The 57671-nt window shown below is 58.8% G+C and carries 42 protein-coding genes and 3 pseudogenes (1 of these 45 running past the window's edge); 14 read left to right on the top strand and 31 right to left on the bottom strand.

Translation table 11 applies throughout. From position 1 onward, the window contains the following. Positions 1–105, bottom strand: partial view of a 2-dehydro-3-deoxy-6-phosphogalactonate aldolase gene (locus M5B99_RS09555; protein ID WP_248803795.1) — the 5' portion only. The gene continues 516 nt to the left of window position 1, outside the view; 105 of the gene's 621 nt are visible here — the first part of the coding sequence; the start codon lies at positions 103–105; its stop codon lies off the left edge, out of view. Positions 106–136: 31 nt separating this feature from the next. Beyond that, a complete protein-coding gene (locus M5B99_RS09550; RefSeq protein ID WP_248803794.1) occupies positions 137–1114 on the bottom strand; it encodes a 2-dehydro-3-deoxygalactonokinase in 978 nt (325 codons plus the stop codon). A 509-nt stretch (positions 1115–1623) separates the two neighbouring features. Here M5B99_RS09550 and aroQ point away from each other — a divergent pair. Both aroQ and M5B99_RS09540 read left to right on the top strand, forming a co-directional pair. Beyond that, entirely contained in the window at positions 1624–2064 is a 441-nt protein-coding gene (gene aroQ, locus M5B99_RS09545) for a type II 3-dehydroquinate dehydratase (RefSeq protein WP_248803859.1), read from the top strand. 5 nt (positions 2065–2069) lie between these two features. Beyond that, positions 2070–2927, top strand: coding sequence for a shikimate dehydrogenase (locus M5B99_RS09540; protein ID WP_248803858.1), 858 nt, complete (start codon positions 2070–2072; stop codon positions 2925–2927). 84 nt (positions 2928–3011) lie between these two features. Here the strand turns inward: M5B99_RS09540 and M5B99_RS09535 are convergent, their stop codons facing one another. From M5B99_RS09535 to quiC, 3 genes are all read right to left on the bottom strand, one after another. Continuing rightward, the gene (locus tag M5B99_RS09535) at positions 3012–3683 is read right to left on the bottom strand and encodes a TetR/AcrR family transcriptional regulator (protein WP_248803793.1); all 672 of its coding nucleotides are present in this window, start codon (positions 3681–3683) and stop codon (positions 3012–3014) included. A gap of 174 nt (positions 3684–3857) precedes the next feature. Continuing rightward, positions 3858–4634, bottom strand: coding sequence for an IclR family transcriptional regulator (locus tag M5B99_RS09530; RefSeq protein ID WP_248803792.1), 777 nt, complete (start codon positions 4632–4634; stop codon positions 3858–3860). 156 nt (positions 4635–4790) lie between these two features. Then, on the bottom strand, positions 4791–6698 hold the full coding sequence (gene quiC, locus M5B99_RS09525; RefSeq protein WP_248803791.1) for a 3-dehydroshikimate dehydratase QuiC: 1908 nt from the start codon (positions 6696–6698) through the stop codon (positions 4791–4793). A 667-nt stretch (positions 6699–7365) separates the two neighbouring features. Between quiC and M5B99_RS09520 the strand changes: the two genes are divergently transcribed. Continuing rightward, complete coding sequence (locus M5B99_RS09520) at positions 7366–8694, top strand: MFS transporter (protein ID WP_248803790.1); 1329 nt, start codon at positions 7366–7368, stop codon at positions 8692–8694. Between the two features lie 137 nt (positions 8695–8831). Here the strand turns inward: M5B99_RS09520 and M5B99_RS09515 are convergent, their stop codons facing one another. Further along, positions 8832–9716 carry a DMT family transporter gene (locus tag M5B99_RS09515; protein WP_248803789.1) on the bottom strand — a complete coding sequence of 295 codons (885 nt, stop codon included), beginning with the start codon at positions 9714–9716 and terminating at the stop codon, positions 8832–8834. Between the two features lie 237 nt (positions 9717–9953). Between M5B99_RS09515 and M5B99_RS09510 the strand changes: the two genes are divergently transcribed. Beyond that, the gene (locus M5B99_RS09510; RefSeq protein WP_248803788.1) at positions 9954–11204 is read left to right on the top strand and encodes an OprD family porin; all 1251 of its coding nucleotides are present in this window, start codon (positions 9954–9956) and stop codon (positions 11202–11204) included. A 182-nt stretch (positions 11205–11386) separates the two neighbouring features. Here M5B99_RS09510 and M5B99_RS09505 read toward each other — a convergent pair whose 3' ends face one another. The 3 genes from M5B99_RS09505 to M5B99_RS09495 all read right to left on the bottom strand — a co-directional run bounded on the left by M5B99_RS09505 (position 11387) and on the right by M5B99_RS09495 (position 15272). After that, complete coding sequence (locus M5B99_RS09505; protein WP_248803787.1) at positions 11387–12385, bottom strand: LacI family DNA-binding transcriptional regulator; 999 nt, start codon at positions 12383–12385, stop codon at positions 11387–11389. A gap of 105 nt (positions 12386–12490) precedes the next feature. After that, positions 12491–13966 carry a glycoside hydrolase family 32 protein gene (locus M5B99_RS09500; RefSeq protein ID WP_248803786.1) on the bottom strand — a complete coding sequence of 492 codons (1476 nt, stop codon included), beginning with the start codon at positions 13964–13966 and terminating at the stop codon, positions 12491–12493. A gap of 13 nt (positions 13967–13979) precedes the next feature. Further along, on the bottom strand, positions 13980–15272 hold the full coding sequence (locus tag M5B99_RS09495) for an MFS transporter (RefSeq protein ID WP_248803785.1): 1293 nt from the start codon (positions 15270–15272) through the stop codon (positions 13980–13982). 247 nt (positions 15273–15519) lie between these two features. Between M5B99_RS09495 and M5B99_RS09490 the strand changes: the two genes are divergently transcribed. The 4 genes and pseudogenes from M5B99_RS09490 (at position 15520) to M5B99_RS09475 (ending at position 19954) form a co-directional block, all read left to right on the top strand. Continuing rightward, entirely contained in the window at positions 15520–17112 is a 1593-nt protein-coding gene (locus M5B99_RS09490; RefSeq protein ID WP_412548717.1) for a carbohydrate porin, read from the top strand. A gap of 413 nt (positions 17113–17525) precedes the next feature. After that, a complete protein-coding gene (locus M5B99_RS09485; RefSeq protein ID WP_248803784.1) occupies positions 17526–18125 on the top strand; it encodes a hypothetical protein in 600 nt (199 codons plus the stop codon). A 674-nt stretch (positions 18126–18799) separates the two neighbouring features. Then, positions 18800–18979: pseudogene (locus tag M5B99_RS09480) on the top strand (dienelactone hydrolase); the annotation flags it as partial. A gap of 627 nt (positions 18980–19606) precedes the next feature. After that, complete coding sequence (locus M5B99_RS09475; RefSeq protein WP_248803783.1) at positions 19607–19954, top strand: DUF6124 family protein; 348 nt, start codon at positions 19607–19609, stop codon at positions 19952–19954. A 127-nt stretch (positions 19955–20081) separates the two neighbouring features. Here M5B99_RS09475 and M5B99_RS09470 read toward each other — a convergent pair whose 3' ends face one another. From M5B99_RS09470 to tssA, 22 genes and pseudogenes are all read right to left on the bottom strand, one after another. Next, on the bottom strand, positions 20082–20465 hold the full coding sequence (locus M5B99_RS09470; RefSeq protein ID WP_263860464.1) for a type VI secretion system amidase immunity protein Tai4: 384 nt from the start codon (positions 20463–20465) through the stop codon (positions 20082–20084). A 71-nt stretch (positions 20466–20536) separates the two neighbouring features. Next, positions 20537–20671 (bottom strand): annotated as a pseudogene (locus M5B99_RS09465) (cytoplasmic protein); the annotation flags it as partial. A 79-nt stretch (positions 20672–20750) separates the two neighbouring features. Beyond that, positions 20751–21137 (bottom strand): lysozyme inhibitor LprI family protein, encoded by a 387-nt coding sequence (locus M5B99_RS09460; RefSeq protein ID WP_248803781.1) that lies wholly within the window; start codon positions 21135–21137, stop codon positions 20751–20753. Between the two features lie 643 nt (positions 21138–21780). Next, positions 21781–22542 carry a hypothetical protein gene (locus M5B99_RS09455; protein WP_248803780.1) on the bottom strand — a complete coding sequence of 254 codons (762 nt, stop codon included), beginning with the start codon at positions 22540–22542 and terminating at the stop codon, positions 21781–21783. Between the two features lies 1 nt (position 22543). Then, on the bottom strand, positions 22544–25222 hold the full coding sequence (locus tag M5B99_RS09450) for a hypothetical protein (RefSeq protein ID WP_248803779.1): 2679 nt from the start codon (positions 25220–25222) through the stop codon (positions 22544–22546). Between the two features lie 53 nt (positions 25223–25275). Beyond that, entirely contained in the window at positions 25276–27315 is a 2040-nt protein-coding gene (gene tssI, locus M5B99_RS09445; RefSeq protein ID WP_248803778.1) for a type VI secretion system tip protein VgrG, read from the bottom strand. A 21-nt stretch (positions 27316–27336) separates the two neighbouring features. Next, positions 27337–28338, bottom strand: a complete 1002-nt coding sequence (locus M5B99_RS09440) for a serine/threonine-protein kinase (RefSeq protein WP_248803777.1) — start codon at positions 28336–28338, stop codon at positions 27337–27339. Positions 28339–28343: 5 nt separating this feature from the next. Further along, positions 28344–29072, bottom strand: a complete 729-nt coding sequence (locus tag M5B99_RS09435; protein ID WP_248803856.1) for a PP2C family protein-serine/threonine phosphatase — start codon at positions 29070–29072, stop codon at positions 28344–28346. Continuing rightward, complete coding sequence (tssM, locus tag M5B99_RS09430; protein WP_248803776.1) at positions 29072–32572, bottom strand: type VI secretion system membrane subunit TssM; 3501 nt, start codon at positions 32570–32572, stop codon at positions 29072–29074. Before tssM ends, M5B99_RS09435 begins: the two co-directional genes overlap by 1 nt. Before the next feature lie 15 nt (positions 32573–32587). Beyond that, complete coding sequence (gene icmH, locus M5B99_RS09425) at positions 32588–33457, bottom strand: type IVB secretion system protein IcmH/DotU (RefSeq protein WP_248803775.1); 870 nt, start codon at positions 33455–33457, stop codon at positions 32588–32590. Between the two features lie 2 nt (positions 33458–33459). Continuing rightward, entirely contained in the window at positions 33460–34794 is a 1335-nt protein-coding gene (gene tssK, locus M5B99_RS09420; protein WP_248803774.1) for a type VI secretion system baseplate subunit TssK, read from the bottom strand. Further along, the gene (gene tssJ, locus M5B99_RS09415) at positions 34791–35282 is read right to left on the bottom strand and encodes a type VI secretion system lipoprotein TssJ (protein ID WP_248803773.1); all 492 of its coding nucleotides are present in this window, start codon (positions 35280–35282) and stop codon (positions 34791–34793) included. The genes tssK and tssJ overlap by 4 nt, the downstream gene beginning before the upstream one ends. Positions 35283–35287: 5 nt before the next feature. After that, positions 35288–36490: a type VI secretion system-associated FHA domain protein TagH gene (gene tagH / locus M5B99_RS09410; RefSeq protein WP_248803772.1), complete on the bottom strand. Its 1203-nt coding sequence runs from the start codon at positions 36488–36490 to the stop codon at positions 35288–35290. A 19-nt stretch (positions 36491–36509) separates the two neighbouring features. Beyond that, positions 36510–36650: a type VI secretion protein gene (locus tag M5B99_RS09405; protein WP_248803771.1), complete on the bottom strand. Its 141-nt coding sequence runs from the start codon at positions 36648–36650 to the stop codon at positions 36510–36512. A 34-nt stretch (positions 36651–36684) separates the two neighbouring features. After that, positions 36685–38217 (bottom strand): sigma-54 interaction domain-containing protein, encoded by a 1533-nt coding sequence (locus M5B99_RS09400; RefSeq protein ID WP_248803770.1) that lies wholly within the window; start codon positions 38215–38217, stop codon positions 36685–36687. Between the two features lie 10 nt (positions 38218–38227). Next, positions 38228–40819: a type VI secretion system ATPase TssH gene (gene tssH / locus M5B99_RS09395; protein ID WP_248803769.1), complete on the bottom strand. Its 2592-nt coding sequence runs from the start codon at positions 40817–40819 to the stop codon at positions 38228–38230. Between the two features lie 6 nt (positions 40820–40825). Beyond that, complete coding sequence (tssG, locus tag M5B99_RS09390; RefSeq protein WP_248803768.1) at positions 40826–41833, bottom strand: type VI secretion system baseplate subunit TssG; 1008 nt, start codon at positions 41831–41833, stop codon at positions 40826–40828. Then, positions 41797–43584: a type VI secretion system baseplate subunit TssF gene (gene tssF, locus M5B99_RS09385; protein ID WP_248803767.1), complete on the bottom strand. Its 1788-nt coding sequence runs from the start codon at positions 43582–43584 to the stop codon at positions 41797–41799. Before tssF ends, tssG begins: the two co-directional genes overlap by 37 nt. A gap of 226 nt (positions 43585–43810) precedes the next feature. Continuing rightward, positions 43811–44218: a type VI secretion system baseplate subunit TssE gene (tssE, locus tag M5B99_RS09380; protein WP_103495360.1), complete on the bottom strand. Its 408-nt coding sequence runs from the start codon at positions 44216–44218 to the stop codon at positions 43811–43813. Positions 44219–44232: 14 nt separating this feature from the next. Then, complete coding sequence (tssC, locus tag M5B99_RS09375) at positions 44233–45708, bottom strand: type VI secretion system contractile sheath large subunit (RefSeq protein WP_248803766.1); 1476 nt, start codon at positions 45706–45708, stop codon at positions 44233–44235. A 27-nt stretch (positions 45709–45735) separates the two neighbouring features. Continuing rightward, complete coding sequence (gene tssB, locus M5B99_RS09370) at positions 45736–46239, bottom strand: type VI secretion system contractile sheath small subunit (protein ID WP_103495358.1); 504 nt, start codon at positions 46237–46239, stop codon at positions 45736–45738. Positions 46240–46272: 33 nt separating this feature from the next. Further along, a complete protein-coding gene (tssA, locus tag M5B99_RS09365; RefSeq protein WP_248803855.1) occupies positions 46273–47829 on the bottom strand; it encodes a type VI secretion system protein TssA in 1557 nt (518 codons plus the stop codon). An 857-nt stretch (positions 47830–48686) separates the two neighbouring features. Here tssA and M5B99_RS09360 point away from each other — a divergent pair. From M5B99_RS09360 to M5B99_RS09335, 6 genes and pseudogenes are all read left to right on the top strand, one after another. Beyond that, the gene (locus M5B99_RS09360) at positions 48687–49205 is read left to right on the top strand and encodes an Hcp family type VI secretion system effector (protein WP_248803765.1); all 519 of its coding nucleotides are present in this window, start codon (positions 48687–48689) and stop codon (positions 49203–49205) included. Positions 49206–49286: 81 nt separating this feature from the next. Next, positions 49287–51329, top strand: coding sequence for a type VI secretion system tip protein TssI/VgrG (gene tssI / locus M5B99_RS09355; RefSeq protein ID WP_248803764.1), 2043 nt, complete (start codon positions 49287–49289; stop codon positions 51327–51329). Continuing rightward, positions 51319–52062, top strand: a complete 744-nt coding sequence (locus M5B99_RS09350) for a DUF4123 domain-containing protein (protein ID WP_248803763.1) — start codon at positions 51319–51321, stop codon at positions 52060–52062. The genes tssI (M5B99_RS09355) and M5B99_RS09350 overlap by 11 nt, the downstream gene beginning before the upstream one ends. After that, positions 52059–56825, top strand: coding sequence for an RHS repeat-associated core domain-containing protein (locus M5B99_RS09345; protein WP_248803762.1), 4767 nt, complete (start codon positions 52059–52061; stop codon positions 56823–56825). The genes M5B99_RS09350 and M5B99_RS09345 overlap by 4 nt, the downstream gene beginning before the upstream one ends. Then, positions 56825–57115, top strand: coding sequence for a hypothetical protein (locus M5B99_RS09340; protein ID WP_248803761.1), 291 nt, complete (start codon positions 56825–56827; stop codon positions 57113–57115). Before M5B99_RS09345 ends, M5B99_RS09340 begins: the two co-directional genes overlap by 1 nt. A gap of 264 nt (positions 57116–57379) precedes the next feature. Beyond that, a pseudogene (locus M5B99_RS09335) lies at positions 57380–57671 on the top strand (hypothetical protein); the annotation flags it as partial.

The raw sequence follows: 57671 nt of genomic DNA, 5'->3' as shown, positions 1-57671 counted from the left end.
AAAACCGGCTTGGTACAACACCTCGCCGATGGCCGCCGCCTCTTGCGGGCGCAGGCCGCGAAGAATCGCGATCAGACCGTTTTTCGCCAGTGCTTGTTTGAGCATGACAGACCTCTTGGTAGTTGAGCGCAGACGCTCAGCCGAGCAGCCCGGCCGCTTCGGCCAGGTGCCATAAACCGCGCTCGGTGGCCTGTTCGGCCAGGCTCGCCGGGGCAAAGCCGCAGGCATCGAGTGCCCGACTGTAGCGGGCACAGAGTTGGGAGTTGCCGATAAGAATGCTCGAGGGCAAGTGGTTGCCGTGGCGTCGACGGCGCAGCACGTTGGCCAGGGCCACGAGTTCGTGGCCGATCAACAAACCCGACAGATAGTCGACTTGCTCACTGGCACTCAGTTCGCCCGTCAGGCCAAGGCTGCGTGCACTGAACAAGGTCGACAACGGGCCGATCTCGCCGTCGATGGACAACGCCACCTGCACGCCGCGATCAAACGCCCGGCCATCAAAGGGTGCACCGCGTTGTTGGGTACGACCCAGAATGCTGTATTCGCTGAGGATGGCGAACAGTTCGCCGGTCATGAAGGTATCGAAATGCACGATCCGGCCGTCGGCCACTTCGACCCATTTCGAATGGCTGCCCGGCAGGCCGATCAGCAGGTTGTCGCCAGCGCCTCTCGGCAGGCTTTGCAGGACGCCGAGGACCTGGGTCTCTTCGCCACGCATCACATTCGGCAGCCGTGAACGCTGGATCACCCCGGGCACGATATGCACATCGACGCCACGCAGGCTACGCAAGGTTAGCAACGCGGTACCGAGGTTGGCGACATTCGCCGGGGTGTCGCGGTAAGCGGCTTCAGCCCAACCCTGGGCGCTGCCGACCATGCCACAGGCGATCACCGGGAGCTCGGGCTGAGCGTCCAGCCAGTCACCGCAGGCATCGTCGAAGGCCAATTCGAAACCGTCGGCGCACATCTGGCCGGCAATCATCCGCGGCCCACTGGGCAATTGCATGATCCCCGACGACAACGAACGCTGCTCGAGCACCTGGCCGCCAGCAGCGAGTTTGTAAGCCCGAAGGGAGGTTGTTCCCCAATCGAGCGCGATCAATTGCGCCTGCATCGCTTCACCTGAATTTATTTTTGGACAGTGAGTGCGTAGAGCTGATGGGGCGACTATAGACCCTCGGAGAAATAAATCTCAATATATATTTATACATCCCATATATAGGGATTAATTGGGTTGTTAAACGAACCCGCCTTGAATCGGTAATGGGGACGGCCTTAATAAATCTTGCTCCTGCGAACTGCACGGCCCGGCCCTGGTGTCTGGCCAAGCTGCTGGGAGCGTGTGGTGGTGCCCTGTCGGGGGGGCCATCCTTCGAAAATGGGCGATAACCGCACACGTTTTCTCCGGCTTGAACAGCTTTCCCAGACCACGCGCCTGAGCTGAACCTCCCTGTTCGTAACGCTTTGCGGCCAATGAGTGCGCCCCTCGTCGACCGTTCGGCTGTGGTTCATGCCCGACACCGGAAATCAGCCCCGTTGACGAAATTAACCATTTGGTACATTTTCGCCACGCATGCCTGGCTGCCTGTGCCGATGCCTGAAAAAACAAGGGAGGTCATTGCAATGACTCATACAATTCTGGTGCTGAACGGCCCGAACCTGAACCTGCTGGGATCTCGTGAACCGGCCACGTACGGCTACGAAACACTGACCGATGTCGCCGATCTGTGTGAACGCACTGCCGTATCACACGGAATGCAAATCGAATTCCGCCAAACCAATCATGAAGGTCAGCTTATCGACTGGATTCATCAGTCTCGAGGCCGCTGCGCGGGCATCCTGATCAACCCGGCGGCCTGGACCCACACCTCGGTAGCGATCCGCGACGCCTTGTCCGCCGTGGAGTTACCGGTGATCGAAGTGCATTTGTCCAACGTGCACAAACGTGAGGAGTTCCGTCATCACTCATTTGTGTCGGCCATTGCTGTCGGCGTGATTTGCGGGATGGGGAGCAACGGCTACCGTCTCGCCCTTGAACATTTTGCCCACTTATTGAAACCCTGATGACCATGAACCCGAACAAACAATCCGTACTGGCTGGCCTGATCGGCGCAGGTATCCAAGCCTCGCGCACCCCTGCCCTGCACGAACACGAAGGCGATGCCCAAGGCATTCGCTACTCCTATCGTCTGATCGATCTCGACACCCTGGAACTGGACATCAACGCACTACCCGAACTGCTCAAGAGCGCCGAACAGATGGGTTATACCGGCCTGAACATCACATACCCCTGCAAGCAGGCCATCCTGCCGTTGCTCGACGAACTTTCCGACGAGGCTCGTGGTATTGGCGCGGTCAACACGGTGGTGCTCAAGGATGGCAAGCGCATCGGCCACAACACCGACTGCCTTGGGTTTGCCGAAGGTTTTCGTCGGGGACTTGCCCAGGCGGCACGTCGTAGGGTGGTACAGATGGGGGCCGGCGGCGCAGGCGCGGCAGTGGCACATGCATTGCTGTGCGAGGGCGTCGAACAACTGACGGTGTTTGAAGTCGATCCGAGTCGCGCCCAGGGTCTGGTGAATAACCTGAATGCCCACTTCGGACCTGGCCGCGCGATTGTCGGGCTGGATCTACCCGCTGCCGTCGCGGCGGCTGATGGTTTGGTCAATACCACCCCGGTGGGCATGGCAAAACTGCCTGGTACGCCATTGCCGGTGTCACTTCTGCACGCCGATTTGTGGGTAGCCGAAATCGTCTACTTCCCCCTGGAAACCGAGCTGCTCAAGCAGGCTCGCGCCGTGGGTTGCCGCACGCTGGATGGCGGCAATATGGCAGTGTTCCAGGCCGTCAAGGCCTTCGAACTGTTCAGTGATTGCCCCGCCGACGCCGAGCGCATGCAGGCGCACTTCCACAGCATGAACAGCTGAGTCCAACCTACCGAGGCGGTGCTTTGGCCGATGAAGCGCGCGCTGGACGACCAGGGCACGCCCATCGGTTGGCCGCCGGTCTTTTCAGACGTGCAAGTAGTTCAGCACCGACTCGCAAATCATCGCCTTGTGCCGTTGCTTGACCTGTTCGTCAGTGAGGTCGATCTGGAAAATCTCACTGAAGGTATGCCGGTTGGAGACGCGATAAAAACAGAAGGAACTGATCAGCAGATGCAAATCGATTGCCTCTACCCCCTGACGGAAAACCCCTTGGGCTTCACCGCGCAGTAACGTCTCCTTGAGCGCCGTGAGGACGTTATGGCTCATCGCGCGAATCGCTGAGGACTGCTTGACGTTGACACCGTTGTGGATGTTTTCGATGCCGACGATGCGCACGAAATCGACATTGTGGTCATGGTGGTCGAACGTGAACTCCACCAGGCGCCGGATGGCTTGCTCTGGCTCCAACTCCGCCAGTTGCAACTGACCTTCTGTGCGCCTGATATCGCCATAGAGCTTTTCCAGGACCTCGACGTAGAGCTGTTCCTTGCTGCCGAAATAGTAATAGATCATGCGCTTCGATGTTTTCGTGCGCTCGGCGATGGCGTCGACTCGCGCACCGGACAACCCCTGGCTGACAAACTCGACAATGGCCGCGTGGAGGATGTCCTTGCGGGTTTGTTCCGGGTTGTTTTTTCGACCCTTGTACAGTGCTTTGAGAGGCTCCGGTGCACCGGCATCGGCGAAATTCGTCATTCTGGGCTCACGACCGCGTAGGAATCAGCCGATTATGGGCTGAGCGCCTTCGGGAAGGAAGTCTCAGCCCTGCGGGTCAGCGGATCAGCGTGTCCGGATCAACGCTGCGGCTGAATCCAGGCGCAGGCCGACAGGGTTCTGATCGGCGGTGTAGGCTTTCCTGGAAAAAGAAACTCAGGCAAACAGCTCAGACGCCTGGCTGGCGGCAGAGAGCTCCTTGGCGGCGCTTAACAGCAAGGGCGCCAACGCGTGTATGCGGTTCAAGGGCAGGCGCGCGCTAGGCCCGGCGATACTCAGAACACCGATGCAATGGCCATCGCCCGGGCTGAACACCACGGCTGCGAGCGCCGAAGTCCCCACCGCCGAGCTCTCCTCCACCCACGCATAGCCGTATTCCCGAGCCCGCTGCAGGCACTTGAGCAGATCCTCGCTCGAGCGCGGCGCATTCGGACCGAACTCTGCAGGATCGGCAATGCCTTGGCGCTCGACCATGGCCAACGCTTCGCTCTCGCTCAGTTGCGCCAGCCAGGCATGACCGGACGCCGTGTAGAACAGTGGAGCGTCCCGGCCCATGTCAGGGTCGTAACGCAGGCCCGAACGTGCGCCCTGGGATTTGACGATCCAGGTCAGGCGGGAGTCGTTGATGATACCCAGGCGCACGAGCTCCTTGCTTTCCTGGGCCAGCCGATCCAGGACCGACTGGACGATGTCCGTGCCAGCACTGGACAGGTAGCCCAAGCCCATGGCAACCAACTTGGTCGACAGCTGATAACGGCTGTTTTCCGGGTTCTGCCGCACATAGCCGAGACGAATCAGCTCACCCAGCATTCGGTGTGTGGCGCTTTTGGGGATCTGCAGGTTATCTGCCAGGGTCTGCATCGGCATCCCTTGCGGTTCCTGGGCAAGACTTTCAAGAACGCTCAATACGCGCTCGATCTGACTACCAGCCATGGTCATGGTCCCTTTGAAGTTGCGCGGATTCTAAAGGCAATCGCGGCCTCGGGAAACCGCGGCCCACCTTGATAGGCCAGGCGCTGCAAAACAAGGGACCCGCTGGTAGCCGCGCCTTATGAAGGCCGCGCAAATGACATTTCTCGCCCGCCCCTCTCAAAGCCTGGCTTGGCGCGCGGCGCCACTACGGGACTTGGCCATCGCCGCAAGCCGCACGGCCACGTTGGCCGCCCCGTAGCCGACGTAACCATTCTTGCGTTGCAGAATCTCGAAGAAAAAGCGCTCGTCGAACGACTCGGTGTAGACGTGAAACAGTTCGCCACCTTGAGCGTCGCGGTCGTAAAGCACGTTGAAGTAGGCCAGCTCGCTGAGGAACTCGGCGTCGAAATCGAAGCGCGCCGCCAAGTCGTCATAGTAATTGAGCGGAATTTCCAACAGCGATACCCGGGCCGCCTTGGCGCGCCTGACTTCAGCAAAGATATCCTCGCAAGAAAAGGCAATATGGTGCACCCCTGAGCCGCGATAGCTGGACAGTGCATGGGAGATCGCCGTGTTGCGATTTTCCGAGATATTCAGCGGCAAACGCAGCGTACTGCATTGGCTACGCAGTGCCCGGCTCTTGACCAGACCGTAGGGATCGGGCAAGACCACTTCATCGTCGGCCTCGAAATCCAGCAAGCTTTTATAAAACAGTACCCAACCGTCGAGGCTGTCCGCAGGCAAGGCCATTGCCATGTGATCGATGCGTTGCAAGCCACCGCCCGGCATCGCTTGTGGGTCCAACCTGAAATCGCTGTCGTAGATCGACTTGCCGGCCTCAGCCGGCTCAACCAGATAGATCAGGCTGCCATCCGGCGCGCGCACGGCAGGAATTTCGCGTTCGTTGGGACCGACCAGGCCACGGTATGGCTGCCCCTTGTACATCTGCGCGCGTTCCAGCGCGGCACCGCCGTCTTCGACCCGCAAGGCCATGGCGCATAACGACGGGCCATGTGCCTCGAAAAAGCCATGGGCAAAAGAATAGGGTTCGGCGTTGAGCACGATCTTGATATCGCCCTGACGCAGCAGGCTGACGGCTTTCGAGCGATGCTGACCGAGGTGGGCGAAACCGAGGTTCTCCAGCCAGGTGGAGAGCCGTGCGCCTTGGGCTTCATCTACCGCAAACTCGAGAAACTCAATACCGTTGTAGCGACTTGCGGACGGCGGGTTGAACAGCATGTCGGTGTTGATGGGCTCGGCCTCTTTCTCCAACAGCTTGCGGGTTTTTTCCTCCAGGTACAGCAGCGAGCGCAGGCCGTCCGCAGCATTGGCTCGAGGCGGCGCAGCACGGAAGCCATCGTTGAAGACTTCCAGCGACAACGGGCCGCTGTAACCGCTGCGCAGGATTGGCGCAAGGAATCCCGCCAGATCAAACTCGCCCTGGCCAGGGAAGCAACGGAAATGCCGACTCCACTCCAGGACATCCATGGCCAATAGCGGTGCATCAGCCAACTGCACGAAGAAGATCTTGTCGCCTGGAATCTGCGCGATGGCGCTGGGGTCGCCCTTGAGTGACAAGGTGTGGAAACTGTCGAGCAGCACGCCAAGCGCCGGGTGATCGACCTGGCGTACCAGGTTCCAGACTTGCTGCCAGGTGTTTACATGACGCCCCCACGCCAGCGCCTCGTAGCCAATCCGCAGGTTTCGGGCGCCGGCGCGTTCAGCCAGCAGGCTCAGGTCATCAAGAAGAATTCTTTCATCGCCCACAGAATCCGTGGCGGTGTTACTGCACACCAGAACAAGGTCAGTGCCCAATTCCTGCATCAGGTCGAACTTGCGCTCGGCGCGTTCGACGTTGCGCTGCAAGCGATCACGACGGCAACCTTCGAAGTCGCGAAACGGTTGAAACAAGGTGATGGCGATACCCAGATCGGCACACATCTGCCGTATGTTGCGTGGGCTGCCGTCATAGTAAAGGAGGTCGTTCTCGAAGATTTCCACACCGTCAAAACCAGCGGCCGCAATGGCTTCGAGTTTCTCTGGCAGGGTACCGCTCAAGGAAACGGTGGCAATCGAACGCTGCATGCTTCAGCTCCTGGATGAGTGCGGCCTCTGCAGGCCCCAATGTCAAAGCACCGGATTGATCAGCCTGTTCGGGACCATGCTGGGTGCTGCGCTGAATTATTCGCTCGTGGCATGACCACGACAATCTCAAATGTACTAACCAGTTAGTTTTGTGTTCGATTATCGAACAAAAGCCACCTTTGCCAATTGACGCTGTTTCGCTCGTTGCTCAAAACTAGCTGCACACCCATAGGACGAGCCCGAAACACCGTTAACCAGTGATTTGGGGATTCAGTCGTCCGCAATCGCGTCACCCGCCTGCTCATAACAATTTCAAGAATAGGGTCAATGCTCATGCACTCACTTGCGGCTTCACTCTCCCGCGCATCACGCCTTTCATACCGATACCTCCTGCCCGCCCTCGCCACCATTCCCGAACCTCTGGGGAGGCAACTGCCTTCAGTCCTGACGGGGCCTGGATCCACAGTTGCCTGATCAAACCCCGCGCTCGAAAGCCGGCGTGTTGTGCTGCTGCGTTGATGAATCGCCGCGACATTCTTGACCCCGGGTCAAAGAGTCACCGCTGCGATTCAATCACGGCTCCATAGCACAGGCTCATGCTCGGCTCGAGTTGCATTTTCAGTTCGACTGACGCTCACAGCGCAGTCTTGGAACGGATGGCTTACCTATGTTTCATACCGAAGTAACTTCCCGCACCACTGTGGCGCACACGGGTGTCAGCGGAAAAATCCGCACTGCCATGGCCGTCGGTAGAACCCGCTGGAGCATGCTCGCGCTGGTGTTTTTCGCCACCACGCTGAACTACATCGACCGCGCCGCCCTGGGCATCATGCAGCCGTTCCTGGCCAAAGAGATGAGCTGGACGGCCATGGATTACGCCAACATCAACTTCTGGTTCCAGGTCGGTTATGCCATCGGCTTTGTGCTGCAAGGCCGCTTCATCGATCGGGTCGGCGTCAAGCGGGCGTTTTTCCTGGCCGTGTTGCTGTGGAGCTTCGCCACCGGCGCTCATGGCCTGGCGACCTCGGCCGTCGGCTTCATGGTCTGCCGTTTCATTCTCGGCCTGACCGAAGCCGCCAACTACCCGTCATGCGTGAAGACCACACGACTTTGGTTCCCGGCCGGTGAGCGCGCCGTAGCGACCGGAATATTCAATGCCGGGACCAACATTGGCGCAATGATGACCCCTGCCCTGCTTCCATTGATCTTGTCGGTATGGGGCTGGCAAGCCGCATTCATCTGCATGGGTTTGCTGGGCCTGATCTGGGCCGTTTGGTGGAGCCTCAAGTACTTCAACCCTGAAGATCACCCGAGCGTGCGCCAAAGCGAACTGGACTACATCAACAAGGACATCGAGCCCACTCCGGTCAAAGTGCCGTTCTCACGTATCCTGCGTATGCGCGGCACTTGGGCGTTTGCCTTGGCCTATGCGATCACGGCCCCTGTCTTCTGGTTCTACCTGTACTGGCTGCCACCGTTTCTCAATCAGCAATACCACCTGGACATCAGCGTTACCCAGATGGGGATTCCGCTCATGCTGATCTGGTTGACGGCCGACTTCGGCAGCATCGGCGGCGGGATCCTGTCTTCCTGGCTGATCGGTCGCGGAATGCGCGCGACGACATCGCGGCTACTGTCGATGTTGATATTCGCGATCACTATCATCGGCGTGATCTTCGCCGCCAATGCCAGCGGGTTATGGGTTGCGGTAGTGGCCATCGCCTTGGCCGTCGGCGCACACCAGGCCTGGACTGCGAATATCTGGAGCCTGGTCATGGATTACACGCCCAAGCACCTGATCAGTACCGTGTTCGGCTTCGGTGGCATGTGCGCCGCGGTTGGTGGCATGTTCATGACCCAGATCGTCGGTGCCGTGCTGACCGCTACGAACAACAACTACAACGTGCTGCTCATGATGATCCCGGCGATGTACTTCATCGCGCTGATCTGGATGTATTTCATGGCCCCGCGTGGGGTCGAAACCCTCAAGGACTGATCCCCCCTTGAGTATTCACCAAAGAGGCCTTCATTCAGGCCTCTTTTTTTTGTGCATGACTGGCAACAAAACCTGGACAGGCTTTCCAGTGCCTGCACCGCACGGGAACCAATCAGCGGCTCCTCTTCGTTTCCCCATCAAGCCTTGCGACGCTGTTGCCACGCAGCGGCCAGACCGCTGAGGCAGATCACAGCGATGCCGAACTGGGTCGTGAGCGACGGCGCATGGGCGAACACCAGAAAGCCCAACAGACCGGCAAAGACGATCTGGCAATAACCGAACGGCGCCAGCATCGCCGGGGCGGCAAAACGGAATGCCTGGGTCAAGAGCAAATGCGCGACCATTCCGCAGGTGCCCAATGCCAGCATCCATGGCAAGTGCTTGAGCTGTGGGGTCTGCCAGAAAAACGCTACCAGTGTGCTCATCAGCAAGCTGTTGAACAACCCGGCGAAGAAGTTGCTGGTGGTCGGGCTGTCATGGGCACTGACCCGTCGTGTCAGCAACTGGTAGCAGGCAAAACACATGGCCGATCCCAGCGGTAACAGGACTGCCGGGGTGAACAACTCGCCGCCCGGATGCACGATGACCATCACCCCGAGAAAGCCCACCGAGACGGCGACCCATTGCCCACGGGTGACATGCTCCCCCAATAACGGCACCGACAATGCCGTGACCAACAGCGGGGCGAGGAAATTGACCGCCGTCGCTTCCGCCAGGGGAATGAACATCAGACCGCTGGTGAACAACAGACTGGTGCCCAACAGGCAGGTCGCGCGCAATGCCTGCAACCCCGGACGCCGGGTGCGCAGTACCCGCAACCCCGCTGACGGCAGGAAGATACCGGCCATCAGCAGGGTATGCACTATGTAACGAACCCAAACCACCATGATAACCGGGTAGATCCCGGACAGGTATTTGGAAAGGGTGTCATGCGTGGCAAACAGAAGCGTTGCCAGCACAATGAACGAAATCCCCCTGAATGGATGGTTTATACCGGACAACGGTGTACTAACGGTACTCATTGGGCGTCCTTTGAACAGGCAGGCGTCAGTATTTAGAACTTCGTTCCACTTTTAATCAAGAGGGTAATCCTCTTCTCCGGTATCGAAGCACAGCCACCCGCACAAAATGTTCGAACCAGTTAATTACTGTTCGATAATCGCACAAAACAGCGTTTCGCCAATTGAGCCGACCCCCGCCCCAATAGCACTATCAGCCTCGGATTCGATGCACTCATAACTATAAGAAGGTCCGTTACCATGCCGTCAAAGCGTCACGTCATCAGCGCGCTTCCAGCCGCAATAGTCACCAGCATCCTTGTGCCCGCCACCACTTGGGCCGGCGGATTTATCGACGATGCCAACGTAAATCTGAATATCCGCAATTTCTTCATCAATCGCGACTTCGTCAGCCCCAGCAACTCGCAAAGCACTGCCCAGGAGTGGACCCAGAGCTTCATCCTCGATGCCCGTTCCGGTTTCACCCCAGGCACGCTCGGCTTCGGTGTCGATGTGTTGGGGCTGTACTCAGTAAAACTGGATGGCAGCAAGGGTACGACAGGCACGCAATTACTGCCTGTCCATAGTGATGGCTATCCGGCAAATGATTTCGGGCGCATTGGAGTGGCCGCCAAAGCGCGCTTTTCCAAGACCGAGTTGAAAATCGGGGAATGGATGCCAGTACTGCCCATCCTGCGCTCCGATGATGGTCGCTCACTGCCGCAAACCTTTCAGGGCGGGCAGATCACGTCTAACGAAATCGATGGCCTGACGCTGTATGGCGGCCAGTTCCGCGGCAACAGTCCACGCAACGATGCCAGCATGGAAAAGATGTCGCTATTCAGCCTTGCGAAGGTGACGTCCGACCGCTTCAATTTTGGCGGTGCCGAATACACCTTCAACGACAAGCACACTCAAGTTGGCGTGTGGCATGCCCAGTTGGCGGATATCTACCAACAGCAGTATTTCAACCTGACTCACAGCCAGCCCATTGGCGATTGGGTACTGGGCGCCAATCTCGGCTTTTTCACCGGCCAGGACGATGGCAGCCATTTGGCAGGCAAACTTGATAACAAAACCTGGTCAGGACTGTTTTCGGCAAAATATCGCGCAAACACCCTTTACTTCGGCCTGCAGAAGGTCAACGGCGACAACTGGATGCGGGTCAACGGCACCAGCGGCGGCACACTGGCCAACGACAGCTACAACTCCAGCTTCGACAACGCCGGTGAGAAATCCTGGCAACTGCGTCATGACTACAACTTCGCGGCCCTCGGCCTACCGGGCCTGACGATAATGAACCGCTACATCCAGGGCGACAACGTGCACACCACTACCACAACCAGCGGCCGGGAGTGGGCACGGGAGTCGGAACTGGCTTATGTCATACAGTCAGGCACACTCAAAAACCTGTCGCTGAGGCTACGCAACTCAACCATGCGTCGCGACTACAGCGTCAATGAGTTCGACGAAAATCGGATAATTGTCAGCTACCCCCTGTCGTTACTGTAACAAGGTGAAAAAGCAGTGGCCCCCGTCACCACGGGCCCTGCTTCTAAAACAGCGGTACTGAACGACTGACAAGAAAGAACCATGCTGGCCGCAATCCGATGCCCACGAAGACGCCTTTAACGTCGCCTTGTTGTCTGGGCCCCAACACGATCCAGGCTTGCGCTGCTGCCGAGTGAGAATCGTCACCAGGACTCACGCTCGACGAGCGGGCACGCCACCCGGTGGGTCGAGGGGTCGTCCCGGCGTTGAATCAGATGCTCGGCAGCACGGCGCCCCATCTCGTAGTAGGGTAGTTGCACGGTACTCAGCGGCGGATAGAACAACTCGGCCACCCCGATCATGTTGTCGTAGCCAAGGACCGCCACATCCTCTGGAATACGCAGGCCACGGCTGAGCAGGTATTGATAGGCGACCAGCGCAATGCGGTCGTTGCCGCAGATAAGCAGGTCAAACGCCGGTTTGCCCTCCGGGCCGCGCAATTGCTGTTCCAGCACGACGATTGTTTCCTGATAAGCATCGTCGGTCGACAGGTTGTATTGGGGAACATCCTCCACCGCCAGGCGGACCTCGGCGAGGGCGCGAACCAACCCCCGCTGACGCCACTCCCAGGCCAGGCTGCTGTGCGGCAGGCTGATGCACAGCGGGCTCCGGTAGCCGCGTTTCAAGGCGCTTTTTACCGCCTGATACTGACCGTCCTCATCGTCCGGTATGTAGCAGGCAACGCCGGCTTGCGAACTGATGCAATTGCTCAGCACCAGAGGCAGGCTGCGCAGTACCGGGGGAATTTCTACCGTGCGTAACTGCATGGCACTGAAGATGATTCCATCGGGCTGATGCGACAACATCAGATCGATGGCTTGCTGGTTCGGCGGGGCTTCGAACACGTTGAGGATGAAAACGTTCCAACCGTTTTCCCGTGCCGTGCGCTCCATCGACAGGAGCATTTCCACGGCGAAGGGCGTTGTCGCGGTATCAAGCGCGAAGACGCCAATGGTCTTGCCACTGGAGTGACCACCACGGATCTTGCGAGCTGAAAGGCTGGGGACATAACCCAGGGTCTCAATCGCTTGACGAACTTTCGCCAGAGTTTCCTGGTTCAGTTTTTCCGGGGTGTTGAGTGCCCTGGAAACGGTCATGAAGGAAACCCCCGCCAGCCGTGCGACATCTTTAACTGAAGCCATTCGCGGGTGCCATTGCTTGTCTGGCTGGGCATCATGTCATGCTTGGTAAATGCATAACAACACAATGACCGGTGGCCGACGGCACGAATGGCACATCCATTGAAATCAGAGCTGCAGATCGGCGAGGCTCCAGACAGAAGTCTCCCCGAACCGCCCGGCCCCATTGATCGCGAACGCACTGACGGCGAGGCTCTCGGGCCGTGGATAAATCCGGCTGGTAAGGCTATAGGCACCGTCGTCGACGAATACCTCGATGGACGAACGATCGAGAAAGATCCGCAGTGCGACCTGCTGCTGCCCTGGCGCCACCGGCACGCTACGAACGCCGCTTACGCCAGCGCCCGAGCATTGCCTATCGAGCACCAAACGTCGGGCCATGGCATCGAAGTACAGCAACGTGCGTTCTTGCTGGTCTTCACTGCAACGCAACGCCAGGCCAAAGCGCTCGGCAGTGCTACCCGCGAGGTCGAGTTCGAGCTCAAGCTCAAGCAGTGCACCGCGTACATCGAGTGGACGACTGCATGATTCGATCACGCCGATCTGCAGCGTTCGTTTTGCTTGCCGTAGCGCCTTCAGTTCCCGGGCCGGGCGCATGCGCAACCGCTCACCGTCGCGACTCAACTCACGCGGCAACGAAAGCGCGCCACACCAGTGTTGCGCCTGACTCGGCATCGGGCTGTCCCACATATCCATCCACGCCCAAAGCAAACGTCGCCCGTCTGGCGCCAGCAGTGTCTGCGCGGCATAAAAATCGTGACCATGGTCGAGTTCGTGGAGCTTACCGCACTCGCTCAGATGTCCACGGTCATCCAATTGGCCGAGCCGATAGCTGTTCTGGAACTTGTTCCAGTTATCGTAACCGTTGGGTTTCAAACCTTGCGGCGAATAGAGAAAGACGTCGCACCCTGCGAGTTCGAACAGGTCCGGACATTCCCACATGTAGCCGTCCGACTCGCGAGCACCTTTCAGGGCGCAGCCCAGGTAGTCCCAATGGTGCAGGTCTTCGGAGCGATAGAGCAGCAGTTGCGGGTCGTCTCCCTGGCGCGCGCCCAGGGCCATCCACCATTGCTCGCCTCGCCGCCAGACCTTGGGGTCACGGAAATGCATGATGCCCGGAGCCGGTGCCGTCTCGATCACAGGGCCGTGTTTGGTGAACGAGAGACCATCGGTGCTGCTGGCCAGGCATTGGACCTGGCGAATGTTCTGGTCATCACCCGATGCCCCCAACCAGGTGTGCCCGGTGTAGATCAGATAAAGCCTGTCGTCCATGACCACCGCCGACCCTGAAAAACACCCGTCCCGATCGTAGACATCACTGGGTGCCAAGGCGATGGGCAAATGCTCCCAATGCACCAGGTCGCGGCTCTTGGCATGTCCCCAGTACATCGGGCCCCATTGCGCAGAGTATGGGTGATGCTGGTAGAACACATGGTATTCACCACGAAAACAGACCAGCCCGTTCGGATCATTCATCCATCCCACCGGAGGCGACAGGTGATAGCCGAGGCGATAGTCATCGCCGCGTTCGGGTATTTTTCTTTCGATGGCGCGATGCGCTTCATCCAGCAGTGCAGCGTGCATGGCTTGGTCCTTACTAGGGTTCGTAACGAGTGGCGGATTGAACAATGGCAGGAAGCTCCAGCGACTCGGCAGCCTTGGCTGGAGAAGCCGTGCCGACAGGATCGGTGCGCAACAAGGTCCATGACAGCAGCAGGCAAGCGCCGACCAGGCCGGCCATCAGCACATAAACGCTCGAGAAACCGACATGGTCGTAGCCGTAACCCACCAAAGGTGAAAGCAGCATCGCGGTCAATTGCTGGGCGAACTGGAATCCCACCAGATAGATCGAGGCGGACAGGCGCGAATCGAAGTTGAGCGATATGTACTTGAATACCGAAACCAAGAGGATGGGCACCTCCAGCGCGTGCAACATCTTGCAGGCGGCGATGGTCCAGGCCTGCGTTGCCAGCCCGGAGCCAAGAATCCGGACGAACATGATGCTGCCCGCCAGAATCAATCCGTACTTGGCGCCGGTACGGCTGACCACCCATGGCGCGAACAACATCAATACCGCCTCAAGCAGCACCTGCGATGAATTCAGGTAGCCATAAGCGCGGGTGCCCTGCTCCGGAGTCGGGAAGAAAGAGGAGAAATACACCGGAAACTGTTGTTCGTAGATCATGTAGATCCCGCACACACCGGTCAGGTACAAGCTGAATGCCCAAAAGCGCGGCAGTGTCAGTAAGGTCCAAAGATCGTGCACGCGCACGGGCTTCCCGGCCCCCTCACCGGCTTGCACGCCCGGTTGACTGAACCGGCTCAAATCGAGCCTGGACAGGATCAACAAAAACGCAACGCCGGCGATGCTGCTCAGGTAAAACGCGATATCCGGGTCAATGTTGAAGACCACGCCGACGACGCCCGTCGCACTGGCCCAGCCCAACGAACCCCACATCCTGGTGGTCCCGAATTCGAAGCCCGCATGACGCGACAGTCGCTCTGTGTAGGACTCGATCACCCCAACTCCCGCGAGCATGGCCAAGGCCAGAAATGCCGCGCCGACCACCGCCCCCAACACCACGTTATGAGCCAGCAGATTGGCATAAACATAAATCGCGAACGGGGCCGATGCACAGAGCAGGATACCAATCCACACCAGCAGCTTTTTCGACAGGCCAAGCCGATCCTGAAGCGCGCCGTAGAACGGCTGAATCAGCAACGCAGCAACGGCGTTGGCCGCGAAAACAAAACCGATTTCCGTGCCATTCAGACCGATGACTCGATGCAGCCAGATCGAGAACAGCGAGTAGCTGGATGACCACGAGAAGAAGAAAAAATACAGCAAACCACTGATGAGCCAGTACTCACGTTTCACTGATATTGGCATGGAACAGTCCTCTTGTTTTTATTTTAGTTAACGTTAACATCGCAACACATTACGCGTCCTGGACGGGCTCGTTGTCAAGTGGGTCGAGTGCAACTGCCGCTGATATCGCGATGAGCAAGCTGGGCAAAAGCCGCGCTACCGGCGGCTCCAGGAGCACTTGCGATCTCTGGCAAAGGCTTGTTCGACCAAGGACAAGGACTCGCCTGAAAGGTGTGTAGTGCCCCAATACAAAAACAAGAGGGTCAGCATGCGTAATACGCCGCTTATGGGCATCTTTGCCCTGCTTTTTTCAACCACCAACCTGCTTGCCGAACCCGCCTTGAGCGTTGAAGAACGTCTCGCTCAGCTGGAGGCCAGGACCGCCACCGCCGAGAAGCGGGCGGCGGCGGCTGAAACCGATGTTGTCCAATTGCACAGGGAGGTCGAGCGCCTCAAAGGTCAGCTTGCCGTCAATGCAGCGCCACCCAAGGCAGCACAATTGCCTCTAGGCGAGAGGCTCGCCCAGATTGAAACACGCCAGCAGTCCATGGAGCAGCGCACCTCAACCCTCGCCTCGTCGGTGGATTCGATCCAGGACGTCACGCAAGGTTTCTCCTTCAGCGCGTATGCCCGTTCCGGGATGATGAGCGATGGCGGCGGCGCCGGCCGGGGCGGCCCCAACATCACCCCTGCCGGGTCGATTGGCGGGTCGGTTGGGCGCCTTGGCAATGAGGTGGACACCTACGCAGAGGCGAAATTCTCGAAGCAAAGCCAAGCCGATAACGGCACGCGCTCCAAGTACCTGTTTGAGATCGCAGACGGCGTGGAAACGCCCAACGATTGGACTGCGGCGCAAAGCTCGCTCAATGTGCGCCAGTCCTATGCCGAACTCAGCCATCTGGCGTCATTCCAGAACACGCCCATGTTGCGCGATGCAACCTTGTGGGCCGGCAAGCGCTTCGATCGGGACAATTACGACATCCATTGGCTCGACCGGGGCATTGTGTTCCTGGCCGGGACTGGCGGCGGGATCTACGATGTACGCCTTGCCGATGACTGGCGCATCAATGCCTCCCTGATGAGCCGTTCCTACGGCGATTTCGGTACAGAGGAAAACAAAGACATCAGGAGCTATGTCGCGACCCTCAATCAATTTTTCGATGATGGCCGTTGGCAACTCATGTTCAATGGCATTGCTTCGGGCCAGAACGACGCCCGGCTGATGGCCGGTGGCACCCGGCTGAATGCGTCGGGGTTCAGCCCTGCCGAAAGTGGTTCGCATGGCATGTTTGCCTACCATCGGCCAGACTTTTTCGGTCGTGAAGGTTATTTCAAAGCGGCGTTGCTGTACGGCAAAGGGCTGGGAGCGGAGGTCAACAACATTGGCGCCGATGGCGACTTGCTTGAGCAGGCGCAGACGTTGCGGCTGGCACTCTATGGCCACACTCGCCTGAATGACGATTGGCGTATCGCGCCGACACTGATTGCCGAGCATAGCCAGGATCGCTATGTCCCTGGCGACGACTATCGTTACCTGACGCTCAACGTGCGATTGGCCAATGAACTGAGCCGCAACTTTGAAATGCAATATGAGCTGAGCTGGCAGACGATGGACCTGGATGCGCGTGGCTATGCCGGCCGCCATACAGCCGACGGCGACTATTGGAAAGTCACGTTGGCGCCCACCTTCAAGCTGCAAACCGGCGACTTCTTCACGCGCCCTGAATTGCGCCTGTTCGCCACCTATATGAACTGGTCCAGAAACCTCGATAACTTCAGCTCAACCGATGATTTCGGCCAGAAGGGCTTCAGGTCTGGAGGCGTCTGGCAACTGGGGGTGCAAATGGAAACCTGGTTCTAGCCGACGAGCTTCGATCACGCGGACATCTACGGCAACCCGGATGACTTTGACTACAGGGCCCCTGAGTTGACCGAGTTGTTGCAGGCCCGGGTGCGCCGCTTTCTACCCGCCTGATGGTCAGCCGGCTGAGCCGGCTGCTACGATCTGCGACAGACTGCCCAACCACCGGTGAATGAAAAGCCTATCGGTCAGGCTGGATGCAGCCTAATCTCCGATCGATTTTATTAGCTGTACGTAGACAGGAATGATCGTGATGACCACGAATGAGAGCAAGACGGACCTTCACCGATTAATGCTTGAGGCTGTGGAGGTCGAGCTGAGCATCAACGACATATCCCCCATTTGTGTAACACCATCCGCATGGCGTGAAGAACCCATCGAATGCCTTCGCTACAGCGAAGGCGGCTGAAACCATGAGAGAGGTCATTCCCATCAAGCAGGATCGCCGAGCGCGCGCGATCAAGGTGCTCGAAGGTCCGCTCGACAACTTCCGTGTCGCCGTCACCACGGCAATGGATATCGGCCGAGTGCGGTTTGTTCTCGACGGCATCGTGGTCGACGCTCGCCTGCGCGAGCAGCACATCAGCCCCGCGACGCTGCAGGCCCTGGCCGACCAACGCACGCCGGTCGTGGCCGGTGTTTTCGAGATGCACGACGGCACGCACGCGCTCGACTGGTTACTGCCGCAAGGTGCACAGCAACCCATCGCACCCGAGCCCACGCAGGTGCGCGTCGAAAAGGCATGGCGCTCGCTGCCCCGCGCGCTGTGGCTGGCCGCAGCGGGTGGCCTGATCGGGGCTGCCGCCTTCTTCCTGGCGCTGCAGATCAACTCCGCCTGGAATCTTCCGTTCCTGATCGTCGGCGCACTGGCCATGGCCGCCTTGATATTTTCATTGTTGCAGATCGTCTTTTCCTTCGGCACCCTCTGGGAGAGTTTCAGTCGCAGGCAGACCTTACAGTTGATGACATCGGTCATGGTGAAGTACTGCGGGGCACAAGCTCATGGCCGCTGAATTGCCCGACATCCAACGCGTCGAGGGGCGGCTGACGAAGCTGACGGCGAAGTCGCTCTACAAACGGGGCAACGCCTACAGCTTCGACGTCAATGGCCAATCGATGTGGTTCCTGACCAGCGAGCCTTCCTGGCAACCGACCTCGCCCTTCCTGGCCGAAGGGGACCGTGTTGAGCTGGCGGTGCTGGATACGCCCCTCACGCCGACCGGCGAGCGCCGGGTGTACGCCCTGCGCAACCGTCTATGTCACGCACTTCGCCTGGCAAGGAAATTCGCAGCCTTATGCCGCGACACGTATCGCCCCCGGAAGCGAACACCGCTACGTCCTGAAACTGACCGCCCTACTGATTGCCCTTCTCATAATCGGGGCCTGCATCAGCGCGGTGACAGGAACGAACCGCGCGTCCTGGCCCTTTCTGGCCGGTCTGTGCGCCGTAGCATGGCTGCTCTTCGCGGTGCCGCTGTACGTCATGCGCTGGCGCTGGAACGCCGGGTTCCCCACACGCAGACAACGTGTCATGGAGGCCGTCTATCGCTGCCTGGGCCTGGGTTCGCCGCTGGCGCCAAACAGGCCCGTGCAGACGGTGTAGAGGCCGCGACTTACCACTCGGGAGATTCAAGGAATGAAAACGCTGTGTGCTGCTCTGCTGTTGATGGTCATGACCGCTACGGCCCAGGCCAAGGATGCGATCAGCGCCCAACCGAAGCGGTTTGGCCGGTTGGCCAGCCACAAGATCGCGGTCATCGGACACTCTCTCGGGGGCTGGACCGCGCTGGAAATCGGCGGTGCTCGCTTTGATCCGCAACGCTTTGCCGAGGACTGCAAGGCTCATCCTGTACTTGCCGGCTGCAGGGTTTAATCTGCCGGGATGGTGATGGGGGCCGCCCGCGGGCGCTGATCCAGCAGCAAGTGCTTGGCGTGATCAGCGAGTTCCTGGCGCAATCGCTCTAGGTGTTCAGTCTCGGAGAGTCATGGCGCATCCTTAACCACCGAGCAAGAGGATGCGTCATGGAAGGACGTCTTCATGGTTCAGCCCGGATAACGCCCAGCTTGGCTCGAAAGCAGCCCCCATCAACGGCACCTTTCAACCAGCAGGATCGAACACAGGGGCAGTGGCGCTCGCAACCTCTACCAGAAGCAGTCAACTTCAGCAGCCGGCAAGAGTTCTCTCTTTCCATTGAGTGAAATTTCCTAGAAAATCCTGACCGCTTGTTTGCGCCTGATCTCATGGCTAGGCTTCACTCCGTCACTGCAAATTCAGTGACCGGGTTTAGCAGCTCGTTTTTACCGAGGCACGCAAGTGCCGCCTTCCGTTCAAGCGGCGCTTTTTTTGCGCCTGCTGTTCTCTATGGCGGCTGTGCGTGGGGCACTTTCGAGTGCGCCGGGTCCCTTGGTAACCGGTCTGCTAACCCGCGTACAGTCGCCACCCATTCCGTTTAGCAGCGATGTCTGGCGACTCCACTTACCAAGGAGTTTTGCCATGTTCAAAATCACACCCAATCCGCCTACGACCTCCAATATCGAAAGCATTGACCCTCGTATCGCCGACCGGGCTTTGTCTCACTACAACCTCGGTCCGAAGGCAGGCGCAAAACCAGTACCTGTCACCGTGTTGCATGAACATCTGAATGAACCCGGGAACCAGGAAGACGCTCTGGCCGACGTCTACTCGATTCTGCAATCCGCTGCGGCCACGGCCTATGAGCACGCCGACAACCAAACCGGTTCGAACCGCAAGGTGGCGATGGGAGTGGTTCATCTGATTGAGCTGGCACAGCTGAAGATAGACTCGATGCTGGATGGGCAAGCGGTCAGCGTCAGCGGCTGACGGCGCTCAAACGATAGAAGAACGGGAGGCAGGACTTCCCGTTCTGGATGGGCGACGCGGTCATTCACTGCGACGTCGGGGACGCCGAATGGTCGAGCGATTACTCACCGCCAATCACCGTGCAGGGTCAATCCTTCTGGGCTCGTGGCGGGTTGTCCTGACGATAGGTGTGCTGGGGGTTGATCAGCCATTGCCTGACCTGATTGTCCAACTCATTACTGTGATACAGGTCCAGGCATTTGAGCAGATCAAAGCCAACGCCTTGCCGCTCTGATTCGACCAGTGGGTTGTGATAATCACGAGCCAGAAACTGGTCAACCAGAGGCCTGCTGGCTTGAGGTGCTTGCTCCAGATCGAAATAGGTCCAGTCCATAAGCGCACTGGCACTGCTACCGACGTCCTGGGCGGCTTTAGGTTTGCTTTTGTATGCTGTAGCGATGCAGTCTGCCAGCACCCTATCTTTGTAATTTTGCGCGTATGTGCGCCCGCCTGCTTGTGGGGAGTTGGCCAGATCATCGTTGGATCAACAGTTGGAAGGTGCGGCGGCCCAAACCAGTACCAAGACCGCAGTCAAATATTTCGTCAGGACAAACTCCAGAAGTTTGCGCGGTCGGTTTGATAGTTCACACCTGGCTCCTTGAAATAGCAGTGGTCATAACACATTCTGCCGTCAAACAATGTGGCATGCCCCTGAGCGTCCGACCAGCCAGACACTTCAGACCGAAAGCCACCGATAAGGAGGCCGCTATTCTCCGAAATCAGAGCCTCCACAAAATAAATCTGCCCCGCTTTCACTCTAAAGCATTTTATCCAAATAGACCGAGCGCACCAAACTCATTCTCGCAACGCAATTATTTATGGTTGTTACATAGGCCGGCGGCCCAACTTCGACCTCAAATGCTTCCAAAGCGCAATTTGCATCGCGCAATTTCAACCATGCCCTTTGCGAATCCTTTAGCTTAGCTATAAACCCGCCCCCAAGCTCTGGGCTAGCTTGGTACTGCGAATTAACCCTCACCATCAGCTTCCTATAGCTTTCATTTAGATTCGAGTCCGCAGACTCTTTAGCCAGTTTTGCACAAGCATCGACTTGCTGGCTCGTTGCAACCTCACTGCAATTGGGCTGCGCAGCAAAAACCGACATCGAAAACAACAGAGCCACCGACAACAAAAACTTATTCATATTTAGATTCTAGCGATTATTTCTTGGATAGTTAGCCCGTTTTCGGCCTTGCTCATACTGGTTGATAGTGGGAGCCCCTTCAATATAACCAATTACAAAATAAATCCGTCCCATTTTCACTCATTCTGAAGGAGAAACAGCCTTTCGATGCCAAACGTTGTTTCGCCTGAGGAGCGAATTAAGGTGATGGCCGGCCAACCAAAAAGGGACTGGGCGCGAACCATGAAACCTGAGTGGCGTCCGGCTGTCACACGCCTGAGTGTGTTGTAACCGGGTCGTCTGCCAAGTGAACCCGCTGGGACTGGACGTGCGTTGCACGAGCCACAGCTCTGTGACATGTTTTGGACACATTGGCGGCACCAACGTTTCTCTGGGGCAGTTAACTGCCAGGGTGGCGCGTGCTGTATCGCGACCGCTTGATCCACATGGGTGCCAGGCACGACTCGGTCGTAGCCAGTGATGAGGAAACAGGTTCGACGGGTTTAACCAGGCAGGTTGAGAAATAGGGAAAACCCTGCAGTTAAAAACTGCAGGGGCGGTGGCTTGTAACCTTGACTCGAGACCGGCTAATGGGTATCCCACTTTCACATGGGTAAAAATAAATATGTCCCATTTTCACTCACATTAACATCTGAGCAAACCACTAACGATTATTTGTTGGATTGGGTGCTACCAATAGAGCCTTGAGCGCTGCATAATCGTATTTTTTAAAAGACACCTCCCCTTTTTTATCTGCCCTCTCTAAAAAAGCTGGCGTATTTTTTTCAGGCAAATTATAAACCGTATAGAAAAAAGCATCTTCAAACAAGTACGACCCTTCTTTCGACTTAATCTCTACGCGCGGCAAAGCCTCAACCAAACTGGAAGCATTGTCGTAGACCCGAACAATACTGAGATCCGACCATGTAGCATCGACGACTGAGACGGAAGCAGGCGGACTACTTAAAAGGCCACTTGTATCGACCCCAGCCACGTCCAACAACCAAGTATCGCTATACTTCGGAATCAGGTCAGTATAATGTTCATCTAGGGCTCTATCTAACCCACAAACAGCCTTACTAACCAAAACCCCGTTCATTCCGCTACGAATATTCACGTACAAGCAATCAATTTTTATCTTACCCGCCGAGTAAAGCAGAGTAAAATACCCCTCATACAACGTTCTACCCGCAATATTTTCATAGTACAACGCAGGCCTTCCATTAAACTTAACAAGCAACTTTGAGTTTTCCCCCTCAGAGCCTACCACATTGCGAACCGAAATTTTTTCTTTACGCGAACTAAACTGAAGATCTGAGCCACCGTCATCGCTTGTAAAAGCCCCACCTTCTACTTTTATTACTGCCGCCGCTGATGTGAGCGAAAAACAAACTCCAACCGCTAAAAATACCAGTTTCGCTTTCAATTTATCTGACCTCAGGAGCAATTGATGATTTTTTTAAGACCTCTTCAAACCGTACTGCATGGCTCGCTATCAACTCTTTCCTATCAGAACCATTAATGACATTTCGAGCGCCTTCATAATCTTTGGAATCATTATTAACATACGTACCGAGCTTTCTCCCAGAAAACACTCCCTCAAGCATACCCCATATCATAATTGGCACAGCCTTATCGTAATCAGCCGCCAATTCGGGAGAGCTTACAAAATCGAACCCAAATTTATCCTTTGCTTTTTGGTAGTTACTTTTCCAAGTCAAATGCACTAAACCTCGACCACGATATTTATAACCATCGCCTTGCGTTATATTTCCGTGACTAATCGCACGATTACGCAGCGCTTGCGTTGATGCTAAGACAGGGTCATATTTATTAAAATAGTCAACCCCACCAATTTCTGGAGCGGCACTAAAATACTCATGTGCCAGAAAGTTGTACGCCTCAACCCTAGCGGTCGCAAACATATAAGACAATTCATACACCGTCACAATTTCTTTTGTAGAATCTACATATTTATTTATATTTTCAATTATACTTTTAATGTTGACCTTTGATACATCAGACAAGGCCACATTAGCGCCATCAAAACTCATGTGAACAGCTACGTATTCCGAGATAAATTTATCGACATTGATAAACCCACCTTGACACTTTGAATTACTCAGCATCCCCACAGGATGAAAATGCCAAATTTTCCCACCCTCACCAATCCCCTCTTTCCCCGCCAAATCCCCCCACCAAGCCAATTTCTCAATCCGCTTCTTCTCCGCTACCCAACTCACATTGGGTTGCGCCGCCGTATGCCCCATCAGCTCATCCAGCGCGTCCCACTTCTCAGCCTTGTAGTACCACTCACTCTCGTACTTGGTCACCAGTTGTGAAATGGATTGCGCGAACCAGGGTTTGGCCAGGGCTGCACGAATCTCGTTGGCGGTAAGTTTGTCGTCTTTGTCGGTGTCGATAAGGTTATACAGACGCTCTTTCGCCGGGCCGCGGGTGGAGGTGCTGACCTTGGGCAGGAAGGTGGCTTTTTCGCTGTCGTCCAGCAGGTTGCGGTCGTGGAAGTTGGCCGCCAGATGATCGGCGTTGCTGACAGTTTCTTCAATGAATTCAAAGCCTTCCCATTCCCACGGGTTGTGCCGGGTAGTCATCAGGTCCTGTTCCGCCAGCCAGCCGCTGATGGGGTTGCCCTGGGCGTCGCCCAGCAGGCCTTCCAGGTGCCACCACAGGGTGTCGCCGCCGCCTTGTGTGGCGGCGGGCACCTTGATTTTCTTATCGGCCGGCATGGCCTCAAGCACGCTGACGGGGATGATCAGATCATATCCGGTCATCGTGCCGTCATCGCTGACCTTAGGCGGGTTCGTACTGCTGATGTCGGCGCGGTGGGTGATGAGTTTGGTGTTCTTGTACACCTTCATCAGATTTTTCTGGTCGGCCGGCAAAGCATTCGCCTTGCTGCGGCTTTGCGTGACAAAGGCCTCCACGTCGTCGCAGCTGAAGACCTCCAGGTGGACCAGGTTACGTGGGCTGCCTTCATCGTGATTCTGGTACTGGCCCGCGTGGCCGACCAGGGCTCCGGCCTTGATGGTGACGGGTGTGTCGAGCACCACCACGCTGCCCATGGCCTTGGGCTCGCGCCGGGTCTCCAGCGAAGGCAGCCAAACAAAACCCGGCAGGCTGCCGGAGGCGTCGGCGGTGAGCGCCGGAACCGGGGTACCGCTGATGATCTCGACCAGTTTGCGGTATTGGCCGCTGGCGCCCTCTTCGCTGATCTTGACCTGTGTGCCGGTCGGCAGCACGGACAGGATGGCCCCGCTGGTGGCGGCAGTCTTGTGCACGTTCAGGCCCTTGACCTGGGTGGCGGGAACGTCGTCGCCTTTCTTGCCGATCAGGTACTGGTTGTTACCCAGGCTGTTCATATTAGCTTTGTAGATCCAACCGGTGTCTGCCGCCAGGCCACTCATCTCGGGAGAAACGCTGACGATCTTCAGCCATTGACCATTCGCACTGGCCTCTCCGGTGGTCACCGTGGTGCCTTGCGGCAAGGTGGCAAGGATTTGCTCGTAGCCCTGCGTATTCTTCTGAGCAGCGTGTACGTTAAGCCCCAGCACCTTGTCGTTGGCGCTGGCACTGACCTGGTAGGTGTCGCCGCCCCAATAGGCGGGACGGGCCAGTGCAGGCGTTGCATTGTAGCCAGCCATGTCCAGCAGGTGCATGTAGAGGCTATAGAACACCAGTGTCGGCCCGCCTGCGGCAGCCGGGGCCGGTGTGGCACCTGCCGCCGTTGCCGGAGTAGGCGGAGCGGGCGGAGCGGGCACTTCCAACTGGTGCTTGACCAGCACGAAACCTGTGGAGGCAATGGTGCTACGGTCGCTGTAGGCAGAGACTGGATAAGCTTCATCAATGCGATACGCAATCACTTGCCCATCGGCAATGCAACGCACCTCGCTCTGCTGCGCCACCAGCCCCGTGGACTCATCGAAATGCACGCCACCATGCCACAGCCCATTGCTGCCCAATGGGTAATAACCGTCGTTGGCCTTGGCCAACGCCTTGTAATACTGCTGCGGATCCGTCGCTTCTGCTCCCGCTATTTTGAAGGGGTACGACCACTTCTCTACTTTGCTTGCTGTTGTCTCAGTCATTACCAATTACCTGAATTCTGATCCCTGGTGGCTTGGAGCGCCGTCAGTGCCTGTCAGCCGGAGAAGTTGAGCATTCGCTTCGGTTTGACCTTTTCCAGCGGCGCATTCACCAGCGCCCCCGCCATCACACTCCCCGCCTTATCGTTATCCGCCGCACCCGGCAGCACCGGCGGCTTGATCCCAATCCCGGTACCACTGCCCGCCGACCCGCCGGCGTTCGCCAGAATCTGCGCGCCGACCAGGGTGATGCCGCCGGCGTCGAGCTTGATAAAGCTGCCCGCGGCCTGGAGGGTCAGTTCCAGACCGGCCTCGATAACGATCTTTTGCCCGGCCTTGAGGTGAATTTCAGTGCCGGCGTCGACCAGTTGCGCAACGCCCAGTTTCACGTGCTGGTTGTTGCCCACGGTGAGGTGGTCGTCGACCTTCACCTCACCTTTGCGGTCGGCAAAGATGGTGCGGTGCTCTTCGGCCTTGAACTCGCTGTAGGCGTTGGCCTCAACGGTGTCATGGCGTTCGTGGCCCACGTGGATCTTCTGGTCGTGCTCGATGTTCTCGTCCCAGTTGCGCTGGGCATGAATGAAGATCTGCTCCTGGCCTTTCTTGTCTTCGATGCGCAGCTCGTTGAAGCCGCCGCCACCGGGGCTGCTCAGGGTCTTGAAGACGCTGCGGGTCTTGTTCGCCGGCAGGTCATAGGGCACCTGGTTTTCCTTGTGATACAGGCAGCCGGTCACCAACGGCTGGTCGGGGTCGCCTTCCAGGAAACTGACCAACACTTCCATGCCCACCCGCGGGATGGCGATACCGCCATAGCGCTGCCCCGCCCAACTGGATGACACCCGCAGCCAGCAACTGGTCTGCTCATCCGCCTGGCCTTCGCGGTCCCAGAAGAACTGCACCTTGACGCGGCCGTATTGATCGCAGTGGATTTCTTCGCCCTTGGGGCCGGTCACTACCGCGCTCTGGCTGCCCAGCACCCGAGGCTTGGGATGTTTGAGCGACGGTCGATAGAACACGTCCCAGGGGGTGGCCAGGAAGCGGTTGCGGTAGCCCTGGTGGAAGTCGTCCTTGTTGTTGGTGGTGTCACTGGTGACCGACTCCTCCAGCACCTGCGGCTGCTTGCCCTCGTGAAACACCTCGGTCAGCAGCCAGAGATCATTCCACTCTGTGCGCGGATGGTCGCTGAGGGCCATGAAGTGGCCGCTGACCAGGCGGGTCTCGTCACCCTTGCCTTCGGCCAGTTGGTAATCGGCGCGGTGCCGCTCAAGGGCGCGCTGGCTCAGTTGCTTGCCGCGCGTACGATCAGTGAAGCGCCCCGGGTAGTCGTAGTCTTCCAGGTCAGGCTGCTCAGCGCTTTGCTGGTCTGGCTGGTAGGCCGCTTCCATCAACAGGCGTGGCTGCTCAAAGTCGTAGTCGCGGCGGCTGACACGGCTGGTACGCGTTTCCAGGCGGACATTGAAGCGCTTGATCACGGGCACGTCGGCGACCATGCCGGTGTCTTGCACGTAGCCTGTCGGTTGGCCGAGCTTGGGGAAGAACGTCTGGTCGTCGCCAAATACCAGCAGGTGCCCCTCGGGGCTGTGCTCGAAGTGGTAGTGCACCCCCTCCTCCTCGCACAGACGCTGGATGAAGTGCAGGTCGCTCTCGTCGTACTGCACGCAGTAATCGCGATCAGGGCACGGTTTGCCAAGATGGAATTGATAGGCATCGCCCTGAATGCCATGTTCCTCCAGGATCTGCGCAATGATCTTCGGCGCACTCATTTTTTGAAAAATGCGCTGGTTGATGCGGTGCTCCAGATAGGCCAGCTGCGGCACCAGGACGATCTTGTAACGGTGCAGGCGCTTGCCGGCGTCGCCCTGGGCCACCTGATAGATCTGCCCATGAATACCGCTACCGGCAGCGTCATAGGCCAGAAACGCCTGCTTGTGCAGCACGCTTTCCAGGTCGATGTCCGAACGCTCACTGACCAATTCCAGGTCAAACCGATAAGGACGGCTGATGCCTTCGCTGCCCTTGAATTCGAGTACTTTGAAATCCAGGTCCAGGCCATTGATGGTCAGGCTGAAGTGGGTTTCATTACTGCTGTTGAACATGCTGTTCTCCCTGTAAGGACATTATCCATTGCGCTGGCTGACCCAGCGTTGCAGCAGGTTGAAGGGTTCGCTCCGGATGACGTGATGCAAGTCCTGGATGCTGATGCGCCGTGCGTCAGCCTCCAACGAAAGGGCCGTGCGTAGGGCCGGCCAACATTTTCTCGGCAAGTTGCGCGGTCGTTCGAGGCGATAAGCGAGTGGCTGTTCAAGGGCCTGCTGCGCCGTGGGTCGGCGATACGGATGTTTGCCACCGGCCAGCTCATAGATCACACAGGCGGCGGCATAAACATCGCTCGCCGGCGACAGCGGCGCCCCGTCGAACAACTCTGGCGCGGCATAACCGGGGGTCCAGGCGTTGAAGCGGCTGCGCTTCAGTTGCGGCAAGCCAGGCAATACGCCATCCATGGCTTGCCCAAGGCCAAAGTCGAAAAGCCGCACGCCTTTTTCGCCGAGGATCACGTTGCTCGGTTTGATGTCACCGTGCAGCACACCCCGGGCATGGGCGTGGGCCAATGCATCGAGCATGGCCAAGACGATGCCACGCAGCTCGTGCCAGGGCATCCCCAAGGGCCGCTCGCAGAGCAACTGGTCCATGGGCATGCCACGAATCAGCTCCATGCTGAAATAGGCCTGCTGGCTACGGGTGTCGACCTCAAAGGTGTGCACCCGGACCACATGCGGGTGCACGAGATGACGGGTCAGGGCGAACTCGCTGTACAGCAGCGCACCACCATCCGGGCAATCGGCGACATCTTCACGCAGCAGTTTTATCGCGACAAAAGGGTCCGGTTCGCCGTACTGCTCCTGCAACAGGTCCCGGGCGCGGTAAACCATTCCCATGCCCCCAGCACCCAGCAGTCCCTCCAGGCGATAGCGACCACTCAATACTTCGGGCAACGGCGTCGTCGGGCTCGCCGATGCACGCACCGGCGGCGCCTTGGCGGCACCCTGGGCGAAGGCGAAGTAGGTCAGGTTGTCACCCGCCTCGACCCACGCCTGGGGGTTGTTGAGGGCTGAAGTCATGTTGTTCACTGGCGTATCACCACCCCTGTGAGGTTGTCAGCGGCTCGGCCACTCAACACGTGTTCGAACATCCGCTCCAGCGCGATGCCGGGCAGTGGCAAATTCATCGCTTTGCCCAATGACTCACCGCTGAGGCACTGATAGAGCCCGTCGCTGCACAGCAAAAAGGCATCACCGGGCTGAACTTCAAGCTCAAGAATATCCAGCTTCAGTTGCTCGCTCGCCCCCAACGCCCGCGTCAATGCGTGGGCGCCTGGCTGCTGTGCAGCCAGTTCACGGCTCATCTGCTGCTCGTCGATCAATTGCTGTTGAAGCGAGTGATCCCTGGACAGCTGAAACAGCTGGCCGCTACGCCACAGGTAGCAACGACTGTCTCCTGCCCAGATGCAGGCCGCACGCTTGTCCTGCACCAACAGGGCAACCACGGTACTGCCCATGATGCTGTCCTGACGATCGACGGTAACGGTGATTTCCTGCCCCATGCGCCGGTTGAGCCAATGCAGGCACTGGCGCACTTGACGCAATTGCGCGTCGAAGTCTCCCTCCAGCAACATCTCATCGAGTCCGCTGATAATCATCTGGCTGGCCAGATCCCCGGCCTGATGCCCGCCCATGCCGTCGGCGACCACCCAAAGACCGCGCTCCGGGCGGTCCAGGAAGGCATCTTCGTTGCGGCCCCGGACCTTGCCCGAATGGGTTCGGCCCGCGCTGCGCCATTGAGTGGCGACCGGGATCAAAGCGCCACCGGCATGCGGAAGCTGCGCAGCGCACTCAGGTCGAAGGGGTTCGGCGAGCGCTGGCTGAGCACCAGGTAGTTGACACGCATGCCACCGACATTGGCCTTGATCATCAGCACATCGCGGCCGCTCTGGTACTCGGTCTGCATCAGGTCGAAGAGGCGAAACAGCGACCACGGCCCGGTGTTTTTCTCGATACCGATGGCCTTGCCGCTCAGGTCCTCGAGCAACAGGCTGGTACGACCGTCATTGGCGTCAGTCGGCCATTTGAACGCTACCGGCACGATCGGGCCGTGGCGATAGACCATCTGCTGGTCACCGAAACGGAACTCCGCACTCCCAACCGTAGGGTCAAGGGTGTAGGGCTCGAGCTTGAACTGCACCTGGGGCTCGTTGGGGTTCTCGGCAAAGAAGCTGCGGCGAATGATCTGCGCGTTGCCCATCTGGTCGAGAAACACTTTTGACATCGGCAAGCTGCGGCCATCAACGCTGCGCAACCGATAGTTGCCGGCCTCACCACTGACGAACGGCTTGAGGTAGGTATCAAAGAAGTGATCGGCGATACCCTGGGCCTTGAAGAACTCGCGGAAGTCGTTCAGGGCCACATCGCTGCTGCTGTGTGCGTAGAACGGATAACGCTCGTTGATCGCCTTGCTGTAAAAACCGTACAGCTCCGCCTGGTAGCGCTGGTTGACGTATTGGTAGCTGTTGTCGAGCACCAGCATCCAGGTGTCATCCGCCATGTTGTTGAACCAGACGTTGATCGGTCGCGGCAAGCGCGCAGCGGCATTGCGCAGGCTGTTCATCGCGTCACGCTGGCCACCCAGGCGGTTCTTTGCCAGGTCATAGGCCGCCTGCTCCGGCTGGCTGGCGCGCGCCAGGCCGGACAACTGTTGTTGCAGGTCGTTGAGCGCCTGCAACACGGGCGTCAGATCGGCAGCGGGGCCATTGTTGTCATCGAGCAAACGATGCAGTGGCTCGAAACGGCGCTCCAGCGACTTCTTCGCGGTGTCCGGCAGGCTCTTGGCCATGGCCTCACCGGCCTGCCCTGCCGCAGCCGCCGCGGCCTTGCCCAACTTGCCAAGCTTTCCGCCCACCTTGTCGGCGACATCCCCTGCGGTATCAGCTGTATCGAGCATGGCCGGGAAGCGAGTGTTCTCGCGGACCTCGACCAGCATTTGCACAATCGGCGAATTGGCTGAGGTCAGCCCCGCCAGTTGGTCGGCACCGTCCTGGGCACTGCTGATCGGATCCAGGCCAATCTGCGCGACCGCCTCGCTCCAATAGTTGGCGTAGTCGCCAAAATACAGTTGCTCGAGCTCAACCATCAGGCGGCGCATGTCCATGCCGCTGAGGCTGCCGCCCTCGCCCAGGACCCAGTTGTCACGCAGGATATCGCGCACCAGGCTGGCGCCCTGGGTGATGAAATACTGCTGGTAGCCTTTCTGGGTATAAAAGCCCGGTATCACAGAGTCAGTGCCGGTGAACAACGCACCTTGCGGACCCAGATGCTGGCTGAAACGGTACTCGGGCAGTTCGCGGGCCTGCTCACGCAACACCCGGTAAACGACGTTGGCCAATGACTCCGCACGCAGGACCTGGCGGGCCTGGGCAACCAGGGCATCGTTCAGAGGGTAAACGAAGGGCTGCTGCAACAGGCGCCCAAAATGCTCATTGAGCTTGGCCTGTACCGCGGCGTCGCCGCTGTAACGAAGCGACCAGTCGGCGGCCATCCAGTCCTTGAGCGTAGCGGCTTCACGGCGCTCCACCAGATTGAGCATCAAGTAGGCACGCAGGCTTCCAAGCAGGCGCTCACGATTGCCCATGTTGGCGCGGATCTGGCCTTCCAGAGTACGGGCAACCCGTGGCAGCAGTTCTTTCTGCAGCGCTCGATGATAGGCATCCTCCAACGCCGGGTTGCTCGGTTCGCCCTGGTATAGGCCGCCACGTTCGCTATAGGCCGCATCGCCTTTCTCCGGGAAGACCCGCGTGGCCGCATAACGGCTGTCGAGCACCGGCAACGCGGCCATAACATCATCTTGCGGGTTCAGCGTTGCCTGTTGCCGGGATTGTTGCTCGGCCAGGCTCTTGACCGTCTCCAGGCCATTGTCGTTGGCCGAAAAGCTTCCGGCCCAGACCCACCCGAACAGGCCCATGCAAGCCAGCGCCCCCAGGTACAACGCACGCTGCCCCCAACTGATACGCCGGGTTTCACGCTTGTCGAGCCCCGCCAACTCGGCCTCCGGGAAAATCACCCGTGCCAGCAGATGGTGAATGAAACGCGCCCGGCCGGCGTACATCAGCGGTAACGCTTGGCCGTCGTCCGCAGACCTGCCCGTACGATCGAAATGCGGCGCACTGGTAAGGTAGAAGCCGCGCAGTTTGCTGGCCCGCTGATAACGATTGCCGGTAAAGGCCGCATCGACCAGGAAACCAAGGTTCGAACCGATCAGACCCAGCTGCAGCGGGAAATCGAGGATCAAACCACGGCGCTGCGTGTCACGCTCCTGATGCATGCGCGAAATCACTTGCGCGTTCAAACGCGCCAGCAACTCTTGAAACTCCTGGTTCATGACCTCGACGTCGGTGCCCTGCTGGTCTTTGCCGAAGCTCGCGCCCAGGACTTGATCACTTTCCTCGAGGGACAGTTGGTCGAAGAACGCATCAAAGCCCGCGACCTTATCGGCCTTGCTCAAGATCAGATAAACCGGCACATCGACATGCAGTTGCTGGTGGATTTCCTGCAGTCGGTTACGAATGGTCCGCCCCAGGGCAAGCATATTTTCGCGATCACCGCTTTGCAGGATGCTGACCGGGAGGGTCACCAGGACACCATTGAGCGGTCGGCTGCGACGACGCGATCGCAGCAAGCCCAAAAGGGTTTTCCAGGCGGCGCCATCGACTGACGTATCGTCCTGGCTCAGGTAGCGGCCGCTGGTATCGACCAGCACGCCGTTGTCAGCAAAATACCAGTCGCAATGCTCGGTCCCCGTTTCGTCACGGCTGAGCTTGCGCTCAACCTTGTTCAGCGGAAACTCAAGCCCGGAGAAATCCAGCAGGCTGGTTTTACCGCTGCCCTGCGGCCCGATCAACAGGTACCACGGCAAGTCATTGCGCCAACGCTCGCTGCGCCCGCGGTACAGGCTGGAGGTCTTGAGGATCCGCATGGCGTCCTTGAAACGCGCACGCAAGGTTTTCTCGGCTTCGCTGATCGACTCTTCACGCTTGAGTTGAACCTGGCCGTCCTCGCTGTCCTCGAGCTTTTTCTTGCGCACGGTGCCGCGCCAACTGACGAAGACCATGAACAGCCCCCATAGCAGGCAGAGCGCGCAAATGGTCAGCAAGCGCGAATTGGAGCTTTCCCAGAACTTGTAATCATCAACGGCAAACAGCGGGCCGACGAACCATACCAACAGCGCACACCCGAGCAACAGCAGCAGTGTCCACACCCAAGTCCGGCACAGGAAGGCCCAGGTTTTTTTGAAGAAGTTTTTCATTACACGTCCCTGATATTACGGCTTGTGCTCGAGCATGACCGGGTCAATGGGCTCATAGAGTTTAAGAACGGCCTCGCGCTTTTCGCCCAGTACATAGGCAAAGCCCGTGTACATCACCACCAGGCAAATGGCCGTGGAAGCGACCACCAACCACCAGGGCACGATACGCACCAGGCTACGCCGCGGCTCGCTCAACCCCTCCCAGTGGGGCGACAACTCACGCGGCACATCACCGCGTAGCTGACGAATCTGCCGATAGAGGCTGTCGCGAATACCATCGAGTTCGATCATTCCTCGGGGAATGACCCGGTACTTGCCCTCAAAGCCAAGAGACAGGCAGATGTACATCAGCTCCAGCATCGGCAGATGCTTGACCGGGTTACGTCCCAGACGGTCCAGCAGCTGGAAGAACTTTTCGCCACCGAAGGTCTCGTTATGGAAGCTGCTGAGCATGCTGATGCTTGACCAGTCAATGTCGTTCCCCCACTGCGTGGTCACCACCGCCTCGTCCACCGCCGTGCTGAGCACATAGCGCGCGGCCATGACCTGACTGTTCTCGACACCTTCGTTAAGGGCCTGGGCCTCGAAGTGCTTGATGTGACGAACCAGTTCGGCCTTCAATGTGCCGGGGTCCTGGGCGCTGACGCTGTGCTTAATGCGCACAATGGCCGAAAACAACGGCGCAGCCGCTGAAACCAGGGGGTTGATGCTGATGTTGAAGCCTTCGTCCGGGCGGCGGCTGGCCGCGTAGATCATCCGCTCTTCCAACTCTTCAAAACGCGGTGGCTGGGCAAAGTCGGTCAGCGGCTCGTTTGCCGGGCGCTGGCCCTGCGGGTTGGCCAGGATCGTTTTTTCGTCCTGGGTGTACTCCATATCCATATTCATTTTCATGAGTTCCTGATAGCCCAGAATTTCAGCTCAAGCTCAGAGAATTCGCCTGACACATGGAAGGCGAAACCGCCAGAGCCCTCCAACTGGGCCAGGTCTTCGGAACTGAGTTCGAGGACGAAATAAGTCTTGTTCGAGTGGAACGGAATCTGCCTGGGGGCCACGGGCAATGGCCTTACCTTGAAACCTGGCAGGTGCAGGTTGACCAACTGGCGGATACGCTCCACCGGTCCGACCTTCAGGTGCGCCGGCAGGCGGTGGCGCAGCTCTTCGGAATCGCAATTGGCACTGGCGGCCAGAACGAAAGAGGACGAACCCAGCAGTTTATGATCGTGCAGCGGCGACACTCGAATGCCATATTGACGTTGCTGCAAAATCATCTCGATCGCGTGCTGTTCCAGCACCATCGATAGCACCTGCCGGATGGCGTCCATCAATTTTCGGAAGCTGGCACCCTGATCACTGTGCTGATAGGCACTGTCGATTTTCGGACGTTTGCCTTCATTGGCGAACGTGGATAAATCCCCCAGCATGACCAGCAGTGTGCGATACAGCTCTTCAGGGTGAACCTGTTCCAATCCCAGATAGTGGCGTAGCAGCAGCTCGGTGCGGTTGATCAATTGCAGCATCAGGAAATCGCCGACTTCCGCGCTGCCGACCTTGCCGTTTGAGCTGATACGTTCGGCGAGCTTGTCGGCCCGGTTGCCGAGCATGCTGATGACTTCCTTGAGGCACGACAGCAGGTAAGCCGACCCGTGCGCATGCAGGTAGGTTGGCACAAAGTCCACGCTGAGGCTGATCACACCATCCGGCGAGGTATCAGTGACCTCGCAGACCTTCAGTTTCACGTAGGCCTGATCGTTTTTCTGCTCGCCCAGCAGCAAGCGAAAATCCGGTCGCGCGCAACTGACCTGGCTGCTGGAATCATCACCGGCATTGGAGTCGACCACCTCCATCTCATAGGCCGTATAACGCGTCAGCACGTCACGATGGTCATGACGACGCGATTCAACGTGATTCCCGGTCACCAGCGCCAGCGCCAGGTAAATCGGCATGTTGGCGGTATTGGGCGGGATATCCAGGGCCAGGGGCTCGCTGTTACCGTCGAGGTTGAACAGGCTGCCGTCTGGCAGCACCCCCGATGCCTGGCTGACCACCAGCTTGCCCATGCTGAGAAACTGCGAGTCGATCTCCAGGCTCAAAAAGCCCCAGCTGTAACGCCCCAGCAATTGGGTGCGCGATTTCATCTGGTTGTCGTAATAGCGATCGTTGTGCTGGAAATGCTGCGGGCGCAGCAACATGCCTTCCTGCCAGATGACTTTATGTGCGTTCACGATCGGTCACCCGCCTTGGCCAGTTTGTCGGCGGCATTCTGGATACCGTCCTTGTCCAGGTTCAGGTCGATCCTGGTCAGTTGTTGGGCATCGACCGGTATCACATAGCGCCATTGGGTCGCGGGCAGGTCCCGATAGGCCGCCAGCACCGCAACGAAGCGGCTCTCGCTTTTGACCGTCAGCTTCAGGTCGAGGGTTTCACCGGGGCGCAACTCAATTTCTTCGCTGGCCACCAGATCCTGCGAAAGGATGTCCTTGGCGCGGTCATAGAGGCTGAAGAAGTCAGCGTTCTGGAACGCCACCGGGTGTTTAAGCTCAAGCAGGCGCAACACGATAGGCGATGGCCGACCGTTAAGATCAGGGTTGAGTTGGTCGCTGGCACTGAGTTTGAGGTTCAACTTGGTTTCGCTGGAATACGGCGATAACGCCGAGCAACCAGCCAACAGGATGAGCACCCATACACTGGCGAGGGTCTTGAAGCGGGTCATCGAGTTTATCCTTGATGTTCAGTATTGAGGGTGGCGATCAAGCGGACCTGTTCGTCATAGGCCCGAGCGAAGTCCCTGGCCATCAGCCGCTCGCTCCACTCATCGTCCTGGCGCAATCCCTGGTGATAGCGGACAAAGGCGCGCCAGCGGCTTCCTGGCATGGCAAATCGCGGTTTGTTGCCCTCACGCTCCAGGCGCAAGGTCAGTTGCTCAGGCGAGAAGTGCTCCAGCGTTGCGCGAACTGCCGCGCGGCTGGCCATCAGCAGCGCCACCGGATGTGCCTGCAGGTCGCGCACGGCTCGGGCAATCGCTTGTTCAGCGCTCAGTTGGCCGGGCTTGTTCGGTTGCAGCAAACGCCTCAACGCCTCCCCGCTGTCGCCGGCATGCTTGAGTGGGTTCTTGCTCGTCAACTGCACAGTGGTCTGGGCCAGGCGCAGCTCGTTCTTCAACTCACTGCGGCTACGCAGGCTCTGCTGCAAACCGCCGACACTCTGTGCCAGCAGCCTGGCGGCCTTGACCGCCATGTCCTCGCGGCTTTCGTTGTCCAGCCCTTGCAGGTCAACCCCCAACGCCTGGCCGAAGCGCTCCCAGAACAGTGGGCTCTGCTGTTCAGGCGCAGGCTTTTGCGGGGCTGGAGCAGGCTGCGCTGGCGCTTGGTCGACGACCAGCTCCGGCAACGGCAGGCTCTCCATGTCAATGCGGGCGAAGTCTGCGCGTTGTCGTGGGTCACGACGTGGCGCAGTCAGTGCTGTCAAGTCATCCTGCTCGGCATAGATCTGCTCTTGCCGGTCCAATGCGACTAATGGGTCCAGGTCCAGAAACGCATCGTCAGGGATGATGCTGCCGGCAGCTTGGGCGCGACCGACTTGCGTCTCGAACAGCCCCGGGTCACGCACCAGCCGCGCGCACATCTCAAAGTCGCCCATGCGATACAGGCTTCCATGCTCGATACGCGTCGCTTCGCCTTTGCGCAGTTGCGCTCCGCCGCCAGTGAAAACACCGTTGCTGCTAAGGTCGGTCAGGTAAAACATGCCGCGGTTGAACGTCACCTGGGCATGGTGGCCCGACAAATGCCTTTTGGCGTCCGGAATAACCCAATCACAATCACTGGCCCGACCGATTTTCCCGCCCGCCTGTCTGAAAGTGCATCGACTGGCATGATGGGGGATCGGTTGCTTGGTGTTCTGAATCTCGAAGACCAACTCCATGGTGAAACACTCCTTGCGGTCATTTACCGCGATTGACCGCCTGAGGATCACCCAGCGGACGATATTCGTTGTCGTTGAACTTGTAGTTGCTGGTACAGGCGCTTACACCCAGCACCAAAGCCAATACCAGCACGGCTGCGTGCCAAGGACGGACAGGCATCAGGGGTTCTCCATTGGGGCAGTTTGAAATAGGTTCATGGCGCCGAGGTGCCTTCCTGAAACTCGCTGAGGTCGACGCTCAGGCGGCCCAAGCGGTACAGCAATGTGCGGCGCGGCAACCCGAGTTGCCGGGCGGCAAGGGTCTGGTTACCGCCATTACGGCGCAGGCAGCTCAATACGTAGGCGCGCTCGACCCGCTCCATGTAGTCGCGCAGGTAAAGCGTGCTGTCTTCGGGATGAGCCTCGACATTCAACGAGAAATGTTCCGGCAGTAATTCAGGCCCCTCACACAGCAATACGGCGCGTTCGACCAGACCCTTGAGTTCGCGGACGTTGCCGGGAAAGGCATATCCGCTCAAATGAGCCAGCGCGGTCTCGGACCAGCCCAACGGTTCACGGCCAATGAAGACGCATGCCTTGGCCGCAAAGTACCGAGCCAACTCAAGGATGTCGGCATCACGCTGGCGCAGCGGCGGCAGCTCGATGGGGAACTGGGCCAGCCGGTAATACAAGTCTTCGCGGAACTTGCCCTCCGCCACCAGGCTCAGCAAGTCGCGGTGCGTGGCAGCAATGATGCGCACGTCAATTTTGTGCGTGTCGTTGGAGCCCAGCGGGCGGATTTCACCCTCCTGCAACACCCGCAACAACTTGGCCTGCAACGACAAGGGCATGTCGCCGATCTCATCGAGCAACAAGGTGCCGCCTTCGGCAGCGTCAAACAGGCCCTTGCGGTCACGATCGGCACCGGTGAAAGCACCTTTGCAGTAACCGAACAGCTCGCTTTCCAGCAGGCTTTCCGGGAACGCGGCGCAATTTTGCACGATGAATTTCTTCGATCGCCGCGGGCCACATTCGTGCAGCGCGCGGGCGACCACTTCCTTGCCGGTGCCGGTCTCTCCGGTCAACAAGATGGTGTAGGGACTGTGCAGGACCTTGCCGATCAGTTGGTAAGTGCTGCGCATGGCGGCGCTTTTGCCGATCAATCCGTAGCCGCTGGCACAACTGGCGGCCACCGCCTTCACGGCAAGCGATTGAGTGGGGCTGCGCAACCGCTGCAAGAGTGCAAGCTGCGCCAACACGAAACGCCCGAGTTGCCCCAACGACTCAGCGAAGACCTTCAGCTCAAGCAACCGCACACTGGCGCAGATCAAAACCCCCTCCACCACGCCGAGGGCATTGACCAATGGCACACTTAACAAGGTGCGCCACTGACCAGCGCTTGGCGGCAGAAAGCTGGTTTGGTAGAGACCACTGCCCAGTTCTTCCAGGCACAGCACCCGGTTCTGGCACAGGCTGAACTGCAGCAATTCATCGGTGTGGTAATCGGCTGAAACACCAATGCTCTGCCGGGATTGCATCACCCCCTCAAAGCACTCGGCACTCAGGCCAAGCTGACTGTGGCCGGCATCAAGCAAATAGACCTGGGCCAGCTCACTGCCGGTTAGCTGGCCGACGGCGAACGCGAACTCTTCCAGCAGGCGCGCATCGTCAGCCATTCTGGAAAGACTGGCGAATGTGCCCAACAACGTTTCGGCATACGCCAACGGCTGGGGAACCTCCGTGAACATCACACCCACCTCACGCAAACTCACAGATCACGCCGCCATCACTGTCGAGCGTGGCATGGACATGCTTGAGGTTCTCGTCAGTGACCATCGCCTCCAGTAGACGGTCAGCAATCAACGGCAACAGGTGCGAATCGATCAGATGGTCGATCAGACGTGCCCCGCTGTCGCTTTGCGTGCAACGCTCTGCCAAGTGATCAACCAGGGCTTGGCAATGGCTGAACGCCAACTGTCGCCGTGACAGGCGCTCACCCAGCCGTCCGAGCTTGATCTCGATCAGTTCGCGCAGCACAGCACCACCGACCGGGTAATACGGGACTACGCGCATGCGCGCCAGCAATGCTGGCTTGAAGTGCTTGCTGAGGGCCGGGCGAATGGCTTGCTCCAGCGCTTCGGCGGTGGGCCGTTGGCCCTCCTCGCACATCGCGCTGATGCGGTCGCTGGCAAGGTTTGAAGTCATCAGGATCAGCGTATTGCGAAAATCTATCTCGCGCCCTTCGCCGTCGTTGGCCACCCCCTTGTCAAAGATCTGATAGAACAGATTGAGGACGTCCGGGTCGGCCTTTTCGACTTCATCGAGCAGTACCACCGAGTACGGCTTCTGCCGCACCGCCTCCGTCAGCATGCCGCCTTCACCATAACCGACATAGCCTGGCGGGGCGCCGATCAGCCGCGATACCGTGTGTTTTTCCTGAAACTCAGACATGTTGATGGTCGTCACGAAGCGATCGCCACCATAGAGCAGGTCAGCCAGGGCCAGCGCCGTTTCGGTTTTACCCACACCGCTGGGACCGACCAGCAAGAACACCCCCACGGGCGCATCCGGCTTGTTAAGCCCGGCAGCCGTGGCACGCATCGAGCGATCCAACGCGTGTATCGCCTGTTCCTGGCCACGAATGCGCAAGCGCAAGTCGGCGGCAAAGCTGGCAATTTTGGCGTTGTGCTCACGCGCCAACTGGGTCAGCGGCACGCCGGTCCAGGCGCTGATGACTTCCGCGACCAGGCGCGGGCAGACTTCAAAGCTCACCAGGCGCCCCTGCTGCTGGGCCTGGGTCAAGGACGCATGAGTCTGGTGCAGTTGCGCCTCCAGCGCGGCGATATCGACACCTTCGACAGGCTCGCCTCCTCGTGCGGCAGCCAGTTGCTGACGCAGGTCCAACAACGTTTCGGCCAGGGTTTTCTGCTCGGCCCAGCGCTGTTCCAGAACACCTTGCTCTTGGGCCGCCTGCTCCAGGCGCGCTTCAAGTAACCGCAGCGCCGGCAGATCGACCGCAAGTCCGGCCTCGGCGTCGCGGCGCAGCGCCTGGCGCTGGCGTTCACCCTCGGCGAGTTCGGCACGCAGGCACTCAAGGCTTTCCGGCGCCGCGGCAAGGCTGATGCGTACCCGTGCACAAGCGGTATCGAGCACATCGACCGCCTTGTCCGGCAATTGCCGGCCTGCCAGATAACGCGCGGACAGCTCGGCCGCCGCGACCACGGCGTCATCGCGCAAGTAAATCCCGTGGCTCTGTTCATAGACCTGGGCCAGACCACGCAGAATGGTCACCGCCTCGCTGACCGTCGGCTCATGCAGCTGAACCGGCTGGAAGCGCCGAGCCAGCGCCGGGTCTTTTTCAAAGTATTTTTTGTACTCGCTCCATGTGGTCGCCGCGATGGTGCGCAACTCGCCGCGGGCCAACGCAGGTTTGAGCAAGTTGGCGGCATCAGAACCACCGGCCTGGCCGCCGGCGCCGATCAGCGTGTGGGCTTCGTCGATAAACAGAATGATCGGTTTGGGCGAGGCCTTGACTTCATCAATCACGCCTTTGAGGCGGCGCTCGAACTCACCTTTGACGCTGGCGCCAGCCTGCAAAAGTCCCATGTCCAGGGACAACAACTCGACCCCCTTGAGCACCTGCGGCACTTCACCGGCGGCGATGCGCGAGGCCAGGCCTTCGACGATGGCGGTCTTGCCGACACCGGCCTCGCCCACCACGATAGGGTTGTTCTTGCGGCGACGGGCAAGGATATCGATCATCTGACGAATGGCCGAATCGCGGCAGAGCACAGGGTCGAGTTTGCCGTCTCGGGCTTGTTGGGTCAGGTTGTGGGTGAATTTTCCCAGCAGCGACTCACCGCCAGGGGCGGCCTTGCCGTTTTCAGGCTCGGGTTTGTGTGCCAAGGCGAATTCACGCAACCGATCACCATTGAGCCTGGCCAGCAGGGACTGGTAGTGGCTGCCGGCATAGCGCATGGGGTTGCGCAGCAGCGCCAGAATCAGCGCAGCCTGCTCGACCTGGCTCTGGCCAAGTTCCAGGTTGGCCACCAGCAGGGCATCCTGCAGCCATTGCACCAGCTCGGGAGCAAACACCGGATTGCGCGAAGCGCTGTGTTCGGGACGTGGCTGCAGTGCCGCAGCCAGTTCGCTGGCCTCGATATCGGCGTCCAGCAGCGCCTTGGCAAGCAACCCTTCAGGGCGTTCCAACAAAGCCAGCAACAGGTCTTCGACCAGGATCTTGCTGCCACCGCGGGCAACGCAGCGTTGCGCCGAACCCTCCAGATCACGTCGGGTTTCGCTGTCCAGGGCCTTGATCAGCTGTTGCAGGTCTACGTTAATCATTGTCATCTGTCCTTAATGAATTCTGCTGCCCAGGGTCACAACTCCCTCGGCACGCTCATGTCCAAGCCAACTGGTCCAGCCAAGCCGACATACGTTGCTTTCGCCGATACGCAGCTCGCGAATCTCTTCCTGCTTGAGCACCAGCCTCAGGTCGTAATCGAGCGGGTCGCGCAAGGTAAAACGCACCAGTGCGCACAACGGCTGATAACCCGGGCCGATAGGCAGGAACTCATGGAAACGCTCCCAGGTCAGTTGCCGGACATGAATACGAAATTTGCCGCCACGGTCACGAACCCGCTCCCCCAGTACCAGGTCCTCGCCCAGTAGGCTGTTAGCCTTGCCGAGGCGATTGAGCTGCTCCTCAAGGATCTCCACCCGGCGCTCGACACATTGCTCGATCACCAACTCTTCGTGCTTGAAGTAATAACGCAGCACCGACTCGATCAGCGCAGCCGAGTGCGCACGCAAGCTCAGCAACCCCAGATACGGCAACAGTCGCTTCCAGTTCAGCTCTTCGGCGCGACGGATCTCTTCGCCCCCCAAGCCAATCAGCGCAAACAACTGCTCGGAAAACGGGTCCTCGGCACCGCTCTCGAACCGCGCGCTATACCGGTACTTGCGCCAGATCGGCAGCATCAAACGCTGTAGCCGGTGGTGGAACAGATCGAGAAACTGGCGCGTCGGATTGCCGTCTTGGCTATCCCCCAGTGCCTGCTCACCGTAAAACGCCGGCAGCGGCGAACTGGAGCCGAACAGGCCTAGCAGGTTGAAGCGCAGGCGCGCTCGCAGCTCTCCGTGCTCTTCAAAAAACTGCACACGGTCTACATCACTGCCAGGGAAACCAAGGCTTGGATTCGCCTCGAATTCGACCTGGTCATACAACTGCTCTTCCGTCAGGTCCGGATACACATCGCGCAACCGATCGACCACCAGCAACACCGCCTGAAACAGCGAGTATTCGCGTATTACCCGGGTCAGCCTGCTTAAAGCAGGGGCTGCAGCCCCATACGTGGTGTCCATTGGTACACCTCTCCCTGTGTGCTTTTGACCCTCAATTCGTGGAACGAGTTGAGGCTGGCGTAGAGCGCGAAAAATTCATTCAGCACCGAGGCAAAAACGAACAGATCGCCTTCCCCGACATAGCCTTCCGGATCGATGGTCAGTTCAGTGCGCAGACCGCGTAACGGCAGGCCTTTATGCAAGCGGTCGATAGGCTGGTGGCGTATCCCCTTCAGCCCGCCGAGCAGGCGCTTGCTGACCTTCTCCGCATGCTGGTCGTAATAACGTGGCAGGTCGTAGGTTTCGAGAATGACCTTGAGCGCCTCGACGTTGGCCAGCGACAGGTAGTTCAGCGACATGTTGCTGATCAGCTTCCACAGAAAATCGCGGTTGATCGGTGGCGCATAGCTGGGCGTCGCCGCCGTGATGTTGCGGAACTTGAGAAACTCCGGCGTGCCTTCGGACACCAGGCAGATATCACCCTCGCGCAAGCGCAGCGGCAGGTTCTGATTGGTGCAGGTCAGCTCGATGGAGAGCGTTTCGTGTTCTTCGACGTGGCGCATGCCGAAGCTCAGGTAAGTGTCCATGCCCTCGTGCAACAACGAGCTGCGTTGGCGAACGCTGAAATGCGGACGGGCCGTGGGAACATCGAAACTGGCGTCGTGCTCGAACGACTCGAACGGCACATAGGGGCGGTTGCCCACACCACCGGGAAGCCAGCCGGTCACCGACTCAACCGCAAACACCCCGCAATTTTGCAGGTCGTATTCGGCAGGCAGCAGCAGGTATTCATCCTGTTTGCCGTCCAGGCGAATGGGCAAGGCATCGTGCTTGAACAGATTGACGATAGGCGTGCAGTACAGCTTCACGTTCTCCAGGCTGGGGCGCAGGCGCTGTATGCCGCTTTTCCGGATATTGAAGCGCAACTCGACACCGCGGACCCGTTTCTGGGTGTCTTCAGGCAGTTGCTTGAGCACCTCCAGCCCGACCACATCGACAAACAGGAACTTGTCCTGGAAGGCGAAGTATTCCTGCAAATAACGGTAGCCCCGAAAGGTATTGAGCGGGTACGGAATCAGCGCCTCCTCTTCAGCGAACCCCACCGGGCTGACCTTGTCGGCACCGAGCTTGAAGGTGATGTCGCACTCGTTGGCGTCCTGGAGTGCCTTGCCGTTGGCATCCACCGGCACCACCTCGATGCCTTCCAGGTTACGCAGCAGACACAGATAGAGCATCTGGCTGATGTAGCGTTCACCGGCCAGGTGCAAGCGCAGGCGCTTGAGTTCCAGCTCAGCCAGGAAGCCGTCGCAACTCATCTCGGTACGCAGGCTCAGCACCGCACCGTCGCCCTTGACCGCGTAGTTCAGCGCCTTCAGGTCCAGCGGCAGCACATCGGTGTCGTAGCAGGTACGGAAACGGCAACGCACGCCGTCGAATGGTTTACTTTCTACTGCGGTCTCGCGAGGGACGAGCAATGCCGGACCGGCCTCGGCCAGCGGTTCGAATTGCAGGATGCTGAACGAAGGCAATGGCCGCATGTAATTGGGCCAGAGCAGATGCATCAACGAGTGAGTCAGTTCAGGCAACTCGTCATCGAGCTTCTGGCGCAGGCGCCCGGTCAGGAAGGCGAAGCCTTCGAGCAAGCGCTCCACGTCCGGGTCCCGCCCACTCTGGCTGAGGAATGGCGCCAGCGCCGGACTACGCTCAGCGAAACGCCGGCCGAGTTGGCGCAGTGCGGTGAGTTCGCTTTGGTAGTAGTGGTTGAAGGACACGCAACTTACCTCTAAATGGAGAGCTCTCGGAGCTGAAAAACTTTCCTGATATCCCGACTAGGCAGGATCCGGATTGAGGAAAACAGTCCCCAAGCAATGCAATATTGGAATACACATCGGCCCAACAAAGCGTGAGACGCGATAAAGAACCGAATCACCAAACCGCCCGAACAAGCCCGTCACGGCCAAATAGCCGCTGCTGAGAGGGCGGCCCCATTGAAACGCCTTAGTGAACCTTCACGTTGCCACTGCCATCCAGGTTGGCGGTGAACTTGACCTGCCGCTTGATGCCCTCCACTTCCAGCACCCCTTCGATCGCGAAGGTCAGCCTGAGGTGGTCCTTGTCACGCGGCATGGAAACGACTTGCACCTTGGAAAGGCGAGGCTCATAGGCCTCAATGAACTTGCGTATTGCATCGCGAGCCTGGGTCAAAGAGTCGTGCAAGCTCAGGCGCATGTCGTTGAGATCGGGTAGCCCGTAATCGGGCAGCGTCTGCACGCTGCCCGCACGGGTGCTGAGCATTTTTGCCAGATGGGCGGCCACCGATGCCATGGCACTGGCCTCCCGGGGAAGCCCCTTGCGGCTGGCGGCGTCGCCATTGAGACGCTCGAAAAGGCTGCCGTATCCCATCATGACTCAGCTCCTGCTTACTCTTTATCCAGCTTGCCAACCAACGACAGGGTGAAGTCGGCGCCCATGTACTTGAAGTGCGGACGCACGTTCAGGCTCACGCGGTACCAGCCTGGCTCGCCTTCCACATCGCTGACGGCAATCTGCGCCGCGCGCAGCGGACGACGACCACGGACTTCGGCGCTTGGGTTTTCCTGGTCGGCGACGTACTGGCGAATCCACTTGTTGAGCTCGGCTTCAAGATCGGTGCGCTCTTTCCACGAACCCAGTTGCTCACGCTGCAAGACCTTGAGGTAATGCGCCAGGCGGTTGACGATCATCATGTACGGCAGCTGGGTGCCCAGCTTGTAGTTCAGCTCGGCGGCCTTGCCCTCTTCGCTGATACCGAAGGTCTTGGGCTTCTGCACCGAGTTGGCGGAGAAAAACGCCGCGTTGTCGCTGCCTTTGCGCATGGTCAGCGAGATGAAACCTTCCTCGGCCAATTCATACTCGCGGCGGTCCGATACCAGTACCTCGGTAGGAATCTTGGTTTCGATTTCGCCCATGCTCTGGAAGTGATGCAGCGGCAGATCTTCAACGGCGCCACCGCTCTGCGGGCCGATGATGTTCGGGCACCAGCGGAATTTGGCGAAGCTGTCCGTCAACTTGGTACCGAACGCGTACGCGGTGTTGCCCCACAGATAGTGCTCGTGGCTGTTGGCGACGTTTTCCTTGTAGACGAAGGTCTTGACCGGGTTGTCTTCCGGATCGTAGGGGTTGCGCAGCAGAAAGCGCGGTACCGTCAGGCCGACGTAGCGCGAGTCTTCCGCCTGGCGGAAGCTCTGCCACTTGGCGAACTGCGGGCCTTCGAAATGATCCTTCAGGTCCTTGAGGTCCGGCAAACCGGTGAAACTTTCCAGCCCGAAGAATTTCGGCCCGGCAGCGGCGATAAATGGCGCATGGGACATGCACGCAACGCTGGAGACGTACTGCATCAGCTTGACGTCTGGCGCGCTGGGCGACATGAAGTAGTTGGCAATGATCGCGCCGACTGGCTGACCACCAAACTGGCCGTACTCGGCGGTGTAGATATGCTTGTACAGGCCCGCCTGCATGACTTCCGGCGAGTCTTCAAAATCATCCAGCAGATCCTGCTTGGAAGCATTGAGCACTTCGATCTTGATGTTTTCACGGAAGTTGGTCCTGTCGACCAGCAGCTGCAGGCCGCGCCACGAGGACTCCAGGGCCTGGAATTCGCTGTGGTGAAGGATCTCGTCCATCTGGCGGCTAAGCTTGGCATCGATCTCGGCGATCATGCGGTCGACCAAGGCCTTCTTGACGGGCTCGCCCTGGTTCTGCGGTTTCAGCAGCTCTTCGATGAACGCCGAAACACCGCGCTTGGCGATGTTGTACGCCTCGTCATCGGGGGTCAGTTTGGTCTCGGCAATGATCTGATCGAGAATTCCGAATTCTGCAATGTCACTGCTGTGTTGCTGTGCGGCACTGGTGCTCATGTGTTGGCATCCTTATCAATTGGAAACTTAGGCGTCCTGCTGGCTGGCTTGCATACCCAGCTCACCCAGTACACGGCCACGCGCTTGATCGTCAGCCAATACGCCTTCGATTGCCTTGCGGAAGGCAGGGGCGTTGCCCAATGGCCCTTTCAACGCCACCAAAGCGTCACGTAGTTCCATCAATTTCTTCAGTTCAGGGATCTGCTCGACCAGGTTGGCGGGGCTGAAGTCCTTCATGGAGTCAACATTAATGCTGACCGCCAATTCGTCGGCTTCACCCTCCTCCTGAAGACGATTCGGGACGCTGATGGTCAAGTTCAGATTCTGCTTGGCCAGCACATCATCGAAATTATTCTTGTCGATGCTGATGGGCTTGCGATCTTCGACCTTGCGCTCATCGGCCTGCTGGGTGAAGTCGCCGAGCACCAACAACTTCAGCGGCAGTTCGATCTCTTCCTGAGCGTTGCCCAGTGCAGGTTTGAAGGTAACGTTGATCCGTTCCTTGGGGGCTACCGAGCCTTCTTTGGCCATGGTCTTTCTCCTTTGCGGTTATGGCCCGAAGGCCTATTCGAGTACAACTTCGAGGTCGAGGTGACACAGCCTGCGATAAATTTCGTCCTTGCGTTCGCGCACCGCGTGGTTCTGCGGCAACAGCTCGCAACAGTTGTGCAGCAGGTGCAGAACCGCCAGCGCGAGATCGGGCTCCCAGGCATGAATGCCGGAATGCTGGAGTTGCTGATCGAGTGTTTCGAGTTGGGTGCGGGCCAGGTCGTACTTCTTGGCCTGGTGGCACAGGCGGGCCAGACTGAAATGCCAAAAAAAGCGTTCGCGGCCGCCTTGGGCGCTTTGCAATCCTTGCTTGAGCACCTGAACCGCCGACTTCAGGCCGTCCTTGCGCAAAATCGGCTGTACATCATCCAGCGCTTGCTCCCACGCCAGTCGACTGTCGCCGGACTCGACTTTGCGTGGCGCCGCAGGTGCCTGCAGGTGGGGCATCACATGGGTGCTGATCCAGCCACGGGTTGCCGGATCGGCAAACGGCAGACCGTCATGAAAACGCAGCTCGACGATACCCGGCAGTCGTTGCAGGAACAGGGCGAAATGGATTTCCACTTCACGCATCGCTGTGTCCGCATTCAACGCCTGCAGGCATTCCCAGACAATACGCTGGCCATCAAACCAGAATGGCGAGCGCGCGAGGCTGGCCTCCAGGTCAACCAACAGATCAGCATATTTCCCGGCGTCAAAGCGCTCACGATAACTGTTGAGCTTGTCCACCGGCACTCCCCGCAGGGCCGTAACCTGCTCGGCGTTACGCTCGGGCATGGCGTCGATCGGGAGCCATAGCAAGGTTCGATTAAGGCGCAGCGCTCTCGCATCGGTAGCTTTCTGACGCAGCCACCAGGCACACAGCGGCCGAGCGCTTTCCTGCTGCGCACGCAGGGCCTTATGGGCATCCTTTTCGTTGTCGACGGGCGAGCCCGGGGTCAGCAGCTGGGTCGCCGCCTGCTTGACCTGCGCGACCACCGCGCCGACGCTGCCAGGCTCTGGCTGGCCATCGGCGGCCCGCTGAACCATGGATGCCAAACGCCGGCGCATGGGCAGGATCAGCGGCGCATCGTCGCCCAAGCTGGCCGTGAAGTGCTCATCGAGCGCCTCCAGGTGGGCAACCATGGCGCGGAACAAAGGCAATTGATCCTTGACCGGAACGTCTTCCGAAAGCACCGGTTCCAGGCGCGGGATCAGCCAAACGATTGCACCGGCGCGGGTTCTGGATTTGGCCGGGTGCAGTTCGCTCCAATGGTGCTCGCACAGATAGCGCATCAGCCCCAGACCGGCGACCAAACCAACAAAGGACTCCTGCTGATACAAGGCCCATATCAGCCAGGTGGCGATGCGCAAATCCTTGGATTCGCTGCGCAGCAACGCTTCGCAGCCGTCCTTGACCTTCAGCCAATCGGTTCGCCCCGCGTCATGCATCGAGGCGCCTTTATTGAGCTCTGTTTCAAGCGCTTCAAACTCTGTAGAGAAGCGCACATCCGCGCCCGCAAAAGCAGTTGCCGAAACAGGCACTTTTGCGAGGTCGAGATAATGAGCGCAGAGCTTGCTTGAATATGTCATCCGTGACCTTAAATGAATCATTGCCTGACTTGCCTGATGATATTCCCAGGCATTAAAACAATGACGAAACAACTATTGCGTACTCATCCCTGATGTAGTACGTGCCGCTCCAGATTGCAGCAGGCGCGGATCCTAAATGAGACTAGTGGCGTGATGCAAGCATTTTGACATTAAACTTTTTTCAAATTAGCAATGCACCTTCACACGACCAACCGGGATAAGGCTCCGTTTTCAGGCCGAAACAACGAAACATGGAACTATCGTCCTAGAGGCCTGGAGCAGAACTGAGATAGCACTACGGCATCACCCATGATGCTCGAGTGATATCTTTTTGATATCACTCAGCAGTAGCTTTACCGGCTATGCCTTTCTCACGCTATCGATTTTTCCAACACGCACTACCTGGCATTTGAATATAAACTCGTAGTTACCCAGAACCATCCATTCATTCATTCGGCGACACTGGAACTCGCAGGAAAGACAGCGCCAGAACTGCCCCTCCTCATCAATCCAGCACATTGGCCGAGTTGACCGATACGACAACTAAGGCATATCGCCACTATGCGCAAGTTCTTGCGCACCTCCTTTCCGAAAAACACTCTTTGAACCGCTGAAAACCATGCCATACAGGGCTTGCATCCAAGTGCGCAACTTCTTGCGCAGTGCTGCGCAACTTCTTGCGCAATCACGGGGGCAAAACCACTGCCGCCCCCCCGCCTCCGGATCGAAAACAGTGCCGAAAGCCCCGCGTTTACTGGGCGCTATCTTTTCTGGCGCGCTTTTTGAAATAGCTCTTGCGCTCCGGACACTCAAACCCGTCCAGGATTCGACATTCAACCCCCGCAAGGAGAGCTTTCATGCCAACACCCGCCTACCTGACCCTCCAGGGCACCAAGCAAGGTCTGATCACTGCCGGCACCTTCACCGAAGACTCGGTCGGCAACATCTACCAGGAAGGTCACGAAGACGAGATCCTGGTTCAGGCCTTCGATCACCAGGTCATCATCCCGCGCGATCCGCAGTCCGGCCAGCCTACCGGCCAGCGCGTGCACAAGCCGCTGAAAATCACCAAGGTCTTCGACAAGTCCTCGCCGCTGATCTTCACCGCGCTGACCACCGGTGAGCGCCTGACCGAATGCACCCTGAAGTGGTTCCGCACTTCGGCATCCGGCACCCAGGAGCACTACTTCACCATCAAGCTGGAAGACGCAATCATCGTTGACGTTCAGTCCAACATGGCTAACTGCCAGGACCCGAACATGTCGCACTTCACCCACCTGGAAGACGTCTACTTCACCTACCGCAAAATCACCTGGACTCACGAAGTCTCGGGGACTTCCGGTTCCGATGACTGGCGTACCCCTGTCGCCGCCTAAGCGCGCGTGACGGTTTGACCCCCTCGGCCAGAACGCTCTGGCCGAGGGTGTTTGTGCCCCCCTGACCGAGAGGAACAATGGATGTTCGCGCTGGCCAATCAGCCCACCTTTACACTGACTATCGAAGGCTTCGATAGCGACCTTCGGGTGCTGGAGTTCACCGGCCAGGAAGCGCTCAACCAACCCTTCGAGTTCCACCTTGAGCTGATCAGCGAAAATGCCGCGCTGGCGCTCGACAGCCTGCTGCACAAGCCCGCCTTCCTGATGTTCTCACCGACCGGCAGCGGCGTCCACGGCATGATCCAGCGTGTCGCCCAAGGCGATTCCGGCAAGCGCTTTACTCGCTACCACGTCACCTTGCGTCCGCAACTGGCCAACCTGGCCCAGAGCTTCAACCAACGTATTTTCCAGAACCTGACGGTCGACAAGATCATCGCCCAGGTCCTGCAAGCGCACGGCATATTGGCCGATGCCTACCAATTCCAGCTGAGCGCGGTATACCCCGAGCGGGTCTATTGCGTTCAGTACGACGAGTCCGATCTGCACTTCATCCAGCGCCTGTGCGAAGAGGAAGGGCTGAGCTACCACTTCCAGCACAGCTGCGACGGGCACTTGCTGGTGTTCGGCGACGACCAGACGGTGTTCCCCAAGCTCGACCCGTCCAGCTACCAGCAGGACTCCGGGCAGGTCGCCGACAACCCGGTGATCAAGCGCTTCAATGTGCGCCTGGAAACCCGTACCACACGCACCACGCGGCGAGACTACGACTTCGAACAACCGCGGTTGGACCTGGAAGCGGCGACCAAGAGCGAGTTCGCCCCCGATCTGGAAGACTATGACTATCCAGGGCGTTTCAACGACCGCACTCGCGGTAAGCTGCTCGCCGGCCGCGCGCTGGAGCGCCACCGTGCGGACTACCGGCAGGCCGAAGGCCGCAGCGATGTCGCGCGCCTGGTCAGCGGACACTTCCTCCCCATGGCCGACCACCCGCAAGCCAAATGGAATGACCTGTGGCTGCTGACTGAAGTGCGCCACCACGGCAAACAACCGCAGGTGCTGGAAGAGTCGGTACCCAGCGACACCACCGATAACAAAGACGATTTCCACCAGGGTTATCGCAACCAGTTCAAGGGCACGCCCTGGGACGTGTTCTACCGCCCTGCCCTGCGCCATCCCAAACCACGCATCCTGGGCAGTCAGAGCGCCGTGGTCACCGGCCCTGCGGGTGAGGAAATTCACTGCGATCAATACGGCCGTGTGAAGGTGCAGTTCTTCTGGGACCGCGATGGTCAGAACAACGACCAGACCAGTTGCTGGCTGCGTCTGTCCTCGGCCTGGGCCGGCGCCCGTTACGGTGGCATCGCCATCCCGCGCATGGGCATGGAGGTGCTGGTCAGCTTCCTGGAAGGCGACCCCGACCAGCCGCTGGTGACCGGTTGCCTGTACCACAAGGAAAACCTCACGCCCTACAACCTGCCGGCGAACAAGACCCGCAGCGTCTTCAAGACCCTGAGCAGTCCCGGTGGCGGCGGCTTCAACGAGCTGCGCATAGAGGACAAGAAAGGCCAGGAACAGATCTTCATCCACGCCCAGCGTGACTGGGACGAGCGCATCGAGCACGACCAGAAAATCCGCGTCGGTCATGAACGTCACGACACAGTCGAGGCCAACAGCTACAGCGAGTTCAAGGCCGAAGAACACTTCACCGTCGACCTGGACCGCAAGGTCGAAGCCCGCGTCGACGATCACCTGAGCGTCGGCCAGACCCTGCACCTGAAAATCGGTGTCGGCCAGTTCACCGAGGCCGGCCAGGAAATCCACCTCAGCAGCGGCCAGAAAATCGTTCTGGAAGCCGGCGCCGAACTGACCCTCAAGGCCGGCGGCAGTTTCATCAAGGTCGACGGCAGCGGCGTGGTACTGAGCGGCGCAACGATCAAGATGAACCAGGGCGGCAGCGCCGGGGTGGGCACGCCGATCGCGGCGTTGTTGCCGGGGTTGCTCAAGCAGGCCGCTGCCGCCGTGGCCGGCGCGCTGCTGAGCCCGGCACAGATCAACACGATGAAGCGCAATGCGCCGTTCTGCGAGGAGTGTGAGAAGTGCAAGGACGGTGCCTGTGCCATCTGATTCATTGAGCACCAAGCAATGGCTGGAACAGCACCCGCCAGCCCCTGACGAATACCTCTATGTGGTCCTGAGCAATGCCAGCGACGCAAACCCGCTGGCCCGCTATTACCAGATCGCCACGCCCACCGCGCCAATTCCGATCTGGAGCGATACGCCCTACGCGGGCTGGAAAGAGGTGATGCCCTACGTCGATCAGTTGGCGGCGGACAGCCCGCTGCTGGACTGGATTGACAGTTGCGAGGAGCAGGACTGGGGTTGGCTGGCCGTGTCGCGCTGTCCGCCTGAAGTGGTTGCCGAGCACCTGCGCGGCCTGACCCAGGTGATCATGCCTGATCGGACGGAGGTGTTTTTCCGCTTCTGGGATGGGCGCCATCTGTTGCCGATCCTGAGTTATCTGGGCGGCGCCAGTGCAGAGGTGCTGCCGGTGTTCGAGCGGTACTGGATCAATGGCTACGGCGTGACCAGCAGTGGCGGTGTTGCGCGGGATGCGCAGCCGTATCCCTGGTGGGAGGTGCCGCAGGCGTTGCTGGATCAGTTGAGCCAGGAGGATCCGTCGACCCTGGTGGAAAACTTGCTGCAGTGGCTACGCGAAGACCACTCGGCGCTGTACTTCGCCCTGCCGCCAACCAACCTTCGACTCAAGATCGAGCATTTTGTAAAGCGTGCCGCTGCCCCGCAAGAAACGCTTAGTACGCGTGTCAGAGCCTATCTGGAACAGGAAGTCCTGCAATGAACCTCAACCCCATCATGGCCGTCTTTGATGCTTACGTACTAAGCGCCACACCCCCTGATGCCGACAAAATGCTGGCCGACTTCCAGGCCAACAGCCTGACCCATTACAAAGAACTGGCTGACGGTTTCCTGACCGGCTGGGCAATGGATATCGACCAGGAAATCCGCGTCAGTGACGAGGTCAGCACGCTCAGCAAAAAAGACGCCAACAAGAGCGACAGAAAAATCGAGACCTATGCCACCTGCCCGGTCAACGGCAAGCTGACATTGCTGCATCGGTTCGACTCTTCGACCTTCGTGCCCATTGGCAATACCCCCTACTTGATGGAACCGGTGAACACCGGTTCAGGTACTGGAGAATCGTTCAAAGGCCGCCTGGACAAACTGGGCATGGCGCAAATCCAGGGCTGTATTCCCGACCAGCAGTATCGCCTCACCTTCCATCCGCAGGTCGGCCAATCAGAACTAGACGCCTTGTATGGCTCTTACGACGGCATCGTCGCCAGCCTGCATGATTGGCTCAGCCAGCAATGGCAAGGCAGCATCGCGCCCAAGTGGAAGACGTTTGCCCCGGTCAGCGACCCCAAGCGCCTGGAACAAGCCAACCAGGCATTGCGCGACGGCATCAAAAAGGCCCTGAAGTCGCTGTGGGAGGACATCAAGAAGGCTTTCTCGATTCTGGCCAACCTGGACGAAAACATGGCCAGGTTGCTGACCATGATCAACGAAGCCGACTTCAAAAAGCTCAAGGCCCAGGCCGACGAGTTGTTGTCCACCGCCCTGACGCTCCTCAGCGATCCGTTGTTGATGTACCTCTACACCATGGCTCTGTTGACCTGGGTGCGGATGTTGCCACCGACCATGGTGGCCGAAGCGATCGGCGAATTCAGCACGGACTTTCTGATCAACTTTATTCTCGGGGTGGTGCTGTCCGGCGGTATTGGCCTGGTGGTACGTGTCACGGTCTCGGGCGGCGCCGCCGGTATCGCAACCGGCACCCGGATGTTCTTGCAGGACGCTGTGCAGGCATTGATCGACGTCAGTACCAGCCACCAGCTCAAACCCCACGCCAAGACCTTGGTGCCCTTGGTTACAGCCTCCGAGTCGGTGGTCAACAGTTCTGCAAAAACCACCAAGCAGATCACCAGTGCCGCGCAAGGCATTGATAAAGTGGCGGCGGATACGCTCGACATTCCCAAAGCGCCGAACAAAAAAATCACCGTCGAAGAGTCCACCCCGGTGGATGATGCGTCCAAACAAGCCAAGACCCGCGACGACAAACCCGCCGACGCTTGCAGCGCCACCTGCACCAACGGCTGCCCCGTTTCGATGGTCACCGGCGAAGAGCTGCTGACCCTCACCGACGGCCAACTCGACGGCCTGCTGCCCTTCGAGTGGACCCGCCTCTACCGTACCTCCGCCGTGGAGACCGAATGCGGCCTGGGTCCCGGCTGGAGCCATGCCCTGGCCCAGCGCGTGACCATCGAAGGGGACACCGTCACCTGGCTGGACCACGAAAACCGCAGCACCGAATTCCCGCTGCCCAGCGTCAAGCGCCCGGCCATCACCAACAGCCTGTCCAAGGCCGCGATCTACCTGGGCGACGATCCCAGCGAATTGATCCTGACCCAGGCCGGTGACCAGGCGCGCTTCTACCATTTCCGTTTCGACCGCCACAGTGCCAGCCTGATCGCCATCAGCGATGCCTACGGCAACCGCCTGCACCTGCAACGTGACATCCTGGGGCGCATCATGCGCGTCGACAACGGCGCCGGTCGTGCCCTGCTGCTGCGCTACGACCGTAGCGTCATCGTCGGCGTCGATTACCAAAGCCATCGTCCGGCCGACACTGCCGAAGCGTCCTGGCAGACCCTGCAAAATCTGGTGACCTACCGCTACGACGAACAGCGTCGCCTGGTTGAAGCCACCAACGCCGTCGGCGAAAGCGAGCTGTACGCCTACGATACCCGGCACGTCATTCAAGTGCGGCAACTGGCCGGCGGCGCCAAGTTTTTCTGGGAATGGGAAGGTCAGGGTAAATCCGCCCGTTGCGTCCACCACTGGGCCAACTTCGCGCAGATGGACGCGCGCTACACCTGGGGCGATGACGGCAGCGTCACCGTACTCAATGCTGACGGCAGCCAGGAAGTCTACGTCCACGACGACAACGCCCGGCTGGTCAAGCAGGTCGACCCGGACGGCGCCACCCACGAAAAGGCCTACGACGAAAAAGGTCGGCTGATTGCGGAAAAAGACCCGCTCGGCGCCGTCACCGAGTACCAGTACAACGACGCGGGTCGCCTGGTCGCGGTGATTCCGACGCAAGACGCGCCCACGGTCTACGAGTACGACAACGGCTTCGTCAGTGCCGTGCAGCGCGGCAAGGCCGAGTGGAAATACGACCGCAACGCCCAGGGCGACATCACCCGCCAGACCGACCCCAGCGGCAATACCAGCGCCTACACCTACGATGCCCGTGGCCGCTTGCTGGACATCCGCCATGCCGACGGCAGCGTGCACCAGTTGACCTGGAACCCTCAAGGTCAGCTCATCGAAGAGCAACTGCCGAACGGCGGCCAGCGTCGCTACCGCTACGACGCGCTGGGCCGGCAAATCACCCGCCAGGACGAAACCGGTGCCGTCACCCAGTACCAATGGAACCCGGTGGGCCGCCTGACCCAAGTGCAACTGCCCGGCGGCGCCACCCGCGCCTTTACCTACAATGCCTACGGCAAACTCACCAGCGAGCGCGACGAACTGGGCCGGCTGACCCGCTATGAGTACGCCGACAACCTGCACCTGGTCAGCCGCCGCCTCAACCCGGACGGCAGTCAGCTCAAGTACCGCTACGACAACGCTCGCCTGTTGCTGACCGATATCGAAAATGAGCGTGGCGAGCAGTACCACCTGGATTACTACGGAAACGGCCTGATCCAGCAGGAAACCGGTTTTGATGGTCGGCGCACGGCGTACGTCTATGACCTCAACGGCCAACTGATCGAAAAGACCGAGTTTGGCGATGATGGCAGCGAGCTGAAGACCGCCTACCAGCGCGACACCGCCGGCCGCCTGCAGGTCAAGACGCTGAGCGATGGTGAGAAGATTCACTACCACTACGACGCGCTGGGCCGCCTGGTCAATGTCGATGACGGTCACTGGCCGCTGGCGTATGAGTACGACCTGCAGGACCGTCTGACCACCGAGCACCAGGGTTGGGCCACCCTGCACTACCGCTACGACGCGCTCGGCCAGCTCAGCCATGCGCGCCTGCCCGACGGCAGCACCCTGGACTATCGCCACCTGGCCGGCGGCGACCTCAGCGCCATCGACCTCAATGGCCAGCGCCTGACCAGCCACCAGTACAGCGCCGGGCGCGAGCAGCAACGTCAGCAAGGGCAACTGCTCAGCCAATACCAGTACGACGAACAGGGCCGCCTCACCGAACACCGCGTCAGCCAGCACCAGCAACGCCTGTTGGCCCGGACTTATGACTACGATGCCAACGGCAACCTGGCGCGCATCAGCGACAGTCGCAAGGGGATGCGCGAGTACCACTACGACCCGCTTGACCGGCTGATCACTGTGCGCGGTGATTTGACCGAAGCCTTCAGCCATGACCCGGCGGGCAACCTGCTCAGCCAGGCCCCGGAGCGCGATGGCAACCGCGTGAACGTGCAGGGCAACCGTCTGCTGATGCAGGGTGATGCGCACTATGACTACGACGCCTACGGCAACCTGATCCGCGAGCGGCGCGGGGCTGGGCAGCGGTTGGTGACCGAGTATGCGTATGACTGCCAGCATCGGTTGGTCGAGGCAAGGCTGCCCAATGGGCAGGTCGCGAAATATCGCTATGACGCCTTTGGGCGGCGGATCGAAAAGACCGTTGAAGGCAAGACCACTGAGTTCATCTGGCAGGGTGAACAGCTGATCGCCGAAGCGGCGGCTGGGCACTATCGCAGCTACGTGTATGAGCCAGGGACGTTTCGGCCACTGGCGATGCTCGACGGTGAAGGTCCGGGCCATGCCCTGCCCTACTACTACCAGCTTGACCATCTGGGCACGCCGCAGGAGCTGACCTCCAGTGCGGGGGCGATCCTCTGGTCCGCACGCTACAAGGCCTACGGTAACGTGGCGAAGCTGGAAGTGGCCGAGATCGACAACCCGTTGCGCTTTCAGGGGCAGTATTTCGACGCGGAAACGAGGCTACACTACAACCGCCATCGCTACTACAATCCGGGGACTGGACGGTTTTTGACGCCAGACCCGATCAAGCTGGCGGGAGGGTTGAACAACTACCGGTATGTGCCTAACCCTACGGGGTGGGTGGATCCGTTGGGGTTGAATGGGGACTGTCCCGGGGGAGCTGCATGCAAACCTCCAAGCGGGGCTGAAGACCCCAAAAACAAGGCACAGGTAAACCAAGGAGAACCTGCAGCCCCCGCACCTGTTACGAACTCCGAAAAAACTATTCGGGTCCGACACTACACCAACAGAAAAGGTTCTACAGGAATTGAGCAGGATGGCGTGATTAGTGCTCAAGACAACAATAGAGTCTATGTAGAACCGGCCAACAAAAAAGCTTTAAACCAACTGACCGCAGAAGAAAAATATCAAATAGGAAGAGGCCGAGGTAGAGACTACATAGAGACGGACGTGCCTGAATCACAATTGGAGTGGGTCAAAAACCCCAGATACGGCACTATGGAACTGACAATCAAGGGAAATCTAAAACTGAACAACCCAACATTTACCAGGAGAAAATAATGCTAGAAGCAAACAAAGAAATTGTAATCCCCGGAGAAGCAGCACTTGAAGCCCTGAAAGAAATAGAGTTCATTCTAATTTCTCTGCACAAGATTGGAAGTTATTATACCGACAAACCGAAAGCAGACTATCAACGAGCAACAACAGACTTCATAGACAACAAAAACATAACACAAAAGCTTGCAAAAGTCCGACGAATACTCAGCGAGCACTTTGATACATCTTTGGGTGATGACGAAATGGATGACATCGAAAGACATATGGAAAATCTTGATTTTTGGAAACCTTAATAAAGGAGTCACTGGCTTATTCTCTAGGCGCTCCGTAGAAGTAAATCTATAATTTTCTCATTACCCTCAAAATCCAGGGCAACCGGCAGCCGGACAAAGTCACTCAATAAATAAGTTCGATCCGAGCGACCTCTACTTTGCAAGAAGCAGAAAAGGAGATACCCATTAGCCGGTCTCAAGCCAAGGTTACAAGCCACCACCTATAAAGCACCATTTACAAAAAACACCCGCTATCTTGCCATCATTTTGTAATCAGAGGACGAAATGCAAAAATCACTTAATGATATGTCTTTCTCGGAACGCCGCCGCGTCCCAATCGGAGCCTTGATTATAGGCCTCCTTGTCTTGCCTCTCGCCATTCAAGCATTTCGCATGGAGACGGTAGGAAAGTTTGCCTATGTGCTACTCCTCTGCTCGCTGTATATGTTTGTTGCGGCCTTCCTCAATCGTAAGGCGGGATCCACGCCACTGATGATCCTCAAGGATGAAGGAGTCTGGTTCTTCAACGCCGATGGCTTGGTGCCCTATACCTCGATAGAGGCGGTTGAAGTTGAAA

This window comes from Pseudomonas sp. MWU13-2100, from assembly GCF_023242365.1.
Lineage (GTDB): Bacteria > Pseudomonadota > Gammaproteobacteria > Pseudomonadales > Pseudomonadaceae > Aquipseudomonas.
The sequence above is the reverse complement of the archived record's forward strand: the minus strand, read 5'-3'. Positions and strand labels throughout refer to the sequence as shown.

Coding starts and splice junctions, on each gene's coding strand:
- M5B99_RS09550 (WP_248803794.1), bottom strand. CDS start 1,114: ATGCAGGCGCAATTGATCGCGCTCGATTGGGGAACAACCTCCCTTCGG.
- aroQ (WP_248803859.1), top strand. CDS start 1,624: ATGACTCATACAATTCTGGTGCTGAACGGCCCGAACCTGAACCTGCTG.
- M5B99_RS09540 (WP_248803858.1), top strand. CDS start 2,070: ATGAACCCGAACAAACAATCCGTACTGGCTGGCCTGATCGGCGCAGGT.
- M5B99_RS09535 (WP_248803793.1), bottom strand. CDS start 3,683: ATGACGAATTTCGCCGATGCCGGTGCACCGGAGCCTCTCAAAGCACTG.
- M5B99_RS09530 (WP_248803792.1), bottom strand. CDS start 4,634: ATGGCTGGTAGTCAGATCGAGCGCGTATTGAGCGTTCTTGAAAGTCTT.
- quiC (WP_248803791.1), bottom strand. CDS start 6,698: ATGCAGCGTTCGATTGCCACCGTTTCCTTGAGCGGTACCCTGCCAGAG.
- M5B99_RS09520 (WP_248803790.1), top strand. CDS start 7,366: ATGTTTCATACCGAAGTAACTTCCCGCACCACTGTGGCGCACACGGGT.
- M5B99_RS09515 (WP_248803789.1), bottom strand. CDS start 9,716: ATGAGTACCGTTAGTACACCGTTGTCCGGTATAAACCATCCATTCAGG.
- M5B99_RS09510 (WP_248803788.1), top strand. CDS start 9,954: ATGCCGTCAAAGCGTCACGTCATCAGCGCGCTTCCAGCCGCAATAGTC.
- M5B99_RS09505 (WP_248803787.1), bottom strand. CDS start 12,385: ATGGCTTCAGTTAAAGATGTCGCACGGCTGGCGGGGGTTTCCTTCATG.
- M5B99_RS09500 (WP_248803786.1), bottom strand. CDS start 13,966: ATGCACGCTGCACTGCTGGATGAAGCGCATCGCGCCATCGAAAGAAAA.
- M5B99_RS09495 (WP_248803785.1), bottom strand. CDS start 15,272: ATGCCAATATCAGTGAAACGTGAGTACTGGCTCATCAGTGGTTTGCTG.
- M5B99_RS09490 (WP_412548717.1), top strand. CDS start 15,520: ATGCGTAATACGCCGCTTATGGGCATCTTTGCCCTGCTTTTTTCAACC.
- M5B99_RS09485 (WP_248803784.1), top strand. CDS start 17,526: ATGAGAGAGGTCATTCCCATCAAGCAGGATCGCCGAGCGCGCGCGATC.
- M5B99_RS09475 (WP_248803783.1), top strand. CDS start 19,607: ATGTTCAAAATCACACCCAATCCGCCTACGACCTCCAATATCGAAAGC.
- M5B99_RS09460 (WP_248803781.1), bottom strand. CDS start 21,137: ATGAATAAGTTTTTGTTGTCGGTGGCTCTGTTGTTTTCGATGTCGGTT.
- M5B99_RS09450 (WP_248803779.1), bottom strand. CDS start 25,222: ATGACTGAGACAACAGCAAGCAAAGTAGAGAAGTGGTCGTACCCCTTC.
- tssI (WP_248803778.1), bottom strand. CDS start 27,315: ATGTTCAACAGCAGTAATGAAACCCACTTCAGCCTGACCATCAATGGC.
- M5B99_RS09440 (WP_248803777.1), bottom strand. CDS start 28,338: ATGACTTCAGCCCTCAACAACCCCCAGGCGTGGGTCGAGGCGGGTGAC.
- tssM (WP_248803776.1), bottom strand. CDS start 32,572: ATGAAAAACTTCTTCAAAAAAACCTGGGCCTTCCTGTGCCGGACTTGG.
- icmH (WP_248803775.1), bottom strand. CDS start 33,457: ATGAATATGGATATGGAGTACACCCAGGACGAAAAAACGATCCTGGCC.
- tssJ (WP_248803773.1), bottom strand. CDS start 35,282: ATGACCCGCTTCAAGACCCTCGCCAGTGTATGGGTGCTCATCCTGTTG.
- tagH (WP_248803772.1), bottom strand. CDS start 36,490: ATGGAGTTGGTCTTCGAGATTCAGAACACCAAGCAACCGATCCCCCAT.
- M5B99_RS09405 (WP_248803771.1), bottom strand. CDS start 36,650: ATGCCTGTCCGTCCTTGGCACGCAGCCGTGCTGGTATTGGCTTTGGTG.
- M5B99_RS09400 (WP_248803770.1), bottom strand. CDS start 38,217: ATGTTCACGGAGGTTCCCCAGCCGTTGGCGTATGCCGAAACGTTGTTG.
- tssH (WP_248803769.1), bottom strand. CDS start 40,819: ATGACAATGATTAACGTAGACCTGCAACAGCTGATCAAGGCCCTGGAC.
- tssG (WP_248803768.1), bottom strand. CDS start 41,833: ATGGACACCACGTATGGGGCTGCAGCCCCTGCTTTAAGCAGGCTGACC.
- tssE (WP_103495360.1), bottom strand. CDS start 44,218: ATGATGGGATACGGCAGCCTTTTCGAGCGTCTCAATGGCGACGCCGCC.
- tssC (WP_248803766.1), bottom strand. CDS start 45,708: ATGAGCACCAGTGCCGCACAGCAACACAGCAGTGACATTGCAGAATTC.
- tssB (WP_103495358.1), bottom strand. CDS start 46,239: ATGGCCAAAGAAGGCTCGGTAGCCCCCAAGGAACGGATCAACGTTACC.
- tssA (WP_248803855.1), bottom strand. CDS start 47,829: ATGACATATTCAAGCAAGCTCTGCGCTCATTATCTCGACCTCGCAAAA.
- M5B99_RS09360 (WP_248803765.1), top strand. CDS start 48,687: ATGCCAACACCCGCCTACCTGACCCTCCAGGGCACCAAGCAAGGTCTG.
- tssI (WP_248803764.1), top strand. CDS start 49,287: ATGTTCGCGCTGGCCAATCAGCCCACCTTTACACTGACTATCGAAGGC.
- M5B99_RS09345 (WP_248803762.1), top strand. CDS start 52,059: ATGAACCTCAACCCCATCATGGCCGTCTTTGATGCTTACGTACTAAGC.
- M5B99_RS09340 (WP_248803761.1), top strand. CDS start 56,825: ATGCTAGAAGCAAACAAAGAAATTGTAATCCCCGGAGAAGCAGCACTT.